At 70.0% G+C, this 56,959-nt stretch carries 48 protein-coding genes and 5 tRNA genes (2 of these 53 cut by a window edge); 32 read left to right on the forward strand and 21 right to left on the reverse strand.

What is annotated here, in order from left to right:
• Nucleotides 1–117, reverse strand: partial view of an ABC transporter substrate-binding protein gene (locus ACWD4G_RS12920; protein ID WP_451292740.1) — the beginning only. 1,377 nt of this gene lie to the left of the window's left edge; the window shows 117 of its 1,494 coding nt (coding positions 1–117); the start codon lies at nt 115–117; the stop codon falls past the left edge of the window.
• Between the two features lie 202 nt (nt 118–319).
• On the opposite strand from ACWD4G_RS12920, the gene ACWD4G_RS12925 reads away from it, so the two are divergent.
• Together ACWD4G_RS12925 and ACWD4G_RS12930 are read left to right on the forward strand one after the other, a co-directional pair.
• Nucleotides 320–1,834 carry a hypothetical protein gene (locus ACWD4G_RS12925; RefSeq protein ID WP_451292741.1) on the forward strand — a complete coding sequence of 505 codons (1,515 nt, stop codon included), beginning with the start codon at nt 320–322 and terminating at the stop codon, nt 1,832–1,834.
• 38 nt (nt 1,835–1,872) lie between these two features.
• Nucleotides 1,873–2,556 carry a DUF4240 domain-containing protein gene (locus ACWD4G_RS12930; RefSeq protein ID WP_451292742.1) on the forward strand — a complete coding sequence of 228 codons (684 nt, stop codon included), beginning with the start codon at nt 1,873–1,875 and terminating at the stop codon, nt 2,554–2,556.
• A gap of 13 nt (nt 2,557–2,569) precedes the next feature.
• Here the strand turns inward: ACWD4G_RS12930 and ACWD4G_RS12935 are convergent, their stop codons facing one another.
• Nucleotides 2,570–4,087, reverse strand: coding sequence for a PucR family transcriptional regulator (locus ACWD4G_RS12935; protein WP_451292927.1), 1,518 nt, complete (start codon nt 4,085–4,087; stop codon nt 2,570–2,572).
• Between the two features lie 189 nt (nt 4,088–4,276).
• On the opposite strand from ACWD4G_RS12935, the gene ACWD4G_RS12940 reads away from it, so the two are divergent.
• Nucleotides 4,277–5,203, forward strand: coding sequence for a proline dehydrogenase family protein (locus ACWD4G_RS12940; RefSeq protein ID WP_451292743.1), 927 nt, complete (start codon nt 4,277–4,279; stop codon nt 5,201–5,203).
• An 80-nt stretch (nt 5,204–5,283) separates the two neighbouring features.
• On the forward strand, nt 5,284–6,915 hold the full coding sequence (pruA, locus tag ACWD4G_RS12945) for an L-glutamate gamma-semialdehyde dehydrogenase (protein WP_451292744.1): 1,632 nt from the start codon (nt 5,284–5,286) through the stop codon (nt 6,913–6,915).
• A gap of 69 nt (nt 6,916–6,984) precedes the next feature.
• Here pruA and ACWD4G_RS12950 read toward each other — a convergent pair whose 3' ends face one another.
• Nucleotides 6,985–7,191 carry a DUF5988 family protein gene (locus ACWD4G_RS12950; protein WP_451292745.1) on the reverse strand — a complete coding sequence of 69 codons (207 nt, stop codon included), beginning with the start codon at nt 7,189–7,191 and terminating at the stop codon, nt 6,985–6,987.
• A gap of 344 nt (nt 7,192–7,535) precedes the next feature.
• Here ACWD4G_RS12950 and ACWD4G_RS12955 point away from each other — a divergent pair, with 344 nt between their 5' ends.
• Complete coding sequence (locus ACWD4G_RS12955; RefSeq protein ID WP_451292746.1) at nt 7,536–7,670, forward strand: hypothetical protein; 135 nt, start codon at nt 7,536–7,538, stop codon at nt 7,668–7,670.
• An 11-nt stretch (nt 7,671–7,681) separates the two neighbouring features.
• Here ACWD4G_RS12955 and ACWD4G_RS12960 read toward each other — a convergent pair whose 3' ends face one another.
• Entirely contained in the window at nt 7,682–9,256 is a 1,575-nt protein-coding gene (locus ACWD4G_RS12960) for a purple acid phosphatase family protein (protein ID WP_451292747.1), read from the reverse strand.
• Between the two features lie 142 nt (nt 9,257–9,398).
• Here ACWD4G_RS12960 and ACWD4G_RS12965 point away from each other — a divergent pair, with 142 nt between their 5' ends.
• The gene (locus tag ACWD4G_RS12965) at nt 9,399–10,442 is read left to right on the forward strand and encodes a 3-isopropylmalate dehydrogenase (RefSeq protein WP_451292748.1); all 1,044 of its coding nucleotides are present in this window, start codon (nt 9,399–9,401) and stop codon (nt 10,440–10,442) included.
• A gap of 355 nt (nt 10,443–10,797) precedes the next feature.
• Nucleotides 10,798–11,886: a branched-chain amino acid aminotransferase gene (locus ACWD4G_RS12970; protein WP_451292749.1), complete on the forward strand. Its 1,089-nt coding sequence runs from the start codon at nt 10,798–10,800 to the stop codon at nt 11,884–11,886.
• Nucleotides 11,887–12,030: 144 nt separating this feature from the next.
• Here ACWD4G_RS12970 and helR read toward each other — a convergent pair whose 3' ends face one another.
• Nucleotides 12,031–14,226, reverse strand: coding sequence for an RNA polymerase recycling motor ATPase HelR (gene helR, locus ACWD4G_RS12975; RefSeq protein ID WP_451292750.1), 2,196 nt, complete (start codon nt 14,224–14,226; stop codon nt 12,031–12,033).
• A 673-nt stretch (nt 14,227–14,899) separates the two neighbouring features.
• Between helR and cimA the strand changes: the two genes are divergently transcribed.
• Nucleotides 14,900–16,504, forward strand: coding sequence for a citramalate synthase (gene cimA / locus ACWD4G_RS12980; RefSeq protein WP_451292751.1), 1,605 nt, complete (start codon nt 14,900–14,902; stop codon nt 16,502–16,504).
• A 187-nt stretch (nt 16,505–16,691) separates the two neighbouring features.
• Here cimA and ACWD4G_RS12985 read toward each other — a convergent pair whose 3' ends face one another.
• Nucleotides 16,692–17,198: a hypothetical protein gene (locus tag ACWD4G_RS12985; protein WP_451292752.1), complete on the reverse strand. Its 507-nt coding sequence runs from the start codon at nt 17,196–17,198 to the stop codon at nt 16,692–16,694.
• Between the two features lie 174 nt (nt 17,199–17,372).
• On the opposite strand from ACWD4G_RS12985, the gene ACWD4G_RS12990 reads away from it, so the two are divergent.
• On the forward strand, nt 17,373–19,817 hold the full coding sequence (locus ACWD4G_RS12990) for a glycoside hydrolase family 3 N-terminal domain-containing protein (RefSeq protein ID WP_451292753.1): 2,445 nt from the start codon (nt 17,373–17,375) through the stop codon (nt 19,815–19,817).
• A gap of 194 nt (nt 19,818–20,011) precedes the next feature.
• Nucleotides 20,012–21,376, forward strand: a complete 1,365-nt coding sequence (locus tag ACWD4G_RS12995) for a hypothetical protein (RefSeq protein ID WP_451292754.1) — start codon at nt 20,012–20,014, stop codon at nt 21,374–21,376.
• 111 nt (nt 21,377–21,487) lie between these two features.
• On the opposite strand, the gene ACWD4G_RS13000 is transcribed toward ACWD4G_RS12995, so the two are convergent.
• Complete coding sequence (locus ACWD4G_RS13000; protein ID WP_451292928.1) at nt 21,488–22,270, reverse strand: serine protease; 783 nt, start codon at nt 22,268–22,270, stop codon at nt 21,488–21,490.
• 235 nt (nt 22,271–22,505) lie between these two features.
• Between ACWD4G_RS13000 and ACWD4G_RS13005 the strand changes: the two genes are divergently transcribed.
• Entirely contained in the window at nt 22,506–23,381 is an 876-nt protein-coding gene (locus tag ACWD4G_RS13005; protein WP_451292755.1) for an aminoglycoside phosphotransferase family protein, read from the forward strand.
• A gap of 142 nt (nt 23,382–23,523) precedes the next feature.
• Nucleotides 23,524–25,314 carry a pentapeptide repeat-containing protein gene (locus ACWD4G_RS13010; protein ID WP_451292756.1) on the forward strand — a complete coding sequence of 597 codons (1,791 nt, stop codon included), beginning with the start codon at nt 23,524–23,526 and terminating at the stop codon, nt 25,312–25,314.
• Between the two features lie 102 nt (nt 25,315–25,416).
• Here ACWD4G_RS13010 and ACWD4G_RS13015 read toward each other — a convergent pair whose 3' ends face one another.
• Nucleotides 25,417–26,022 (reverse strand): YceI family protein, encoded by a 606-nt coding sequence (locus ACWD4G_RS13015; protein ID WP_451292757.1) that lies wholly within the window; start codon nt 26,020–26,022, stop codon nt 25,417–25,419.
• Between the two features lie 147 nt (nt 26,023–26,169).
• Between ACWD4G_RS13015 and ACWD4G_RS13020 the strand changes: the two genes are divergently transcribed.
• From ACWD4G_RS13020 to ACWD4G_RS13030, 3 genes are all read left to right on the forward strand, one after another.
• Nucleotides 26,170–28,602, forward strand: a complete 2,433-nt coding sequence (locus tag ACWD4G_RS13020) for a polysaccharide lyase 8 family protein (protein ID WP_451292758.1) — start codon at nt 26,170–26,172, stop codon at nt 28,600–28,602.
• A 162-nt stretch (nt 28,603–28,764) separates the two neighbouring features.
• Nucleotides 28,765–30,360 (forward strand): acyl-CoA carboxylase subunit beta, encoded by a 1,596-nt coding sequence (locus tag ACWD4G_RS13025; RefSeq protein ID WP_451292759.1) that lies wholly within the window; start codon nt 28,765–28,767, stop codon nt 30,358–30,360.
• Nucleotides 30,361–30,417: 57 nt separating this feature from the next.
• Entirely contained in the window at nt 30,418–30,609 is a 192-nt protein-coding gene (locus ACWD4G_RS13030; protein ID WP_451292760.1) for an acyl-CoA carboxylase epsilon subunit, read from the forward strand.
• 385 nt (nt 30,610–30,994) lie between these two features.
• Here ACWD4G_RS13030 and ACWD4G_RS13035 read toward each other — a convergent pair whose 3' ends face one another.
• The 8 genes from ACWD4G_RS13035 to ACWD4G_RS13070 form a co-directional block, all read right to left on the reverse strand.
• A complete protein-coding gene (locus tag ACWD4G_RS13035) occupies nt 30,995–31,576 on the reverse strand; it encodes a GTP-binding protein (RefSeq protein WP_009314218.1) in 582 nt (193 codons plus the stop codon).
• A complete protein-coding gene (locus tag ACWD4G_RS13040; protein ID WP_451292761.1) occupies nt 31,557–32,126 on the reverse strand; it encodes a DUF742 domain-containing protein in 570 nt (189 codons plus the stop codon). Before ACWD4G_RS13040 ends, ACWD4G_RS13035 begins: the two co-directional genes overlap by 20 nt.
• A gap of 97 nt (nt 32,127–32,223) precedes the next feature.
• Nucleotides 32,224–32,637: a roadblock/LC7 domain-containing protein gene (locus ACWD4G_RS13045; protein WP_067239279.1), complete on the reverse strand. Its 414-nt coding sequence runs from the start codon at nt 32,635–32,637 to the stop codon at nt 32,224–32,226.
• 10 nt (nt 32,638–32,647) lie between these two features.
• Nucleotides 32,648–35,887, reverse strand: a complete 3,240-nt coding sequence (locus ACWD4G_RS13050; RefSeq protein WP_451292762.1) for a nitrate- and nitrite sensing domain-containing protein — start codon at nt 35,885–35,887, stop codon at nt 32,648–32,650.
• Nucleotides 35,888–36,283: 396 nt separating this feature from the next.
• Nucleotides 36,284–36,859 (reverse strand): GTP-binding protein, encoded by a 576-nt coding sequence (locus ACWD4G_RS13055; RefSeq protein ID WP_451292763.1) that lies wholly within the window; start codon nt 36,857–36,859, stop codon nt 36,284–36,286.
• Entirely contained in the window at nt 36,840–37,238 is a 399-nt protein-coding gene (locus tag ACWD4G_RS13060) for a DUF742 domain-containing protein (protein ID WP_009314205.1), read from the reverse strand. Before ACWD4G_RS13060 ends, ACWD4G_RS13055 begins: the two co-directional genes overlap by 20 nt.
• Nucleotides 37,239–37,349: 111 nt before the next feature.
• A complete protein-coding gene (locus ACWD4G_RS13065; protein ID WP_003973453.1) occupies nt 37,350–37,763 on the reverse strand; it encodes a roadblock/LC7 domain-containing protein in 414 nt (137 codons plus the stop codon).
• Between the two features lie 9 nt (nt 37,764–37,772).
• Nucleotides 37,773–41,897, reverse strand: coding sequence for a nitrate- and nitrite sensing domain-containing protein (locus ACWD4G_RS13070; RefSeq protein WP_451292764.1), 4,125 nt, complete (start codon nt 41,895–41,897; stop codon nt 37,773–37,775).
• A 616-nt stretch (nt 41,898–42,513) separates the two neighbouring features.
• Between ACWD4G_RS13070 and ACWD4G_RS13075 the strand changes: the two genes are divergently transcribed.
• The 3 genes from ACWD4G_RS13075 to gltX all read left to right on the forward strand — a co-directional run bounded on the left by ACWD4G_RS13075 (nt 42,514) and on the right by gltX (nt 45,239).
• Nucleotides 42,514–42,678, forward strand: a complete 165-nt coding sequence (locus ACWD4G_RS13075; RefSeq protein WP_451292943.1) for a hypothetical protein — start codon at nt 42,514–42,516, stop codon at nt 42,676–42,678.
• 304 nt (nt 42,679–42,982) lie between these two features.
• A complete protein-coding gene (locus ACWD4G_RS13080) occupies nt 42,983–43,768 on the forward strand; it encodes a fumarylacetoacetate hydrolase family protein (protein ID WP_451292765.1) in 786 nt (261 codons plus the stop codon).
• The gene (gene gltX, locus ACWD4G_RS13085) at nt 43,761–45,239 is read left to right on the forward strand and encodes a glutamate--tRNA ligase (RefSeq protein WP_451292766.1); all 1,479 of its coding nucleotides are present in this window, start codon (nt 43,761–43,763) and stop codon (nt 45,237–45,239) included. Before ACWD4G_RS13080 ends, gltX begins: the two co-directional genes overlap by 8 nt.
• A 58-nt stretch (nt 45,240–45,297) precedes the next feature.
• Here gltX and ACWD4G_RS13090 read toward each other — a convergent pair whose 3' ends face one another.
• Nucleotides 45,298–45,582 (reverse strand): hypothetical protein, encoded by a 285-nt coding sequence (locus ACWD4G_RS13090; RefSeq protein ID WP_451292767.1) that lies wholly within the window; start codon nt 45,580–45,582, stop codon nt 45,298–45,300.
• Nucleotides 45,583–45,669: 87 nt separating this feature from the next.
• Between ACWD4G_RS13090 and ACWD4G_RS13095 the strand changes: the two genes are divergently transcribed.
• The 6 genes from ACWD4G_RS13095 to ACWD4G_RS13120 all read left to right on the forward strand — a co-directional run bounded on the left by ACWD4G_RS13095 (nt 45,670) and on the right by ACWD4G_RS13120 (nt 46,991).
• Entirely contained in the window at nt 45,670–46,401 is a 732-nt protein-coding gene (locus tag ACWD4G_RS13095; protein ID WP_451292768.1) for an HAD family hydrolase, read from the forward strand.
• Nucleotides 46,402–46,493: 92 nt separating this feature from the next.
• Nucleotides 46,494–46,565 (forward strand) — tRNA-Gln (locus ACWD4G_RS13100).
• Nucleotides 46,566–46,623: 58 nt separating this feature from the next.
• Nucleotides 46,624–46,696, forward strand: a tRNA-Glu gene (locus tag ACWD4G_RS13105).
• Nucleotides 46,697–46,725: 29 nt separating this feature from the next.
• Nucleotides 46,726–46,798, forward strand: a tRNA-Glu gene (locus ACWD4G_RS13110).
• Nucleotides 46,799–46,818: 20 nt separating this feature from the next.
• Nucleotides 46,819–46,890 (forward strand) — tRNA-Gln (locus tag ACWD4G_RS13115).
• Between the two features lie 28 nt (nt 46,891–46,918).
• Nucleotides 46,919–46,991 (forward strand) — tRNA-Glu (locus ACWD4G_RS13120).
• A 132-nt stretch (nt 46,992–47,123) separates the two neighbouring features.
• Here ACWD4G_RS13120 and ACWD4G_RS13125 read toward each other — a convergent pair.
• Nucleotides 47,124–47,768, reverse strand: coding sequence for a MerR family transcriptional regulator (locus ACWD4G_RS13125; RefSeq protein WP_451292769.1), 645 nt, complete (start codon nt 47,766–47,768; stop codon nt 47,124–47,126).
• Nucleotides 47,769–47,900: 132 nt separating this feature from the next.
• Here ACWD4G_RS13125 and ACWD4G_RS13130 point away from each other — a divergent pair, with 132 nt between their 5' ends.
• Complete coding sequence (locus ACWD4G_RS13130; RefSeq protein WP_451292770.1) at nt 47,901–48,428, forward strand: DUF4188 domain-containing protein; 528 nt, start codon at nt 47,901–47,903, stop codon at nt 48,426–48,428.
• A gap of 229 nt (nt 48,429–48,657) precedes the next feature.
• Here the strand turns inward: ACWD4G_RS13130 and ndgR are convergent, their stop codons facing one another.
• Complete coding sequence (gene ndgR, locus ACWD4G_RS13135) at nt 48,658–49,374, reverse strand: IclR family transcriptional regulator NdgR (RefSeq protein ID WP_030577649.1); 717 nt, start codon at nt 49,372–49,374, stop codon at nt 48,658–48,660.
• A gap of 200 nt (nt 49,375–49,574) precedes the next feature.
• Here ndgR and leuC point away from each other — a divergent pair, with 200 nt between their 5' ends.
• From leuC to ACWD4G_RS13155, 4 genes are all read left to right on the forward strand, one after another.
• On the forward strand, nt 49,575–50,999 hold the full coding sequence (gene leuC, locus ACWD4G_RS13140) for a 3-isopropylmalate dehydratase large subunit (RefSeq protein ID WP_451292771.1): 1,425 nt from the start codon (nt 49,575–49,577) through the stop codon (nt 50,997–50,999).
• A gap of 14 nt (nt 51,000–51,013) precedes the next feature.
• Nucleotides 51,014–51,607, forward strand: a complete 594-nt coding sequence (gene leuD, locus ACWD4G_RS13145) for a 3-isopropylmalate dehydratase small subunit (protein WP_451292772.1) — start codon at nt 51,014–51,016, stop codon at nt 51,605–51,607.
• Nucleotides 51,608–51,894: 287 nt separating this feature from the next.
• Nucleotides 51,895–52,125: an SCO5555 family protein gene (locus ACWD4G_RS13150; protein WP_451292773.1), complete on the forward strand. Its 231-nt coding sequence runs from the start codon at nt 51,895–51,897 to the stop codon at nt 52,123–52,125.
• Nucleotides 52,126–52,262: 137 nt separating this feature from the next.
• Nucleotides 52,263–52,862 (forward strand): HU family DNA-binding protein, encoded by a 600-nt coding sequence (locus tag ACWD4G_RS13155; protein ID WP_451292774.1) that lies wholly within the window; start codon nt 52,263–52,265, stop codon nt 52,860–52,862.
• Between the two features lie 200 nt (nt 52,863–53,062).
• On the opposite strand, the gene ACWD4G_RS13160 is transcribed toward ACWD4G_RS13155, so the two are convergent.
• Nucleotides 53,063–53,266 (reverse strand): hypothetical protein, encoded by a 204-nt coding sequence (locus tag ACWD4G_RS13160; protein WP_451292775.1) that lies wholly within the window; start codon nt 53,264–53,266, stop codon nt 53,063–53,065.
• A gap of 9 nt (nt 53,267–53,275) precedes the next feature.
• A complete protein-coding gene (gene cofC, locus ACWD4G_RS13165) occupies nt 53,276–53,926 on the reverse strand; it encodes a 2-phospho-L-lactate guanylyltransferase (RefSeq protein WP_451292776.1) in 651 nt (216 codons plus the stop codon).
• Nucleotides 53,927–54,134: 208 nt separating this feature from the next.
• Here cofC and ACWD4G_RS13170 point away from each other — a divergent pair, with 208 nt between their 5' ends.
• The 3 genes in view from ACWD4G_RS13170 to ACWD4G_RS13180 are tightly spaced (at most 59 nt apart) and all read left to right on the forward strand, a layout consistent with a single transcriptional unit that may run on beyond the window.
• Nucleotides 54,135–54,944, forward strand: a complete 810-nt coding sequence (locus ACWD4G_RS13170; RefSeq protein ID WP_451292777.1) for a lysophospholipid acyltransferase family protein — start codon at nt 54,135–54,137, stop codon at nt 54,942–54,944.
• Nucleotides 54,941–55,951 carry an NAD(P)H-dependent glycerol-3-phosphate dehydrogenase gene (locus tag ACWD4G_RS13175; RefSeq protein WP_451292778.1) on the forward strand — a complete coding sequence of 337 codons (1,011 nt, stop codon included), beginning with the start codon at nt 54,941–54,943 and terminating at the stop codon, nt 55,949–55,951. Before ACWD4G_RS13170 ends, ACWD4G_RS13175 begins: the two co-directional genes overlap by 4 nt.
• A gap of 59 nt (nt 55,952–56,010) precedes the next feature.
• On the forward strand, nt 56,011–56,959 hold the 5' portion of the coding sequence (locus ACWD4G_RS13180) for a D-alanine--D-alanine ligase family protein (RefSeq protein ID WP_451292779.1). Its footprint extends 209 nt past the window's final position; 949 of the gene's 1,158 nt are visible here — the first part of the coding sequence; the start codon lies at nt 56,011–56,013; the stop codon falls past the right edge of the window.

Below are 56,959 nucleotides of genomic sequence, written 5' to 3' on the forward strand. Positions count from 1 at the left end.
CTTGCCCTCGCCGGAGGCGGAGCCGTCGTTCGTCTCCGCTCCCGAGAAACAGCCCGTGAGCAGGGTGGAGGCCGCGGTGACCGCGGTCAGCGGGAGAAGACGGGCGGGGACGCGCACGGGACACTCCGAGTAAAGGCGTGGTCAAAGGTTGAACGCGCACTGACCGTAGCACGATGACAATCGTTTTCAGAAGTGTGGTTTTGCGCCACCGAGGACCCCAAGTGGCGCTTCCCACGCCCTTGACGTGGACCTTTGCACCTGCGGTGGATCTTTGTCGCCGTAGGGGAACTTCACGGGGCCGCCCGGCGTCGGGAAGATCGTGACGGAGATCAATGACATACCCCTCGACGACCTCGTCCAGTCCTGGCGGACGGCTCAGGAGGAGTACGCCTGGGGCCCCGACGACGCGCATGACCAGGCGGTTCTCGACTGCGTCGCCCGCCTCGCCGCCGACCCCACCGGCGGGACCTCGTACATCTGGGTGCTCGGCCTGACGATGCTGGCGCCCTATCTGACCGAGGGCGGCGAGGACCATCGGCCGCAGGCCGTGGCAGCGCTCCGGGCCACGGACGCCGCGCTGCGCGAGAGGCCCTGCGACCACGACACCCACCCGTACGAGTCCCACGACGGGCATGACGGCGACGAGGGACTCCCCGATCTGCTGCTCAGCCTCGCCGACGACAGCGAGGAGTGGTACGAGGACGACTCGCGCGAGGCGTGGTGCTGTCCGCGCAATGTCGCCGGGTATGCGCGGATCGCCCTCGACATCCAGCATCCGGGCGAAGTCCCCGATGTCCCGCCTCGGTTGTCGCTGATGGACCGCGAGCAGATCAAGACACTGGAGTCGGTGCTGGAGCTGTACCCCGACCTGGGCACGGACGTCGAGGACGAGATCGCCACGCCCGGCGCGACCCTCCGCTTCGCCGAGCCGGAGGACCGTGCGGGATGCCTTCACGTCGTCAGAGCCGTCAGCTGGCACGCCGTCTCCGGAATGATCCTGGACCGGTCGGTCCTGGACAACCTCATCGAGGGTGTGGAGACGGTACTGCCGGACTTCGCCGAGGCGACCTGCGACCACGACGAGCACCCGAGGCTCAGCGGTCACAGCACCCATGCCGCCGAACTCGGCATTGTCCTCAGCAGCCCCGCCGGACGCGCTCTCTACGCAAGCCGCCCCGACCGGTACGGCGACGGCTCCCCGCTGGAGCGGATGGTGTGCCCCGCGTTCATGGCGGAGGTCGCCCGGGACACGCTGACCGAACTCCGCGCCGGCCGCGACCGGATCTTCGGCCCGCGCGATGTCGCCCACCTCGACGCCGAGTACCTCCGCGAGGACGGCCGCCTGGACATCGAGAAGATCGCGGACCGGCTCCAACACGTGGGCCGGAACGCGAAGTACGCCGACGATCTGGGGCTTTGGGCGGCTCGGCGGTATGACGGATTGAGGGCGGGCGGCGGTGCAGGTGCCGGTGGGAGTGGCCGTCATATGGGCCGTGAGCAGGCCGTGTTGCTGGTCACCGCTTACCGGGCCATGGAGATCTCGTACCCCAGCCCGCCGTACGCTGTTGCCGTGGGCGTTCTCGCGACCATGCGCACGGTCGCCGCCGCACCCCGCCCCGACCGGTGCGCCCACCCCGATACCCATCCGCCCCTGTCCGGCGACGACTTCCGCGAAGCCCTGCCCCACTTCTACGCCCCCGACGAGCATCCGCCGACCGGCGACGTCCGCGGCGTCGAGTCCTGGACGTGCCCGCGCTTCGCGGCGACGATCGCCGAGAAATGCGTCGGGATTCTGGGGGACTTGTACAAGGAGGAGGACGACGGGGGGCTGTGAGGGAGGGCGTTGTCAGTGCCGTCTGCCATGGTGCGGACATGGACATCGACGTGGATATCGACCCGGACAGGGGCGTGGACATGGAGGCGGACAGGGGCGCGGACATGGACGACGAGACCTTCTGGCGGCTGGTCGAAGAGTGCCGGCGGCGGACGCGGGACCCCGACGAGCGGCTGGCATGGCTGCGGGAGCGGCTGGCGCGCGAGCCGGAGGCGGGGATCGTGCGGTTCCAGACCTGTCTGGACCGGGTGCTGGCCCCGACGTTCACCTGGGATCTGTGGGCCGCCGCCGACCGGATCATGGGCTGGTGCTCCGACGACGGCTTCTTCTACTTCCGGCTCTGGCTCGTCGGGCTGGGGCGGGAGACGTTCGAGCGGGTGGTCCGCGACCCGGACTCCCTGGCCGGGATAGCCGAGGTGGGGCGTCTCGCGGGCCGGTCGCCGCAGGAGTGGGACGACGAGGAGTGGCTGGAGTGGGAGGAGCTGGACTATGTCGCGTCGCGGGCCTTCGAGGACGTGACCGGCAGGAGTGAGGAGGACTTCTACGACGCGGTGGAGGCGTGGATCGGCGAGGACCACGAGCCGAGCGATCCGGCCGGGGAGCGCTGGGAGGCCACCAACGACGAGGAGGCCCATCGCCGACTGCCCCGTCTCAGCGGGCTGTTCCCGCTCACCCACACGCAAGGGAGCCCCGCCCCGCCCCGCCCGACCGCGGCCTCGTGAGCGCCTGTCGCCGTCAGAGCCGGGCCGCCTTCAACGCCATGTGGAGCAGCAGTCGGTCCTCCCCGTCGGCCAGGTTCAGACCCGTGAGCCGTTCCACTCGGGAGAGGCGGTAGTAGAGGGTCTGGCGGTGGATGCCCAACTCGGCGGCCGCGCGGCCCGCCTGACCGGCGCAGTCGAGGAAGACCTCGGCGGTGTGGGCCAGTTCGTGGTGGGCGGGCGTCAGGAGGGGGCGTACGGCGGGGTCCTGGCGGGCCGTGGGCGGGAGCGCGGCGAGCAGACGGTACGGGCCGATGGCACGCCACTCCGCCACCGGGCCCAGACGGGGCTCCGCCAAGGCCGCCCGGGCCGCCGCCGACGCCTCCCGCCAAGCCGTGGCGAGGGTCGACAGCCCGGTGTGGGCACCCGCGACCCCGGCCGCCGACCGCGCACCCGCCCGCTCCAGCAGCCGTGCGGCCGCCGTGAGCGCCGGGGCCGGCACCTCCGCCGACCGCAACCGCACCAGCAGGGCGAGACTCTGCCCGACGATCCCCCGGCCGCCGGGGTCGCCGGCCCACGCCTCCGAAGCACTCCAGACCGCTCGACCACCGGAGCCACCGCCCCACGCCTCCGACCCGCCCCGAGCCCCCGAGCCACCTCGAACCCCTGGCCCGCCTGGCCCACCTGGGGCCCCTGAGCCACCCCGAGCTTCCGAGCCGCCCCGAGCCCCTGGCCCGCCCCGAGCCCCCGAGCCCTCTTGAACCCCTGGCCCACCCGGGGCCCCCGAGGCACCCCAGGACCCTGGCCCACCCTGCGCCCCCGGCTCGCCCCAAGACCCCGCGCCCCCCGAATACCCCGCCCCACCCCAGACCCCGGCCGCCCCCCACGGCACCGTGCACAGCGCCGTCGCCCCCGGCACCGTACGGAACGAAGGGGTGTCCTCGGGGCCGGTGGACGGCCACGGCGTCACGCACACCACCGTGTGGATGCCGTCCCCGCGTGGCCCCAGGGCTGTACGGAGTTCCGCGACCGCCATGTCGCGCTCCCAGTCGTGCTCGGCGGTGAGGACGGCACGCAGTTCGCGGGTGAGATCGGCGCCCGCCCGGGCCTCGTCCGCGAGGAGGGCGCCGATCCGGGAGGCGACCGCCATGGCCGCGGCGAGCTGCGCGTCGGTGGGCCCCGGGTCGCCGTCCAGCAGCCAGACATAGCCGAGGACCACGCCCCGATGGCGTACCGGCAGACAGACACGGCCGCGCAGGACACCCGCCTCCGGAGTCGGCGGGATTCGGACCGGCCCGGTCGCGCGGGTGATCCCGAAGCCCTCGAACCACTCCCGCACCGCCGGAGTCGACCGCCGGGCGAGGATCGACCGCGTACGGACCGGGTCCAGCGCCGAGGGATCGAGGTCGCCCTCGCTGTCGTACGCGCCGAAGGCGATCAGCTCGAAGTCACGGTTCTCCAGCGTCGCCGGGGCGCCGAGCAGACCGGAGATCTCGTCGACGAGGTCCTGGTACTCACCGCGCCCGCCGCCGCTACCGCCGCCCGTGGCCGTCATCGCCGTCGTCACCGCCCGCGCCCACCTCGAAAACGCCCCTCACAGGGGCATTCTGCCGCGAGAACCACCGTCCTTCATACATCTGTCTGAGATCTGCGGCACGGATGCGTGACAGCTGTCGATGGCCGACGATCGGAGGGATTCTTAGGTTTCACGGTGGTTCTATCTGCTGGTTCGTGGAGGTGCCCCGTGCTGGGTCCCGTGATTCTCGCCGCGTCGCACAGCGACCGGATGCGACGTCTGGTCTCGGCGGCGCCCGTGACCAAGCAGGTCGTCGACCGCTTCATCCCCGGCGAGACCGTCGACGACATCGTCCCCGTCGTCCGGGCCCTCACCGACCAGGGCCTGGAGGTCACCCTGGACGTCGTCGGCGAGGACATCAGCCGCCCCGATCAGGCCGCCGCCGCCCGCGACGCCTATCTGAAGCTGACCGAACGGCTGGCCGAGCTGGAGCTGGGCGAACGCGCCGAGATGTCCGTCAAGCTGTCGCTGTTCGGGCAGGCGCTGCCCGGCGGCCACGAGCTGGCCCTCGCCAACGTCCGGCCGGTCGTCGAGGCCGCCGCCGCGATCGGTACGACGGTCACCCTGGACGCCGAGGACCACACCACCCTCGACTCGATGTTCGCCGTCCACGACGAGCTGCGGCGCGACTTCCCACAGACCGGCTGCGTCATCCAGGCGTACCTCTTCCGCACCGAGGCCGACGCCCGCCGCCTCGCCGCGAACGGCAGCCGCGTACGGCTGGTGAAGGGCGCGTACAAGGAGCCCGCGTCCGTCGCCCACCAGCGCAAGGGCGAGATCGACAAGGCGTACGTACGCGTGCTGCGCATCCTCATGGACGGCGCCGGGTACCCGATGATCGGGTCCCACGACCCCCGCCTCATCTCCATCGCCCAGGAACTCGCCCACCGCGCCCGACGCAAGCCCGACGAGTACGAGTTCCAGATGCTGTACGGCATCAGGAGCGACGAGCACCTGCGGCTGGCCGCCGAGGGCCACCGGATGCGCGTCTACACCGCGTACGGCACCGACTGGTACGGCTACTTCATGCGGCGCTTGGCAGAGAAGCCGGCCAACCTGCGCTTCTTCGCCCGCTCGGCCCTCACAAGAGGCTGAACCCTCGCCAAGGGATGAACGAGAACCTCATCCAGGGCCGAAACCGAACACCCGCTCATGTAAAAGGAGTTACGGAACCCATGGACGCAGTGACCCAGGTCCCCACGCCCGTCAACGAGCCGGTGCACGGCTATGCCCCCGGTTCGCCGGAGCGGGCCCGGCTGGAGGCCAAGCTGAAGGAGCTGGCCGACAATCCGATCGACCTGCCCTGCACCATCGGCGGCGAGCGGCGGATGGGCGGCGGTGACGAGTTCAAGGTGGTTCAGCCGCACAACCACCGGGCCGTCCTCGGCACTTACCGCAACGCCACCCGGCAGGACGCCCAGGACGCCATCGACGCGGCCCTCGACGCCGCGCCCGCCTGGCGCGCGATGTCCTTCGACGACCGCGCATCGATCATCCTGCGCGCCGCCGAACTCCTCGCCGGTCCGTGGCGCGAGACACTGGCCGCCTCCACCATGCTCGGCCAGTCCAAGACCGCCCAGCAGGCCGAGATCGACTGTCCCTGCGAACTGATCGACTTCTGGCGCTTCAATGTCGCCTACGCCCGCCAGATCCTCGCCGAGCAGCCCCCGGCCAACTCCCCGGGCGTCTGGAACCGCCTCGACCACCGCCCCCTGGAGGGCTTCGTCTACGCGATCACGCCCTTCAACTTCAGCGCGATCGCCGGCAATCTGCCCACCGCCCCGGCCCTGATGGGCAACGTCGTCGTGTGGAAGCCGTCCCCGACCCAGACCCACGCCGCCGTGCTGCTGATGCGGCTGCTGGAGGAGGCGGGCCTGCCCAAGGGCGTCATCAACCTCGTCACCGGCGACGGCGTCGAGGTGTCGAACGTCGCCCTCGAACACCGCGATCTCGCCGGAATCCACTTCACCGGCTCCACCAGGACCTTCCACTACCTGTGGAAGACCGTCGGCGCCAACATCGAGAAGTACCGCTCCTACCCGCGCATCGTCGGCGAGACCGGCGGCAAGGACTTCGTCGTCGCCCACCCGAGCGCCGACCGCGCGGTCCTGAAGACGGCGCTCACCCGTGGCGCCTTCGAGTACCAGGGCCAGAAGTGCAGCGCGACCTCCCGCGCCTATGTCCCCGCCTCGATCTGGAACAGCGGCTTCCGGGAGGAGTTCGCCGCCGAGGTCGACTCCCTCACCATGGGCGACATCACGGACCTCTCCCACTTCATCGGCGCCGTCATCGACGAGCGGGCCTTCGCCAAGTCCAAGGCCGCCATCGACCGCGCCAAGTCCGACCCGTCCTGCACGGTCGTCGCCGGGGGCACGTACGACGACTCGGTGGGCTGGTTCGTCCGCCCGACCGTCGTGGAGTGCACCGACCCGGCCAACGAGGTCTTCACCACCGAGTACTTCGGCCCCTTCCTCGCCGTGCACGTCTACGAGGACGACCGGTACGAGGAGATGCTGGCGCAGATGGAGTCGGTGTCCGCCTACGCGCTGACCGGCTCGGTCATCGCGGGTGACCGCGCGGCGGCGGCGTACACCATGGACAAGCTGCGCTACGCGGCCGGGAACTTCTACATCAACGACAAGTCGACCGGCGCCGTCGTCGGTCAGCAGCCCTTCGGCGGCGGCCGTGCCTCCGGCACCAACGACAAGGCCGGCGCCCCCCAGAACCTGATGCGCTGGACCCTGACCCGCTCCATCAAGGAGACCCTGGTCCCGCCGACCGACTACACCTACCCGCACATGGGCTGATACGCCGACTCACCCCGAAGAGGCCGGGTCTCGACCGGACCCGGCTCTTCCCTTCCCATGGACGGGACGTCAGCCCGGCATCTCCGTCCGCTCCCACCACTCGTACACGGGGAGCCTGCCCTCGGGAGTGTCCCTCTGCCGCGCGGTCGGCCTGAAGTGTTCGTAGCCGCTCCGCAGCGCGATCTTCACATCCGGACCGGGGGACGGGGCCTGGACGACGCGTTCGGGCAGATCGTCCGGGCCGCCTTCGAGGAACACCTTCGCTGTGTCGTTCATGACCTCACCGTTCCGTTACGCAGAGTCTCGACGACTCTCAGCATTCCAGACATTCAGGGATGAAACGCTCCTGTCGGCGTCGTCTGGAAGCCGCGCCGTCTCAGATAGTAGGAAGTCCGAGTAATTGTGGAGACAGAGACGCCGTCCTCCCTTAGCGTTGTAGAAGCCGAACGTCTCGCTCGACCAAGCGAATGGCGGTCGTGAGCCGGAGCCCGAGGCAGGCCACCCCTGCGGCTCCCGCCCCCGTCCCACCTGGGGGCACCTCCCACGCCCTTAAGGCAGTGGGGAAGTCTCGTATCCCCCCGCTTCCGTACTCCCGGATTGCCTCGAAGGAGTCGATTCCCATGGCCGAGACGACCGTCCGCCGCCGAGTCCGCCGTCACGTGTCACCGACGAGCGAGTCCGACCGCAAGAACGCCGCCGCCGCCCTCCAGCGCGCCCTCGACCGCAGGGACAACGGCGGCTCCACCGGCCACTGAGCCGTCCTCGATCACCCGCGCCGCACCTCGAAGTGGTCGATGCGCTCGCCGTCCTGGGCCAGCGCCGAGACCTTCAGGACCGGCCGGGTGCCCGCCTCCGCCTCGACCTTGAGGAAGGAGAAGCCCCGGTAGCGCACGCGTGACCACTCCACCGTCTCCTGGTCCGAGGACTTCGACTCGGTCCACTGGAAGGTGTCGACGGCCTCGTGCCGGGTGACGTGCCCCTCGTAGCTCTCCTTGACGCCCGCCGGGAAGCCGTACAGATCACGGCCGCCGCCCCCGGCGGTGACGTACACGATGCCGTCGCGCGTCGGATCGGTGGACGCGCCGATGGGGACGGCCCGGCCGACCTCGCCGTCCTCCTTGATGGCGTCGGTGCGTTCGTAGACGTGGTTGTGCCCGTTGATCACCAGGTCCACCTCGTGCTCGGCGAACAGCGGCAGCCACTCGGCGCGGACCCCGCCGTCGGAGGCGTGCGCGGAGGTCGAGTAAGCGCAGTGGTGGAAGAAGACGACGATGAAGTCCACGGCCTTCGACGCCCGCAGCTCACCCAGCCTCTCGTCCAGCCACGCCGTCTGCTTGCCGCCCGAGTAGCCGAAGTTGGCCGGGATCTCGTACGACACGTCGTTGGCGTCCAGGGCCACGACACCCACGTTGCCGTAGGTGAACGCGTAGACGCCCGGCGACGATTCGGGGGCGAAGCCGTTGTCCGGGAGGGACCAGCGGGCGAGTTGGCCGCCGTAGCCGTCGGGGGAGTACCAGGCCTCCATGTCGTGGTTGCCCGTCGTCACCATCCAGGGCACGGACTTGGTGACCGTCTCGTTCTGCTTGAGGAACAGATCCCAGAAACCGGGGTCGTAGCCGTCCTGCTCGACGCCCTTGCCGTTGACGTTCGCGTAGCAGATGTCCCCGGCGTGGAGGTGGAACGCGGGATTCTGGCGCAGGATGACGTTGTCGTTGGCGGCGGCCGCCTTGCCCACGCCCTGGTCGCCGAAGGCCGTGAACACGAAGCTCGCCGGGTTCGCCGGCGCCGTACGGAACGACTCGATCGTCGAGCGGCGCTCCGGGGACGCCGGGTCGAAGCCCTCGTGGCCGACGCCGTAGTAGTACGTCGTGCCGGGGAGCAGATCGTCCAGGGCGGCGTGCACGTAGTACTGGTCGAGTTCCAGGCGTACGCCCTCGACGCCGGGCGTGTGCAGATTCCGCACCTCGGCCTCGATTTTTTGGCTCAGCTCGTCCGGCTTGGTGCCGACGCGGACGTACGGCTTCTTCACCGCGAGCGGCACCTGCCAGGAGATCCGCATCTGCGTTCTGGGGTCGGCGCCGAAAGCGAGATGGCGGCCGAAGGGGGTGACGGCCGAGCCCGGCGCCTTGGAGGTGGCCGAGGCCGTCGCGCGCGGGGAACTCGACGAGCCGCCGGGCGTACCGGAGTCGCCGCATCCGGTCAGCAGCCCGCCCGCCGCCACCGCGCCCGCCGTCACCAGCGTGCGGCGCCGCGTCAGCTTCGTCCGCAGATACTCGTGCTGCTCGGCCATGCTCATCCGGCGCGCGAGCTGCGGCGGAATGCCGAAGTCGGGAATGTCCATGCGGTTGAACTTCCCAGTGGAGGCCAACAGCCGCTACACATACGGGTGAACGCACGGCGACTTGTGGGAGTTGTCACCCTCCCGGGTGTCCGTATGGCGGACAAGCCGTGTCATCCCGTGGGACCAGGAGTACGGTGCCGTCATGTCTCGCAGCATCGATCTCGCAGTGATCCCCGGTGACGGCATCGGTCAGGAAGTCGTGGCCCAGGGTCTCAAGGTCCTCTCCGCCGTCCTGCCGCAGGATGTGAAGCTGGAGACCAAGGAGTACGACTTCGGCGCCAAGCGCTACCACGCCACCGGTGAGACCCTCACCGACGCGGACCTGGAGTCGCTCAAGCAGCACGACGCCATCCTGCTCGGCGCCATCGGCGACCCGAGCGTGCCGTCCGGCGTCCTGGAGCGCGGCTTCCTGCTGAAGCTCCGCTTCGCCTTCGACCACCACGTCAACCTGCGTCCGTCGAAGCTCCTCCCCGGCGTGAGCACCCCGCTCGCCGGTGAGCCCAGCATCGACTTCGTCGTGGTCCGCGAGGGCACCGAGGGCCCGTACACCGGCAACGGCGGCACGATCCGCAAGGGCACCGAGCACGAGGTCGCCACCGAGGTCTCCGTGAACACGGCCTTCGGTGTCGAGCGCGTGGTCCGGGACGCCTTCGCCCGCGCCCAGGCCCGCCCCCGCAAGAAGCTCGCGCTGATCCACAAGAACAACGTGCTGACCTTCGCGGGCCACCTGTGGACCAACATCTTCAACAAGGTGGCCGAGGAGTTCCCCGAGGTCACCACCGAGTACATGCACGTGGACGCGGCGACCATCTACCTGGTCACGCAGCCCGAGCGCTTCGATGTGATCGTCACCGACAACCTCTTCGGCGACATCATCACCGACCTCGCCGCGGCCGTCTCCGGCGGCATCGGCGTCGCCGCGAGCGGGAACATCAACCCGTCCCGCGAATACCCGTCGATGTTCGAGCCGGTCCACGGTTCCGCGCCCGACATCGCCGGCCAGGGCAAGGCCGACCCCTCCGCCACCGTCCTGTCCGTCGCCCTGCTCCTGCGCCATCTCGGTTACGAGGCCGAGGCCGACCGCATCGACGAGGCGGTCGCCGCCGACCTCGTCGAGCGCGTGGGCAAGCCCGCCCGCTCCACGGACGAGATCGGCGAAGCCCTCGCCGCACGAGTAGCCGGCTGATCCGGCCGCGCCACTCGAAGCCTCACAACTGAGAGCCTCACCTCTCGAAGCGTTTCGAAGCCGCCGGGTCACTCCTGCACCCGGCGGCTTCCGCATGTCCCCGTCGGGTGTCACCATCATCCCCAGGGTCGCATTCACGCCGTTTTCTTCCGCCGACTCCGCTTGCGATAATCGAACGCGGAGCCGCCGAATGAGGGAATGCTCGGACGTCCTAGCACTCGCCACTGGCAGTACGGATGTGAGCGCGGCCCGTCACAACAACCGGTGCTGCATCTTCCGGGGGACAACCCCCGGACCCCCGGCCGAACGACCGGAGCTGCCCCGCCGTATGCCAGGAAGCGAAGGATTCCGACTCATGACGACGCCCACGATCGAGCTCAAGCCCTCGGCCTCGCCACTCTCCGACGCGGAGCGCGAGGCGATCCTCGCCGACCCCGGCTTCGGCCGCCACTTCACCGACCACATGGTCGTCATCAAGTGGACCGAGGGCCGCGGCTGGCACGACGGCCAGCTCGTTCCGTACGCGCCGATCTCCCTCGACCCGGCCACCATGGTCCTGCACTACGCGCAGGAGATCTTCGAGGGGCTCAAGGCCTACCGCCGCCCCGACGGCTCCGTCGCCACCTTCCGCCCCGAGAAGAACGCCAAGCGCTTCCAGGCCTCCGCCCGCCGGCTCGGTATGCCGGAGCTGCCGGTCGAGACGTTCATCGAGGCCTGTGACGCGCTGGTCGGACAGGACCATGCCTGGGTCCCGGCCCACGGCGGCGAGGAGTCCCTCTACCTCCGCCCCTTCATGATCGCCACCGAGGTCGGCCTGGGCGTCAAGCCGGCCAACGAGTATCTGTTCATGGTGATCGCCTCCCCGGCCGGCGCCTACTTCCCCGGCGGCGTCAAGCCCGTCTCCATCTGGGTCTCCGAGGACCACGTCCGCGCCGTCCCCGGCGGCATGGGCGACGCCAAGACCGGCGGCAACTACGCCGCGTCCCTCCTCGCCCAGGCCGAGGCCGCCGCCGAGGGCTGCGCCCAGGTCTGCTACCTCGACGCCGTCGAGCGCAAGTGGGTCGAGGAACTGGGCGGGATGAACCTGTACTTCGTGTACGGCGACCGCATCGTCACGCCCTCCCTCACGGGCTCCATCCTGGAGGGCGTCACCCGCGACTCGCTCCTCACGGTCGCCGCCGACCTCGGTTACACCGCCGAGGAGGGCCGTATCTCCATCGACCAGTGGCAGGCCGACTCCGAGAACGGCACCCTCACCGAGGTCTTCGCCTGCGGGACCGCGGCCGTCATCACGCCCGTCGGTACGGTCAAGCGCACCGGCGGCCAGTGGACCCAGTCGGGCGGCGAGCCCGGGCCCGTCACCGTCAAGCTGCGTGAGGCTCTGCTGAACATTCAGCGGGGGACGGTTGAGGACAAGCACGGGTGGATGCATGTCCTGAGCTGAGGGCTCCGCCGTGGGGGCGGGATGCGTGGGTTTTCGTCTGCTGCGCCGTCGTGGCTTGTCGCGCCCGCGCGGCGGAGCCGCATATTGACACAGCCCCGCGCCCCTAAAAGACGGGGCGCGGCCCCCCCGAAGCCAATACGGCTCTCAGCTGCTGAGCACCACCAACTGCCGCGTCGCCCGTGTCATCGCCACATAGTGGTCCACCGCTCCCTCGATGCCGTCGCCGAAGCTCTCGGGGTCGACCAGAACCACCAAGTCGAATTCGAGGCCCTTCGACAAGGCCGGGGTCAGGGAGCGGACCCGGGGATTCGTCGGGCGGAAGGTGGTCGGGGCGCCGATGACGCACGCGATGCCTTCGGTGTGCTTGGCCAGCCAGCCCTCCAGGACCTGCTCCAGCTCCCCGGCCGAGCCATGGACGACGGGAAGGCCACCGCTGCGGATGGACGTCGGTACGTTGGCGTCCGGCAGCACCGCCCGGATGACCGGCTCGGCCTCCGCCATGATCTCCTCCGGCGTCCGGTAGTTGACGGTGAGGGAGGCCAGCTCGATGCGGTCCAGGCCGATACGTTCGAGCCGCTCCCGCCATGAGTCGGTGAACCCGTGCCGGGCCTGGGCGCGGTCGCCGACGATGGTGAAGCTGCGCGAGGGGCAGCGGGCCAGCAGCATCTGCCACTCCGCGTCCGTCAGTTCCTGTGCCTCGTCCACCACGATGTGGGCGAACGGCCCGGCGAGCCGATCCGGTTCGGCGCCGGACAGCTCGGACTCGTCGACCAGCGAGACCTGGGCGTCCTGACCGCGCAACATCGTGACCAGGCCCCCGCCATAGGGGTCGGAGCCGTCGTCGGCCTCGATCAGATTGTCGACGACCCGCGCCATACGTTCCCGCTGGGCGGCGAGCGCGGCCTCGTTGCGGCGCTTGCGGCGCGACGCCTCCGGGTCGCCGAGCCGCTGCCGGGCCGCGTCCAGGAACGGCAGGTCGGACACCGTCCACGCCTGCGCGTCGGCGCGCTGCAGCCGTCGTACGTCGTCGCGGTCGAGCCAGGGCGCGCACATCCGCAGATACGCCGGGACCGACCACAGGTCCCCGACGAGGTCGGCCGCTTCGAGCACGGGCCAGGCGCGATTGAAGGCCGTGAGCAGTTCCCTGTTCTGTGACAGCGAGCGGCGGAGCAGCGCGTCCGGGACCTCGCCGCCGTCCGGATCGTCCGAGGACGTGTCGCCCTCGTGCTTGTCGACCAGGATCGTCAGCAGCTCGTCCCAGATCTGGCCGCGCGCCTCGTTGTGCGGAGTGCCGGGCTCGGCGGCCTCGAACGCCACGGCCCAGTCCCGGGCGCTCAGCCAGATGTCCGACCAGTGCGTGGTGACCGTCATCCCCTCGCTCGGCGGCTCCTCGTAGAACCGGACGGCCTTCTCGATCGCCCCCACCAGCCGCGCCGACGACTTCAGCCGGGCCACCTCCGGGTCCGTCTCGACCGTCGCCGCGGCCCCCTCGTCGACGAGGTCCCGCAGGACGCACGTCTGCACACCCTCCTCGCCGAGGCTGGGCAGGACGTCCGAGACATAGTCCAGATACGGCCGGTGCGGGCCGACGAAGAGGACGCCGCCCCGGCGGTGACCGAGCCGGGGGTCGGCATGGAGGAGGTAGGCGGAGCGGTGCAGGGCGACGACCGTCTTGCCCGTGCCCGGGCCGCCGTCCACGACGAGCGCCCCGCGTGAACTGGCGCGGATGATGGCGTCCTGGTCGGCCTGGATGGTGCCGAGCACATCCCGCATCCGGGGCGAACGGTCGCCGCCCAGGCTGGCGATGAACGCGGACTGGTCGTCGAGCGAGGCATGGTGCCCGGCGAACCCGTCGGGGCTGAACACCTCGTCCCAGTAGTCGCTGATCCGGCCGCCCGTCCAGCGGTAGCGGCGACGGCTCGCCAGTCCCATCGGCTGGGCGTGCGTCGCCCCGAAGAACGGCTCGGCGGCCGGGGAACGCCAGTCCAGCAGCAGCCGACGGCCCGTCGCGTCGGTGAGGCCGAGCCGTCCGACGTACACGGGCTCGGCGCCGTCCGCGCCGACCATGTGCCCAAGGCACAGATCGAGACCGAAGCGGCGCAGGGTGCGCAGCCTGGCGGTCAGCCGGTGCACCTCGATGTCCCGGTCCATCGCCTCCTGCCCGATACCGCCGGGGGCCTTGCGTACGGTGGCCAGCCGTTCGGACAACTCGGCGATCGACTCCTCCAGACACCGGGCGACGGCCGCGAAGTGCCGCTCGTCGTCGGCGATCAACGCGGGCTCGGCCTTGGCGGCGAGCCGCTCGGGAAGGTCGAAGGCGCTGGTGATCAGGGGGTTCAAGGCGTCAACTCCGTAGGCTCTCCGGCTCAGGGCGTTGATTGTGCGGGACGCCCAGGGCCTTGCCGCAAGCCCCCGGGTGCGCTATAGGTTGAGAGTGGCAAGGAGAAGACGAACTCCTTGCCTTTCCTTTTGGGCTGCCGAGCGTGTGCGGGTGGGTGGGGGTTGCTCACGCAGTTCCCCGCGCCCCTGAAGGACACGGCCCCTGCGGGCCGGTGAAAAATGCGGGGCGCAGCCCCCGCATTTTTCAGGGGCGCGGGGCTGTACCGATATGCGGCTCCGCCGCGTGGGCGCGACCAGCCACCCCCAACCCGCAGTCGCCAACGACCCCCCCACCCCCGAGCTATAAGGCGCCCACGCAGGCCATCGTTCGCATCCTGAGACGGCCAGTGAACGCAAGGCCGCAGTGTGCCACACTGCCCCCGTGCTCTCGTTCGCCACGATTATTGGCAGCAGGCGCGCCGGTCCGCAGTGATCGCCTCGTACGACCAGGTACAGGCGGACACCGTCGTCCTCGACCCGCGCGCAGACCTCTCGCACCCGCGAGAGGTTTTTCGCTTTTCTGGCCCACCTTCAGCCGGGAGCGCAGCGCGAGGGATCATTGGGGACGGTGGAGCCGGTCATTCCGGTAGACCGCGATCCAACGGGATCTCCAACAGCAGGAGCCTTGAACACCATGACGGTAACCAGCGAACTCGACGACTCGTTCCACGTCTTCGACACCACCCTGCGCGACGGTGCCCAGCGCGAGGGCATCAACCTCACGGTCGCGGACAAGCTGGCCATCGCACGGCACCTGGACGACTTCGGCGTCGGCTTCATCGAGGGCGGCTGGCCGGGCGCCAACCCGCGCGACACCGAGTTCTTCGCCCGTGCCCAGAAGGAGATCGACTTCAAGCACGCCCAGCTGGTCGCCTTCGGCGCCACCCGTCGCGCGGGCGGCAAGGCCAGCGAGGACGCCCAGGTCAACGCGCTCCTCGACTCCGGTGCCCAGGTGATCACGCTGGTCGCGAAGTCCCACGACCGCCATGTCGAGCTGGCCCTGCGCACGACGCTGGACGAGAACCTGGAGATGGTCCGCGACACCGTCTCCTACCTGCGCGAACAGGGCCGCCGGGTCTTCGTCGACTGCGAGCACTTCTTCGACGGCTACCGCGCCAACCCCGAGTACGCCAAGGCCGTCGTCCGCACCGCCTCCGAGGCCGGCGCCGACGTCGTCATCCTGTGCGACACCAACGGCGGCATGCTGCCGGCGCAGGTCCAGGCGGTGGTGTCGACGGTCCTCGCCGACACCGGCGCCCGCCTCGGCATCCACGCCCAGGACGACACCGGCTGCGCGGTCGCCAACTCACTCGCCGCCGTCGACGCGGGCGCCACCCATGTGCAGTGCACCGCCAACGGCTACGGCGAGCGCGTCGGCAACGCCAACCTCTTCCCGGTCGTCGCCGCGCTGGAGCTGAAGTACGGCAAGAAGGTCCTCCCCGAGGGCGCCCTGCGCGAGATGACCCGCATCTCCCACGCCATCGCCGAGGTCGTCAACCTCACCCCCTCCACGCACCAGCCGTACGTCGGTGTCTCCGCCTTCGCCCACAAGGCGGGCCTGCACGCCTCCGCGATCAAGGTCGACCCGGACCTCTACCAGCACATCGACCCCGAGCAGGTCGGCAACACCATGCGGATGCTGGTCTCCGACATGGCGGGCCGCGCCTCCATCGAGCTCAAGGGCAAGGAGCTGGGCGTCGACCTCGGCGGCGACCGCGAACTGGTCGGCCGGGTCGTCGAGCGGGTCAAGGAGCGCGAACTCAGGGGCTACACGTACGAGGCGGCCGACGCCTCCTTCGAACTCCTCCTCCGCGCCGAGGTGGCGGGCAAGCCCCTGTCCTACTTCCGCACCGAGTCCTGGCGGGCCATCGTCGAGGACCGCCCCGACGGCAGCCACGCCAACGAGGCCACCGTCAAGCTCTGGGCCAAGAGCGAGCGCATCGTCGCCACCGCCGAGGGCAACGGCCCGGTCAACGCCCTCGACCGCGCCCTCCGCGTCGCCCTGGAGAAGATCTACCCGCAGCTCGCCAAGCTGGACCTCGTCGACTACAAGGTCCGCATCCTGGAGGGCAAGCACGGCACCAACTCCACGACCCGCGTCCTGATCGCCACCACGGACGGCACCGGCGAATGGTCCACGGTGGGCGTAGCCGACAACGTCATCGCCGCCTCCTGGCAGGCCCTGGAGGACGCGTACACGTACGGCCTGCTGAGGGCAGGCGTGGAACCGGCGGAGTAAAGCCGCGCGTTCACGCAATACCCTGCGCTCACCTCAGCCGCGCCCCTAATAGGGGCGCGGGGAACTGCGCGACAAGCCCCCACCCACCCGCACCCGACGAACGACCCCTTGCGGGGTCGAAGGGGCGCAGCCCCTGGGGATGGGACGGGTAGGGGCGGCGGGGGCGAAAAACCCCCGTCGACCGAGGTCAGCACGCCCCTTCGGCGAGCCCCTCGAACTCGCCGAGGCTCATCCCCCGACCGTCGGCCCAGACCCGCCCCGGCGCCAGCCCCTCAAGATCCGCCACGGTGAAGACGACGGAACCGTTGTAGTGCCTGTCGTCGTAGTGACCGAAGCCGAGCCGATAGGTATGCGTGGACACCAGCCGCTGCTCCCCCTCGCGCTCCACATCCCACTCGCCCGGCGGCGAGAAGAGCGGAAACTCCGCATCCCCCGACCGCTCACCCTTCGCCTTCCACACAGTGGCATCGGGCTCCCCGTCACCCGGCTCGTCCTCATCCGACCCCTTCCAGCCCGTGAGCGTCGGCCCCAGATACCCGTCGTCGCCACACGGCCGCAGCAGCGCACGCGGCACCCCGTCCTCACCCACCGTCACGGCCGCCAACGCCAACTCCTCCGGCGAACACCCGCTCACCCCCACCGCGACCGCGAACGCACCCACCACGCCCAGCAGCCCTCGCCGTGCCCCGCGCATTCCGCTCACCCCCCCGTTCCCCCTGCCGCTCCGCGTGACCCGCACGCCTCCCGAACGGTTGTACAGGCGTCTTGACGCCCGCCCAAGCCGACAGTTGACTCCCATCAAGTCACAAAAGGGATACGGGAGTTCGGCGCGACGACAGGTCCTGGAGTTTCGGTGGAGGGAAACCCGATGCGGAACCGAAGAACGTCCCTGCTGGTCTCGGCCGCGTTGCTCTCCGGCCTTGTCCCGCTGTCGTTCACGCCGACGGCGACGGCCGCCGCGCCCGCGAAGGTGACCACCGACGCCGGCCTGTACCCCGTGTCCGAGGGAGACACGGCCCGTGTCCGGGTCACCGTCACCGGCACGGTCGCCGAGCCGGTCACCGTGGCCTACGGGACACCGCCGTCCGGTACGGCCTCCGCCGCCGACCGCGCCCCGGCCACCGGCACCTTCACCTTCCCGGCGGGCACCCCGTCCGGCACCACCCGCACCATCGCCGTACGCACCCTGCCCGACAGGGCGGCGGAGACGGCCGAGACGATCCCGCTCGCCCTCACGGTCACCGGCGCCGAGGCCCCCGCCGAGAACCCGACCGTCGTCATCGGCGCCCACGGCCTGCCCTATCTGGACCCGAGGCTCCCGGTGCGGAAACGCGTCGCCGACCTCCTCTCCCGGATGACCCTTCAGGAGAAGGCCGGCCAGATGACCCAGGCCGAACGCGGAGCGCTCGCCACCCCGGACGACATCACCCAGTACACCCTCGGCTCGGTCCTCTCCGGCGGCGGCTCGACCCCGGCGCGGAACACCCCCGAGGCCTGGGCCGAGATGATCGACGGCTTCCAACTCCGGGCGATGACAACGAGGTTGCAGATCCCGCTGATCTACGGAGTGGACGCGGTCCACGGCCACAACAACCTCGCCGGCGCCACCATCACCCCGCACAACATCGGCCTGGGCGCGACCAGGGACCCGCGACTGGCGTACGAAATGGGCGCGTTGACGGCCGCCGAGACCCGCGCCACCGGCGTCCCCTGGGACTTCTCGCCCTGTCTGTGCGTGACCCGCGACGACCGCTGGGGGAGGGCTTACGAGTCCTTCGGCGAGGACCCGGCGCTCGTCGAGTCCATGGAGACGATCATCCAGGGCCTCCAGGGCGCCCCCGACGGACGTGATCTCGACCGGAACGACAAGGTCCTCGCCACCGCCAAGCACTTCGTGGGCGACGGCGGCACCGCGTACGGCTCGTCCACGACCGGTACGTACACGATCGACCAGGGCATCACCAAGGTCACCCGGCAGGAACTGGAGGCCGTCCACCTCGCCCCGTACGCGGAGGCCGTGAACCGCGGCGTCGGCTCGGTCATGCCGTCCTTCTCGTCCCTCGACATCCTCGGCGACGGCAAGGGCGCGGTGAAGATGCACGCCCGCGCCGACATGATCAACGGCGTCCTCAAGAACCGTATGGACTTCGACGGCTTCGTCATCAGCGACTGGCAGGCCATCGACCAGATCCCCGGCGACTACGCGAGCGACGTCCGTACGTCCGTCAACGCGGGCCTCGACATGATCATGGTCCCGTACGCGTACGGCGACTTCCACCGCGTCCTCGTCGACGAGGTGAGGGCGGGCCGTGTCACCGAACGCCGGATCGACGACGCCGTCTCCCGCGTCCTCACCCAGAAGTTCAAGCTGGGCCTGTTCGAACAGCCCTACGCCGACACGACCCGCGTCGACGACATCGGCTCGCCCGCCCATCGCGCGGCGGCCCGCGAGGCGGTGGCGAAGTCCCAGGTCCTGCTGAAGAACAAGGGCGGCGTGCTGCCGCTGAGGAAGTCCCAGAAGGTGTACGTGGCCGGTTCCAACGCCGACGACATCGGCAACCAGAGCGGCGGCTGGACCCTCACCTGGCAGGGCTCCTCCGGCGACATCACCGAGGGCACGACGATTCTGGAGGCGATGCGGAGGGTCGGAGGCACCGACAGGGTGACGTACTCGAAGGACGCCTCCGCCCCGACCACCGGCCATGACGTGGGTGTGGTCGTCGTCGGCGAGACCCCGTACGCCGAGGGCTTCGGCGATGTCGGCAACGGCCACGACCTGGAGCTGAGCGCCGCCGACAGGACGGCCGTCGACAAGGTCTGCGCCGCCATGGAGTGCGTGGTCCTGATCGTCTCCGGCCGGCCGCAGCTGATCGGCGACCGGCTCGACGCCATGGACGCCGTGGTCGCCTCCTGGCTCCCGGGCACCGAGGGCGACGGCGTCGCGGACGTCCTCTACGGCGAGCGCCCGTTCACCGGCCGGCTCCCGGTCACCTGGCCCCGGTCGGAGGCCCAGCTCCCGATCAACGTGGGCGACGCGTCGTACGATCCGCAGTTCCCGTACGGGTGGGGGCTGACGACGAGGACACGGGGCGAGGTCGCCGAGGGGGAGGGCGTGCGCCGGGCCGCCGACGGGCAGGGCGTGCGCCGGGCCTCGGTGGAGCGGGCGCGGCTACGGGTCCAGCAGAAGGTCGGCCCGGAGGCCCGAATGACGGCCGCCGTCGCGAAGCCCTTCGCGGAGGCCGACCACCTCCTCCTGAAGGGCCGCTACACGGAGGCGCTGGCAAAGCTGGGGGAGGCGTACCGAGCGGTGTGACGACCCGGGGACCGGGGTGGAATGACCTCGGTCGGCGGAGTGGAGCGCTTCCCCCCAGCGAGGTGGAGCGCTCTCCTCCGGCGAGGTGGAGCGCTCTTCTCCGGCAGGGTGGAGCGCGCTCCTCCCGTTTCCCCGCCGATTTCCCCGCCGGCCGGATCGTCCGTTTTGGCGGCAATCGCGGTAGCGTCGAAGATATGAAGGGCGCATCGGTCTCCCGTCTGATCCGCTTGCTGATCGCGCCGCTCTTCGTGGCGGCCCTGGCGGTGCTGACGATGGGCGTGCCCGGCGCCCAGGCGGCCACCGATCTCTCCACCGTCGCCCAGTCCCTCCGCGAGAATCCCGTCTATGTGGATCCTGCCGCGCAGGACCAGCTCTCCTCCGCCGACGCCGACGCGCTCGCCGACAAGATCAGGGACGCCGACGAGCCGATCTTCGTGGCGGTCCTCCCCTCCGACCAGCCCACCGAGAACCTCTTCCAGAACCTTCGCACCGAGACGGGCATCACCGGCCTCTACGCCGTCCGCCTCGGCGACCGCTTCGACGCCAGGGCCGACAGCAGTGTCCTGAGCGGTCAGGCGGTGTCGAACCTGGTCACCTCGGTACAGAGCGCCGGCGACGCCAAGGCCCAGCTCAACGACTTCGTGGACGACGCCCTGCGCAGCAACCCCGGCGGCTCGGCCCCGTCGAGCTGGGGCGGCGGCGGTGACAGCGGCGTGGACGTCGGTGCCCTGGCGACGGCCGGTGCGGTGGTGGCCGCGGGCGGCGTGGGCGCGTACGCCCTGGTACGCCGCAACCGCCGCCGCAAGGAGGAGGAGCGCCAGGAGGCCCTGCGGAAGCTCCAGATCGTCGTCGACGAGGACATCACGGCCTTCGGCGAGGAACTGGACCACCTCGACTTCCACCCCGCCGAGGCGGGCGCCGACGACGCGATGCGCGCCGACTACGAACGGGCCCTGGACGCGTACGAGGAGTCCAAGGCCCTGATGGCGGCGGCCACCCGCCCCGAGGACGTCCGCGCGGTCACCCGGGCGCTGGAGGACGGCCGTTTCTCCCTCGCCCAACTGTCCGCCCGACGCGAAGGCGGCCCCCTCCCCGAGCGCCGGCCGCCCTGCTTCTTCGACCCCCGCCACGGCCCCTCGGTCGCCGATGTGTCCTGGACCCCGGCCCAGGGCGCGGAACGCGAGGTACCGGTCTGCGCGGCGGACCGGGCCCGACTCGCCGACGGCCGGGACCCGATGATCCGTGAGGTCGAGACGGCCTACGGCGGACGCCGCCCCTACTGGGACGCGGGCCCGGCCTACGGCCCCTGGGCGGGCGGCTACTTCGGCGGCGGCCTCCTCCCCGGCCTCCTGGTCGGCACGATGCTCGGCAGCATGATGGCCACCCCCTCCTACGCCGCGATGTACGGCTCCGGCTACGGAGACTTCGGCGCGGCGGCCGGCTACGACGGCGGCGATGTCTCGGGCGCCGACTTCAACACCGACGACTTCACCGGCGGCTTCGGCGGAGGGGACTTCGGGGGCGGCGATTTCGGCGGCGGCGACTTCGGAGGCTTCTGACCGGCACCAGCACTCATGACCACCATGGAGCGGGCCCGGCGTTGAGCGGCGCCGGGCCCGTGAACGCGTGTGCGTCGTACGTCGTACGTCAGCGCGCGTGTACGCCGTACGTCAGAGACCGGCCGCCGCGGAGGCGATGGCCGAGGCGAAGGTGGAGACCTCCGTGTAGAAACCGGGGGCGTTGGGGCGGGCGCAGCCGATGCCCCAGCTGACGATGCCGACCTGGACCCACTCATTGGCGTTGTCCCGGCGGAACATCGGGCCACCGGAGTCGCCCTGGCAGGTGTCGACGCCGCCTGAGGAGAAGCCGGCGCAGATCTCCTCGCTCGCGATGAGCCCGCTGTAGCCGCTGTAGGAACGGCAGGTCGCGTCGCTCACGAACGGCACGGTGGCCTTGAGCATGTAGCGCTGCTGGGCCCCGCCCTCGGTGGCCGCGCCCCAGCCGGCCACGGTGAAGGTGCCGTTGTTGTACGCCGTGGTCGTGGCGATCTTCAGCGTGGGCAGGTTGATCGGCTGGGCGAGCTTGATGAGGGCCCAGTCCTTGCCGTCGCCGTTGTAGCCGGGCGCCCGGTAGACGTACGTGGACCTGACCTGGACCCGGCCGCTGGTGGACTGCAGGTCCACGACACCGGCGGTGGCGGTGATGCTGGTGTTGGAGCCGGTCGAGCCCACACAGTGGGCGGCCGTCAGCACGATCTGCTGGGTGTAGAGCGCACCACCACAGCCCATCGACAGCCGGACCATGAACGGGAACTCGCCCTGTGCGGCCCGCGTCCCGCCGACGACGGGCGAGGGCGCCGCCTGCGCGGCCGTGACGGGCTGAAGACTGGCGATGGCGAGCGCGGCGGCGCCGACGACGGCGCATCTCTTGAGCGCCGTGAGGAGCTTCTTCAACGTGATGCCTTCCGTGGGGGGTTGGCTGGAGCAGGATGATGACGCGATCATGACAACAAATGGGACGAAGATCCGTCCCCTTGTCGTCATGGACGGGTCAATTTCTGTAGCTGGATTATGTGAATCCTGTGAGGGATGCGACAAGGGGTGCGTTTCAGCCACGCGGCCCGGGCCGGGAGCGCCGACGCGGGAAAACCGCTTTCCGGGGCGCCGGAGGCCCACGCACACTGACCCGGTGATCGACATCACCGGCGACCTCGTACGCACCCTGATCTCCGACCAGTTCCCCGAGTGGAGCGACCTGCCGGTCGCACCCGTCGAACGGCAGGGGTGGGACAACCGCACCTTCCGCCTCGGGGACCGGCTGACGGTCCGCCTCCCGAGTGCGGAGGGGTATGTGGCGGCCGTGGCGAAGGAGGACCGGTGTCTGCCCGAGCTGGCTGCCCATCTGTCGCTGCCGGTGCCGGAACCGGTGGCCGTCGGGCGGCCCGGGGCGGGGTATCCGTTTCCGTGGTCGGTGCGGCGGTGGCTTCCGGGAAGGACCGTCGAGGCCTCCGCCGATGTCGACCGGCTTCAACTGGCCCGCGATCTCGGTGAGTTCCTGACCGGGCTGCGCGCCGCCCCGGTCGGCCGGGGACCGGCGGCCGGGCGGCACTCGTACTTCCGTGGCTGCCATCCCAGTGTCTACGGCGACTGGGTCGAGGAGTCCCTGGACCGGCTGAAGGGCGAGGTCGATGTCGCCGCGTGCCGGGAGATCTGGGCGGACGCGCTGACCTCGGCCTGGCCCTCGGCGCCGGTCTGGTGCCACGGTGACGTCGCCGTCGGGAACCTGCTCGCCGTCGACGGCCGGCTCTCCGCCGTCATCGACTTCGGCTCGTCCGGCGTCGGCGATCCCGCCTGCGACCTCGTCATCGCCTGGAATTACTTCGTGGGGGAGGAGCGGAAGCTCTTCCGGGAGGCCGTCGGCCTGTCCGACGACAGTTGGCGGCGGGCACGTGGCTGGGCCATGTGGAAGGCGCTGGCCTGTATGGCCGGACTGTCCGGTCCCGATACCGACGGCACCCAGGCCAGGGTGCTCGACCAGGTGCTCGCCGATCCCGTGGCCGTATAGCCGACCGGGGCGCACGGGACCGGCCGCCGTTCAATCGCCGTGCGAACCAGCCCGGTTGGAGGCCGCATCCCTACACCACCTCACGCTGTGCGTGTCACTATTGAGCGTTGAGTGACCGGACCGGCTCGGGGGAGGTCGGGGCATGGATGACGACATCGGTCTTCTGTACTGGAGCCTGGTCGCGATGGCCGGAATCGTCGTGGTCGTGGCGGCTCGGCTCGCACGGCACCGGATCGTCGTACGGGCGCCCGGTCCGTTCTTCGCCGCGGTGAGGCTCGTCGTGCGTGCCCGGCCCCGGGACGCGGTCCTGCTGCACCGCGCGGCGCTGCGGGTCCGACGGGAGTACGCCGCCTCCGCGGTCCCCGACCGGCGCGAGCTGTTCGCCCAGCGTGGCGCACTCGTCGAGGCGGAGCGGACGGCGCGTGTGATCGGGCGGGCGCGGGTGACATGGCTTGTGTTCCTGTGCCTGCTCACACCGGTCGTCGCGTGGCTCATCCTGCTGGGGGCGTCGATCGTGCTGTCCGAGCTGGCGAAGTCGTACGGGGACGGCGACAGCCCGTCCTCGACGGAACCCGATGGCCTCTTGGTGGTCTTCGCCCTCGTCCAAGGAGCCGTCCTGGGACTGCTGTTGACTCCCGCGGCCGTCATCCGCCGTGATCCGGTGCGACTGATGGCCTGGCGCCCGGAGCCTCCGATCCTGCTCTGCGCCCGGGCTCTCGTGGCATGCGGCGCGGCCGGCCAAGACCGGACACGGACCGCACGTCAGGCTCAACTGGACCACCGGGTCGCGGAGTTGCGCCGGAGCCTGTGGTCCTACGCCAGGCACGGCCACACCACGAGCCCGGAGCGCCGTGACGAGCTGGTGGCCCATGCGCGGGCGGTCGGCCGGCGGCTCCATGAGGCGGAGGGCGCCGTATGGAGAGAGCCGGCCACGGCCCTGGCCGAACTCGTCCGGTTGCTCGGCGCCGTCAACGACGCCATGCACAAGGGGCGTTGGCTGAGTCTGCTGGACGAGACGGATCTCCCCGAGCCGGACCCCGCGCCCGTCCCCGACACCGATCCACCCGTGCCCGTCCCGCCCCCGGTGCCGCACCTGGGCTTTCCCGCGTGGGACGCCACGGTCACCGGCGGGCGCGAGAGCTGGACGCGCACGGTCCAGCAGGCCGCCATCCTGCTGCCGGCCGTCGCCGCGGTCGGCGCCCTCGTCTTCTCCAGCATCACCGTGCAGCAGGCCGGCGACAGCCTGCGGATCACCGAGCACGGGGCGATCTCCACCCGCTTTGACACGGCCGTGGACAACCTGGACGACAAGTCGCTGGACGTCCGACTCGGCGGACTGCTGATGCTGGAGCGGATCATCGAGGACTCGCCGAGGGACCGGGGCAAGGTCCTGACCCTCGTGTGCGCGTATGTGCAGAGCCACACGCCGGTGACCGGACGGACGACGCCCGGTGGCGGCGCGGGGGCGGAGGAGCGTGTCGCCGAGGACGTCCGGACGGCCGTCCGTATCGTCGCGCATCACGCTCCGGAGGACAGCGCGCCGGAGTACGACCTCAGCGGGATTCGAGTACCCGGACTCGACCTCACCGGGGTGGGCGACTTCGGCTACTCCGACTTCAGCGGATCACAACTGCCGGGCGCGCAGCTCTATGGCCTGTCCATGTACGGAGTGGACTTCAGGGACGCCGACCTCACTCGCGCCGATCTCCAGGGCGCCGATCTCCTCTACGCCGACCTCAGAGGCGCCCACCTCCGCAGGGCCAACCTGCGCGGCGCCGACCTCACCGGAGCAGATCTGGGCGGCGCCGACCTGACCAAAGCCGATCTCACCGGGGCGGACCTCACCGGTGCCAACCTGGACGACGTCACCTACTCCTCCGACACCAAGTGGCCCCGAGACTATGAGCCCCCCAAGTCCGCCCGACTCGGCTGAGCCGAGCCGACACCCCTGGCCTCGCAGGGGCCGCCGAACCCCCTCGGCGGCCTCTGATCCACGGTCGGCAACTCACCCCGCGTTACCTCGTGTTACCTCGCGTTACTCCGCGTTGCGGATCGCCGAGATGTCGAAGTTCAGCTTGATCTTGTCGGAGACGAGGACGCCGCCCGTCTCCAGGGCCGCGTTCCAGGTGAGGCCCCACTCGGAGCGCAGGATCTCGGCCTTGCCCTCGAAGCCGACGCGCTCGTTGCCGAAGGGGTCCTTGGCGGCGCCGTTGAACTCCAGGTCGATGGTGATCGGCTTGGTGGTGCCGAGGATCGACAGGTCACCGGTGACGCGGTAGTCGTCCCCGCCCAGCGCCTCCGCCTTGGTCGACCGGAACGTCATCGTCGGGAACTCCTCCGTCTTGAAGAAGTCCGCGCTCTTCAGATGACCGTCACGGTCGGCGTTCCCGGTGTCGATGCTCTCCATCTTGATGTCGATCGAGGCGGTCGACCGGGACGGGTCCGAGCCGTCGAGGTGCAGGGAACCCGAGAAGTCGAGGAAGCCGCCCTTGACGTTGGTGACCATCGCGTGCCGGGCCACGAAGCCGATCGTGGTGTGGGAGGCGTCGATCGTGTAGTCGCCGGTCAGCGCGGCCAGCTCCGGGGTCACGACCCCGTCGGCGGTCTCGGAGGTCGCGTTCTTGTTGCCGAAGATGCCCATGACGGTCTCCTTGAAAGGGGTTGTTCAATCTTCAATGACCTCAACGCGGCCCACGCTAGACCTATTCCGTCCGGGATTCAACCTTGTCGGATCGGTGATCTTGGTGTCACGGATTGTTGATCCGCGTCCCAAGGGGTGATACACGGCATGGGCATGATTCCCACCCGCCGTACCTTCCTGCGGCTCGCCGCGACCCTGGCGGCCCCCGCCCACCCGGCCACCACCCCTGCGGCCCTCGACAACGCGACCCCCTCCGACGCGGCCCCCTCCGACGAGTACGACACCCTCCGCCACCGCTGGCTCACCCTCTCCCTCGGCACCGGCTACGACCCGAACGCCGAGCCCTACGCCTCCCGCCTCCGCGAGACCGGCGACCTCGCCCGGCGCTTCCGCGCGACCATGGCCCCCACCGCCCGTTCCCTCTGGCCGGACCAGCCCTACGACCCTCCGGCCGGCATCACCCGCAGCTACAGCCGCCTCTGGACCATGACCCAGGCGTACACCCGACCCGGCACGGGAGCGACCACCGACCCCGCCCTCCTCGCCGACGTCCTGCGCGGCCTCGACCACCTCTCCACCACCGTCTACAACCCCTCCACCACCCGCTACGGCAACTGGTGGGAGTGGCAGATCGGCAGCCCCCGCCTGCTCATGGACATCGTCGCCGCGCTGTACGACGAACTGACACCCGCCCAAAGGGACGACGCCTGCGCCGCCATCGACCACTTCATCCCCGACTCCCTCCTCCGCGACTACACCGGTACCTCCACCGGCGCCAACCGCGTCGACCTCTGCCGGTCCGTCGCCCTGCGCGGCATCCTCGGCCGCACCCCGCAGAAGATCGCCCTCGCCCGCGACGCCCTCTCGCCCGTCTTCCCGTACGTCACCCAGGGCGACGGGCTGTACGCCGACGGCTCGTTCGTCCAGCACACCTGGGTCGCCTACTCGGGGACGTACGGCCAGGTCCTCCTCGACGGGCTCGGGCGTCTCTTCGCACTGCTCGCCGAATCCACCTGGGACGTCACCGACCCCGGCCGACAGATCGTCCTCGACAGCGTGGAACGCGCCTACGCGCCCCTCATCCACGACGGCCTCGTCATGGACAGCGTCAACGGCCGTGCCATTAGCCGGGGTCACCTGAAGAGCGACGACCGGCACGTCCTGCGGAGCGACCACTTCCACGGCCAGGGGATCATCGCCGCGATCGCGCTGCTGGCCCTCGGGGCCTCCACCGCCGAACGGGAGCGTTGGTACGGGCGCGTCAAGGGGTGGATCGAACGTGACACGGTGACACCGATCCTGACCGCCCCGCGGTTCGAGGTCGCCGACCTCGCCCGGCTGCACACCGTCGCCGCCTCCCCGGTGCCCGCCGCCCCCGAACCCGTCGGCCACCACCTCTTCGCGGCCATGGACCGCGCTGTCCACCGCCGCCCGGGCTTCACCGTCACCATCGCCATGGCCTCCGACCGCATCGCCCACTACGAGTGCGGCAACGGCGAGAACCCGCGCGGCTGGCACACCGGCGCCGGGATGACCCTGTGGTGGGCCGAGGGCCTGGGCGGCCGGGCCGATCGGGCCGATCAATACACAGACTGGTACTGGCCCACCGTCGACTGGTACCGCCTCCCCGGAACCACCGTCTCCACCAAGCCGCTCGCCGACCGCGAGGGCGGCGAATGGGGCGCCCCGAAGCCCGCCGTGCGCTGGGTCGGCGGCACGACCGACGGCGAGTACGCGGCCATCGGCCAACACCTCAAGGGCCTCGGCTCCACCCTTGAGGCCCGCAAGTCCTGGTTCTGCGTGGCGGACTGCGTGATCTGCCTCGGCGCCGGGATCAGCTGCGCGGACGGGGTACCGGTGGAGACGGTCGTCGACAGCCGGAACCTCGGCGAGAACGGTACGCAAGCCTTCGTACGTGGCCCCGGCTGGGCCCACCTCGAAGGCCACGGCGGCTGGGCCTTCCCGACAACCGGCACGGCCGACCCCAGCCCCGCCACCGAAGCCACCGCGGCCCGTGGGCTGCGCACCCTCCGCGAGGACCGCACCGGAGCCTGGGCCGACATCAACACGGGCGGCACCACCGAACGCCGTACCCGTCGCCGGCAGACCCTCTGGCTGGATCACGGCACCGACCCGAGCGACGCCTCGTACCTCTATGTCCTGATGCCGGGAGCGTCCCGCGAGGCCGTGGCGAGACGGGCCGCCGACCACCGCTGGTTGTCGGTCCTCGCCAACGACGCCACCCGCCAGGCGATCGCCGTCCCCTCCCTCGGCCTGACCGCCGCGAACTTCTGGCGGGCCGGTACGGCGGGCCCCGTCACCGCCTCCGCCGGAGCGAGCGTGCTGGTCCGCCGCCACGGCCGTACCGCTACCCTCTGTGTGAGCGAACCGCCGCGCACGGGAAGGCCGATCGAGATCATTTACGAGGGGCCGTTCCGCTCGGTGCTCCGGGCCGACGACACCGTCGAGGTGCTGGAGACGACAGCCGGCCGCAGGCACGGGCGTCGGCGACTGCGGCTGCGCGTGACCCCGGGCACGGCCTGCGCGACCCACACCTGTGAACTGCTCCTCGCCGGATAGTCACCCACCGGCTTTGTGCGACCCCTACAAGCCGCACACCCCCTGAGCAGTCGGTTCTCCCGTATGCCGGGCCGGTTCTGTTCAGGGGCACCAGGAAAACACGCCGGAGACTGTACGGAGTCGACGGGCCGGTTTTCTCGCTCGGCTTCGTATGGTCGCTACATGACCGTTTTGGATGAGGCGCCGGGTGACACCACGGGCGAGCCGACCGACGCGCGCGGGCGCGTGGCCGAACTGCACGAGATCCGTGCCCAGGCACTGGCCGGCCCCAGCGAGAAGGCGACCGAGGCGCAGCACGCCAAGGGCAAGCTGACCTCCCGGGAGCGCATCGAGCTGCTGCTGGACCCGGGCTCCTTCAACGAGGTCGAACAGCTGCGCAGGCACCGGGCCACCGGGTTCGGCCTGGAGGCCAAGAAGCCGTACACCGACGGTGTCGTCACCGGTTGGGGCACGGTGGAGGGCCGTACGGTCTTCGTCTACGCCCATGACTTCCGGATCTTCGGCGGCGCCCTCGGCGAGGCCCACGCCACCAAGATCCACAAGATCATGGACATGGCCATCGCGGCCGGCGCCCCCCTGGTCTCGCTGAACGACGGCGCGGGCGCCCGTATCCAGGAGGGTGTCTCGGCCCTCGCCGGCTACGGCGGCATCTTCCAGCGCAACACCAGGGCGAGCGGCGTCATCCCGCAGATCAGCGTGATGCTGGGCCCGTGCGCGGGCGGCGCGGCTTATTCGCCCGCGCTCACGGACTTCGTCTTCATGGTTCGCGAAACGTCCCAGATGTTCATCACCGGCCCGGACGTCGTCAAGGCGGTCACCGGCGAGGAGATCACCCAGAACGGCCTGGGCGGCGCGGACGTCCACGCGGAGACGAGCGGCGTCTGCCACTTCGCGTACGACGACGAGGAGACCTGCATCGCGGAGGTGCGCTACCTCCTGTCGATGCTCCCGCAGAACAACCGCGAGAACCCCCCGCGCGTGGAGCCCACGGACGCGGCGGACCGGCGCGGCGACGTCCTGCTCGACCTGGTCCCGGCCGACGGCAACCGGCCCTACGACATGGTCAAGGTCATCGAGGAGATCGTCGACGACGGCGACTACCTGGAGGTCCACGAGCGCTGGGCCCGCAACATCATCTGCGCGCTGGCCCGGCTCGACGGCCAGGTCGTCGGCATCGTCGCCAACCAGCCGCAGACCCTGGCCGGTGTCCTGGACATCGAGGCCAGCGAGAAGGCGGCCCGCTTCGTACAGATGTGCGACGCCTTCAATATCCCGATCATCACTCTTCTGGACGTACCCGGCTTCCTCCCTGGTGTAGACCAGGAGCACGGTGGAATCATCCGCCACGGCGCGAAGCTCCTCTACTCCTACTGCAACGCGACCGTGCCCCGGATCTCCCTGATCCTGCGCAAGGCGTACGGAGGTGCCTACATCGTCATGGACAGCCAGTCCATCGGTGCCGACCTCACCTACGCGTGGCCCACCAACGAGATCGCCGTGATGGGCGCCGAGGGTGCCGCCAACGTCATCTTCCGGCGCCAGATCGCCGACGCCGAGGACTCCGAGGCGATGCGGGTCCGGATGGTCAAGGAGTACAAGGCCGAGCTGATGCACCCGTACTACGCGGCCGAGCGGGGCCTCGTGGACGACGTGATCGACCCGGCCGACACCCGCTCGGTCCTCATCCGCTCCCTGGCCATGCTCCACACCAAGCACGCCGATCTGCCCTCCCGCAAGCACGGCAACCCGCCGCAGTAACCCAGCGGATCACTCGCGGTACCCCTGCGGAAACCTAGTCCCTGGAGACTGACACCCATGAACGTTCCTGACATCCGTGTCGAGAAGGGCCACGCCGAGCCCGAGGAAGTCGCCGCCATCACGGCCCTCCTCCTCGCCCGCGCCGCCGCCCGCCCCGCCGAGACCCCGGCCCACCGGGGCCGCGCGAAGGCCGGCTGGCGCCGCCTGGAGCGCGAGCCGGGTTTCCGGGCACCGCACAGCTGGCGGTAAGCCTGCGGCGCTGAACCGCACGAAGGGGCTCCTCTTTGGCAGAGGGGCCCCTTCGTTGTTGTCAGGCTTGGGTTCGGCGCCGTAGGGGTTTGTGCGGTCTGCCGCCTACCGGTCCGTCGTGGCTGGTCGCGCAGTTCCCCGCGCCCCTGAAAAGCAGGGGCTGCGCCCCGTGCTTTTCGGCCCGCAGGGCCGTTGTCTTTCGGCCCGCAGGGCCGTTGTCTTTCGGCCCGCAGGGCCGGTTCTTTTAGGGGCGCGGGGAACTGCGCGAGCAACCACGACGCACCCGCAGTCAGCGAACCTCATGCACCCCCACGGCGCTTGGCGCATCGAAAGGGGCCCCTCCACCAAAGAGGGGCCCCTTTCATTCCGGCTGAGCGCCGCAGGCCTACCGCAGGCGGGCCATCAGCGCATGCTCGACCAGCGTGATGAGCGCCGACTTCGCATCGGCCCGATGCCGCGCGTCCGTCGTGATGATCGGCGTGTCGGGGCCGATCTGCAGGGCCTCCCGGACCTCGTCCGGGTTGTACGGCTGCTGCCCGTCGAAGCCGTTCAACGCGATCACGAACGGAAGCCCGCTGTTCTCGAAGTAGTCGACGGCGGGGAAGCAGTCGGCGAGCCGGCGGGTGTCGACGAGCACGATCGCGCCGATCGCGCCGCGCACCAGGTCGTCCCACATGAACCAGAAGCGGTCCTGACCGGGCGTACCGAAGAGGTACAGGATCAGGTCCTGGTCGAGGGTGATACGGCCGAAGTCCATGGCGACCGTCGTGGTCGTCTTGTCCCCCGTGTGGGTGAGGTCGTCGATGCCCGCGGAAGCGGACGTCATGACGGCCTCGGTACGCAGCGGGTTGATCTCCGAGACGGCCCCGACGAACGTGGTCTTGCCCACGCCGAAGCCACCCGCCACCACGATCTTCGCTGAGGTGGTGGAGCGGGAAGGACCGCCGCTAGAGCTTGCGAAGTCCACTGAGCACCCTTTCGAGCAGTGTCACGTCTGGCTGGCCACCGGCGTTCTCGTCGCCGCCGGGCTGATGGATGGCGACCAGGCCCGCCTCCGCCAAGTCGGCGACGAGAATCCTGGCCACGCCGAGGGGGATGGTCAGCAGCGCGGAGATTTCGGCTACCGACTTGATCTCTCGGCAGAGGTTGCAGATCCGCTGATGCTCGGGCAGTTGGCCCTGCATCTGGTGCGGCTGCGCGGTGGTGTGCACCAGCGCCTCGATGGCGAGCTGGTAGCGCGGCCTGGTGCGGCCGCCCGTCATGGCGTACGGGCGCACCAGGGGATTGCTCGCCGCCCCGGCGGGCGACGGCTCGGGGGTGCGTCGCTGGGGCTGCACGGGCTGGATACGCGGCGCCGGCGGCTGGTCGTACGGCGAAGGGCCGGGGCCCTGCGGCACATACGGCTGCTGACGGCTCGGTGCGGAGGGGAAGTTGTACCGGTTCTGGTCACCCTGGCCCGGCCCCTGGCCAGGGTAGGACCAGTTGCCCGACGATGAACCGCCTGGGGGTGTTGCCACGTTCTCTCCTCCTCCGACTGTGCTGGCATCCAGGCTCATTGGAAGCCGCGTCCCGAAACCTTACGGCCCCGGGACGCCAAAACGCACCGTCTGACTGTTAGTTGAGCAGGCTGCCCTGGAGCTCCGCACGAAGATCGGGCGTAAGGACCGTACCGGCACGGTCGACCAGAAGGGCCATCTCGTACCCGATGAGGCCGATGTCGGCTTCCGGATGTGCGAGAACGGCGAGGGAGGAACCATCGGAAATGGACATGATGAAGAGGAATCCCCGCTCCATCTCCACAACCGTCTGATTCACGGCGCCACCCTCGAAGATGCGGGAGGCACCCGCGGTCAGAGAGGTAAGACCCGACGCGACGGCCGCCAGCTGGTCGGCTCGGTCACGCGGAAACCCTTCGGACATCGCCAGAAGGAGTCCGTCGGCGGAGACCACCACCGTGTGGGACACCCCGGGGGTGTTGTCCACGAAGTTGGTGATCAACCAGTTCAGGTTCTGTGCCGCCTGGCTCATCGGGCTCACACTAACGCTCCTGGTTGTAGGTGCTGTCAGGACCACTGTGTTGACTCCTAGTGGCCTGGCCGTTCGTTTCACTGCCTGCGTTGCGTCCCCTCTGGACCCCTCGGCGCAGGTTGCTCAGCCTGCCCCGGACGTCCTCGGGAGCGCGGGAGATCTGTGGACCTCCCTGCGGGGTCGTCTGCGCGGAACCCTCGACCAAGTTGGCCTTGGGCACCCGCCGCGGCAGACCGGAGGAGGTGACCCCGCCTGCCTTCGGCTTCTTCAGCTGGGACGCCTGCTGCCAGCGCTCGTCGTTCGCCGAGCGCCAGTCGGTCCCCGTGCCCGTGGCCGCCGGCTGTTGATCCTGAGCCACGTGCTGCCGTCCGTTGACGCCGGCCGAGGGGCCGCCCTGGGCCGCGGTGGCTCCGCGGCGGGGCAGGCCCGCGTCGGTCAGCGCGTGGCCGGCGGAGGGGGTGGGTCCTGGACGGTCGAAGCCTACGCGGTCCGGCTCCTTCACGTCAGCGGCCTGCGAAGATTCCGGTTCCGGAGCGTACTCGGAGCGGTAGGAGCTCTGGTAGTCCTGCTGCTGCGGCCAGTCGTCCTGATAGGACTGCTCTTCGAAGCCCGAGTAGGTCTCCGGGGCCGACGGCAGTGGTGTCTCGGCGGTCGGCTCCGCATACGAGGGCTCGGGGTAACCGCCGGTAGCGCCGAAGGTGTCGTTCCCGCCCTGCGGAGCGCCGCTGCCGTTGGGCGAGGTGCCGTTGGACCCGAAGTACGCCTCGTCGTACGACGGCTGCCGAGGCTCCTGGTACGCCGTCTGCTGGTCGAAGGACCGCTGCGGGTCGACGAAGCCCGTCGCCTCGTTGCCGTAGGACGGCTCGGGCGCCTGGAAGTCGTCGCCGTAGCGAGGGGCCTCGATCGAGGGCTGCTGGGCGGTCTGGCCGTGCGCCTGGGCCTCCAGGGCCGCACGGCGCTCCTCACGCATCAGGGAGCGGCCCACCGGGTCCAGCTCGCGGATGTCGTTGGGTATCTCGTAGCGGCTGTCGTCGAAGCCCAGCTCGGCGGCGGTCCGCATGGGCGGTATGCCCTGCTGCGGCTGGAAGGAGTGCTGCTCCGGGATGATCTGGGAGACCGTGAACTCCTCGCCCTGCGGCTGCTGCTGGTCGCCACCGCCACCATGGGTGATGACGTCCGGGAGCATGACCAGCGAGGTCGTACCGGCCTGCTCGCCCGAGGGGCGCAGCTGGACGCGGATGCCGTGGCGGTCGGACAGCCGGCCGACCACGAACAGGCCCATGCGCTGCGAGATCGCGGCGTCCACGGTCGGCGGGTTGGCCAGCTTGTGGTTGATGTCCGCGAAGTCCTCGGCGGTGAGGCCGATGCCCTTGTCGTGGATCTCGATCATCACGCGGCCGTCGGGGAGACGGGTGGCGGTGACGCGCACCTTCGTCTGGGGTGAGGAGAACGTGGTGGCGTTCTCAAGCAGCTCGGCGAGCAGGTGCACGAGGTCGGTCACGGCGCGGCCGTGGATCTCGGCCTCCGGGACGCCGGAGAGTTCGATGCGCTCGTACTGCTCCACCTCGGACGAGGCGGCGCGCAGCACGTCGATCAGCGGGACGGGCTGGTCCCAGCGGCGGCCGGGCTCCTCGCCGGCGAGGACGAGGAGGTTCTCGCCGTTGCGGCGCATACGGGTGGCCAGGTGGTCCAGCTTGAAGAGGTTCTCCAGCTGGTCCGGGTCGGCCTCGTTGTTCTCCAGGTCGGTGATCAGGGTCAGCTGGCCCTCGATCAGCGACTGGTTGCGGCGCGAGAGGTTGGTGAAGATCGCGTTGATGTTGCCCCGCAGGAGGGCCTGTTCGGCGGCGAGCCGGACGGCCTCGCGGTGGACCTGGTCGAAGGCGCGGGCGACCTCGCCGATCTCGTCGGTCGAGTTGATCGGGATCGGCGCCACCCGGGTGTCGACCCGGCCGGGGTCGGTGCGCGAGAGCTGGTCGACCAGCATCGGCAGCCGCTGCTCGGCGATACCGAAGGCGGCGTTGCGCAGCTGGCGCATCGAGCGGCTCATCTGGCGGGCCATGATCCCGGCGATGATGAACGCGGCGAGCAGGGCGACCACGACGATCGCGCCGTTGATGTAGGCGTCGCGCTGGGCGTCGGAGGCGATCGTGCCGGCCTCGTCCACCGCGCGGTTGATCAGCTCGGTCTCGACCTCGCTGTAGCCCTGGAACTTCAGGGTGGAGGCGGCCATCCAGGTGGAGGCGTCGATGCCCTGGGTCGCGAGCTGCTCGGGCGTGGCACCGCTGCCGATCGCCTCGATCATCTTGGTCATCTCGGGCGGGGCGACGAACTCCTTGCCCTGCGCCTTGGCCGTGGCGGCCGCCTCGGTGACCTTCTTCTCGCCCTCCTGGGTCTTCGCCTCCATCACCTGCTGGAGCCGGGCGGCGTCCGCCTCGGTACCACCGGAGACGTACTCCTGGATGGCGACGTTCTCCAGGTAGGCGTAGGAGGTGAAGGCGGTGACCTGGCGGCGGAAGGTGGCCTCGTCGTCGCTGGGCCGCACCAGCAGGTGCATGCCGATGGCGCGCTGCAGCGAGGCGGCGCCCTTGGCGAGCGCGATGGCGTAGACGGTACGGCCGTAGGCGGTGACGTTGCCGGTGCCGAGGCCGAGTTCGTTGGAGAACTCCATCAGGTAGTGCTCGACGGCGACGTAGCCCTCTTCGGTCTGGGTCGGGTCGGCGGCGCGCGTGTACGCGGCCTCGCGGACCTCCTCCAGCTTGGGCTCGGCCTCCTCGACGAGGCGCAGTCGGCGCTCCAGGCCCTGTCCGGAGGGCATTCCCTCGACGGCGGCGTGGAACTCGTCGGCCTTCTCGTCGGTGAAGGCGCGGGCGTCCTTGACGGCCTCGTTGTCCCGGTCGCCCTTCAACAGGGGCTCGGCGGAGAGGTCACGTTCGTTGAGGAGCGCCTCGGCGTAGACGGCCGCGGCGGCGACGATCTTGGCGACCTTCTCGGCGTCCCGTGCTTCCTGCCAGGTGTCGATGGAGCTCTTGACCTGGAAGCCGCCCATGACGAGGCCGACCAGCACGGGTATGAGGAGGATCGCGTTCAGACGGGTGGGCACCCGCCAGTTGCGGGGGGAGATACGACTGCCGCTGGGCGCGGGAGCGGCCGTCGGCTCCGGTCCGGTCACTTGTGCGGGTGCCGCTCCGCGCGGCGGCGGGGTGAAGTTGCCCCGGGCCTGCGCCTCGGGACTTTTCTTGCTTCGCCTCACTCGACCAACAACCTCTCGGCGCCGGCACCTACGCGTGCCGCGGGTGACTCCACGCCCTAGTACGTCTTTGACTAATGGGCAGTTCAGGCATTCCAGCACGTCACGTTGCGAGGTTCCAAACACCGGGAAGCAACGATTCCGCGTGATGTAAGTCCCAGATAAAACGGTCATACAGAGCGAGCCCCGTCAAATGGCGGGGCCAATGTGAGCGCAGCGGCACCGATCGACCGCGACGCGTGGTCGTACCACCCTATTTCTCTGTCGAAACGTTATGAACACCGAGGCCGACCGTGTCAAAGGACACAGCCGGCTTCGGTGTATCTACGACAACTGCCGTATGGCGTTGTGGACTTGAGTCTGATTTGCGTCCTGATTACGTACTTGGGTCCCTACGCCCTAGCGCAGCCGTGCCATGAGGGCGTGTTCGACGAGGGTGATGAGTGCGCTCTTGGCGTCCGCGCGGTGGCGGGCGTCGGTGGTGATGATCGGGGTGTCGGGGCCGATCTGCAGGGCCTCGCGCACCTCGTCGGGGGTGTAGGGCTGGTGTCCCTCGAAGCCGTTGAGGGCGATCACGAACGGCAGGCCGCTGTTCTCGAAGTAGTCGACGGCGGGGAAGCAGTCGGCGAGCCGGCGGGTGTCGACGAGGACGATCGCGCCGATCGCGCCGCGCACCAGGTCGTCCCACATGAACCAGAAGCGGTCCTGACCGGGCGTACCGAAGAGGTACAGGATCAGGTCCTGGTCGAGGGTGATACGGCCGAAGTCCATGGCGACCGTGGTGGTCGTCTTGTCCCCGGTGTGCGTCAGGTCGTCGATGCCGGCCGACGCGGACGTCATCACGGCCTCGGTACGCAGCGGGTTGATCTCCGAGACGGCCCCGACGAACGTGGTCTTGCCCACGCCGAAGCCACCCGCCACCACGATCTTCGCCGAGGTGGTGGCCCGCCCCGGTTCAGAGCTTGCGAAGTCCACTGAGCACCCTTTCGAGCAGGGTCACGTCCGGCGCTCCACCGGCGTTCTCGTCGCCACCGGGCTGGTGGATCGCGACGAGTCCGGCCTCCGCGAGGTCCGCGACAAGAATCCGTGCCACACCGAGCGGCATGGAGAGCAGGGCCGACACCTCGGCCACCGACTTCACCTCGTGGCACAGATGGCAGATCCGCTGGTGCTCGGGGAGCAGCCCCATCAGATGCGCGGGGTCTGCCGTCGTGCTGATCAGCGCCTCAAGGGCGAGCTGGTAACGCGGCCGCGTCCGGCCACCGGTCATGGCGTACGGCCGAACCAGTGGCTGGTCGCCCTCGTCTCCGTACGGCTCTGCGTACGGATCGTGAGGAGCGGTGGGCGGGGTCATGGTTCCTCCGAGCGGGACAGCAAGTCGGTCAGTCGTGCCATCTGACGGGGGCCGGTGGGGGGACTGTGACGGCCGGACGGTGATTTGGTGAGGTCTGTGGCTTCGTAGGCGTCAGTGGAGCAGACTGCCTTGGAGTTCGGCGCGCAGGTCGGGCGTGAGTACGGCGCCCGCGCGGTCCACGAGCAATGCCATCTCGTAGCCGACCAGGCCGATGTCGCACTCGGGGTGCGCCAGGACGGCCAGCGAGGAACCGTCCGACACGGACATCAGGAAGAGGAAGCCGCGCTCCATCTCCACCACCGTCTGGGCCACGTTGCCACCCTCGAAGATCCGGGAGGCCCCGGCCGTGAGGGAGGTCAGCCCGGAGGCGACGGCGGCGAGCTGGTCGGCACGGTCGCGCGGGAACCCTTCCGACATCGCCAGAAGGAGACCGTCGGCGGACACGACGACGGTGTGGGACACCCCGGGGGTGTTGTCCACGAAGTTGGTGATCAACCAGTTGAGATTCTGTGCCGCCTGGCTCATCTGGCTCAACTAACGCTCCTGCTGGTGAGTGGGGCTCGGGAAGCTGCCGGTCTGGCCGGTACCGGTACCGGCCTGTCGACCCTGCGCGATGCCCCGACGGAGATTGGTCAGCCGGCCGCGTACGTCGTCAGGCGAACGCGAGACCTGCGGACCGGTTTGGTGCTGTTGCTGCTGAGCCGTACCCGGCACGAGGTTCGCGCGCGGGACCCGGCGCGGCAGGCCGGAGGTGGTGACTCCACCCGCCGAGGGGCGGCGGGCGCGTTCGGCCTGGCGGACCAGGTCGTCATTGGGGGTGTTGCGCCAGCCCGACGAACCCGGGGCGCCCGGGGCGGCCGACGCGGGCGCGACCGGAGCCTCCTGGCGCTGGGACGCCGACCCCGTCGGACCGGTCGAACCCGCCGACTCGTACGAGCCGCCGAGCCTCGGTGCCGCCGGAGCCTGGGGCGTCTGGGCGGGCCGCGGCGGCAGACCGCCGCCCGTGGACGCCCGGTCGGACCGGTCGCCCTGCCCGTTGTGCCCGGCCTCCCCGTTCTGGGGGCCCTGGCCGTGGAACCAGTTGGTCTCCAGCGTGTCGTACAGCGGCGTACGGCCGTCGCCCGGACCCGGGGCCGGCGGCAGCGCCCACCCGTCTCCCGGCCCCCGCCCCTCATCGGGCCGCTGCGCGGCGCCCCTGTTGTCGGGCTCCTGGCCACGCGCGGGACGCTGCGGGGGCACCGGCGGACGCTGCGGCGGCACCGGAGGCCGGGGGGCGCCGAAGCTCTCGCCGTTCACCTGCGGACGCTCGAACTGCCCGGTGTCCTGCGGGCTCTGCCGACCGGGCACCTCGAACTGTCCGGTGCTCCGGCCGTTCGCCCGGCCCGGCACCGGGAACTGGCCGGTGTCCTGCGAGCCCTGCCGATCCGGGACCGGGAACTGTCCGCTGTCCTGCGAGCCCTGCCGGCCCGGGATCGGGAACTGTCCGCTGTCCTGCGAGTTCTGCCGGCCCTGGACCGGGAACTGACCCGAGTCCTCGGGGCTCTGCCGACCCGGCGCCGGGAACTGGCCCGTGCCGGAGCCGTCGTAGCCCACCGTGGCGAACTGCCCGGTGGACGAGGGGTCCTGGGCACCGCCGAGAGCGGGGCCGCCGGAGGCGCCGAACACATCGGAGCGTACGAACGAGCCGGTGCCGTTGTCCTGTCCGGCACCCGCGCCGGAGCGCTGGGAGTCGAAGCCGGAACGCGGCGGCGCAGGGAAGTCCGGGGTGGACGCCGGGCCCTGGCCGGGCTCGACCCGGGGCATCGGCGCGGTGATGTCCGGCTGCTCGTCATGACCGCGCGGGGCGTCCAGCGAGGCACGCGGCACCGGCGGCTGGGCGTTCTCGTCGCTCCAGCTCGGACGGCCCTGGCCCTGGGAAGCGCCGCCGGGCAGCTCGGCACGCGGACCACCGCGCCCGGGCAGCTGCGGACGACGCCTGCCGGAACGTTCCTTGCCCTGCTTCGGCGGCACGGCACCCGGGCCGCTGTCGCCGCCGCCCTGCCGGGCCGCACCCGCGTCACCGAAGCCGCCGCCCGGGCGCTGACCCGGACCGCCGTCGCCGAAGCCGCCCCGGAGCCCGGAGTCGCTGAAGTTCTCGAAGCCGCCGGGACCACCGGTGCCGGCCGCCTGCAGACCCTGCGGGGCACCCGGGGCCTGACCGCCGCCGAACATCCCGGCACCGGCCGGAGCCGGACGGCCGCCCTGCGGCGGAGGACCACCCTGCGGCCCACGCGGACCGCCGGGGCCACCCGGACCGCCGGGGTTGCCCGGCAGCGCGGCCCGAGGACCCTGACCGGCGCCGACCTGACCGCGCTGCGGCGGACCGCCGAGCAGACCGCCACCGGCGGGGCCGGCGCCGAGCGGCGGACCCGACTGAGCGGCCTGACGGCGCGCGGCGGCGGCACCGGCCGCGGCCTGCGCGGCGGCCGGACCACCGGCGCTCGGGGCGCCCTGGCCGGGCTTGCCCGGGGTGGGCTTCTTGTTGCCCTGCGCGACATCGACGGGAAGCATGACGAGCGCGGTCGTACCGCCGGAGTCGGACGGCCGCAGCTGGATGCGGATGCCGTGCCGCTGCGAGAGCCGGCCGACCACGAAGAGGCCCATACGGCGGGAGACCGACACGTCCACGGTGGGCGGCGAGGCGAGCCGCTCGTTGATCGCGGCGAGGTCCTCGGGGGACAGACCGATACCGGTGTCGTGGATCTCGATCAGCACCCGCCCGTCGGGCAGCGCGTGACCGGTGACCTTGACCTTGGTCTGCGGGGAGGAGAACGAGGTGGCGTTCTCCAGCAGCTCGGCGAGCAGGTGCACGAGGTCGTTGACGACCCGGCCGGCGACCTCGGTGCCGGGCACGGACGCCAGCTCGATGCGCTCGTACTGCTCCACCTCGGACGCGGCGGCACGGAGCACGTCGACCAGCGGGACCGGACGGGTCCAGCGTCGGCCGGGCTCCTCACCCGCGAGGACGAGGAGGTTCTCACCGTTACGGCGCATACGTGTCGCGAGGTGGTCCAGCTTGAACAGCGAGGACAGCTGGTCCGGGTCGGCCTCGCGGGACTCCAGTTCGGAGATGAGCGAGAGCTGACGCTGGATGAGACCCTGCGAGCGGCGCGAGAGGTTGGTGAACATCGCGTTGACGTTGCCCCGGAGGAGGGCCTGCTCGGCGGCGAGGCGGACCGCCTCGCGGTGCACGTCGTCGAAGGCCGCGGCCACCTGGCCGATCTCGTCCCGGGAGTGCACACCGACCGACTCGACGGAGGTGTCGACGTCCTGCGGGTCCGACTCCGACAGCTGCTTGACCAGCTCGGGCAGCCGGTCCTGGGCGACCTTGGTCGCGGTGTCCTGGAGGCGCCGCAGCGAGCGGATCATGGACCGGGCCACGACGAACGCGCCGACCAGGGAGACACCGAGGACCAGCAGGATCAGCGCACCGGAGATGATCGCTTCCTGCTCGGACTCGCTGCGGAGCTGACGAGCGGTCTGCTCCATCTCCTCAAGCAGCGTGCCCTCGATCTTCTTCATCTGCTCGATCTTGGCGGACGAGTCGTCGACCCAGTCCTGGTACGAGCGCTTGTCCTGCGAGCGCAGACCGCCCGCGCTGTCGAGCACCCGGCCCGCGTAGAGGTCGGAGGCCTCGATGATCGGGCTGGCGTCGTCGATCGGCTTGGTCAGGTCCTCGGCGCCGGAGCCGTAGATGTCGGAGAAGGTGTTCCGGTCCGACTCCTCGTTGGACAGCGCCGAGCTGGCGTAGAGCCGGTCGTTCTCGGAGAGGTCGCCGAAGTCGTTCTTGTTCTCGGGCAGGGCCGCCGCGATGACCGCGCGCTGGATCGAGGCGTACTCCTTGGCGGACGAGAACGCCGCCAGCGCACGGGTGCGCTTGATCATGTCCGGGTTGCTGGTGGCCTCGGCCATGTCCGTGGAGAGGTCCAGCAGCTGTTCGATCAGCCGGTGGTACGCCTCGACGGTCTGTGTGGAGTTGCGCTGGTCCTCGTAGGCGCTGTTGCGGATGTTGTTGAGGTTGAGCAGCTCGCGCGCGACGCGGACGAGACTGTCGCGGACGCCGGGCAGCTTGTCCGTGGTGTTGGCGTTGTCGGCTTCCTGGGTCGCGTCGAGGAATTGGACGCGGGCCTGGTCCGTCTTCTGCCGGGCGCCCTTGACCGTGAGGTCGGTGGCGCTCGCGTTGTGGGCGAGGGGACCGGCGGACAGGTCGCGCTCGCGCTGGAGCGCGTCGGCGAGCTCGGTCGCCTGCTTGGTCATGTCGGTCAGCAGCCGCATGTTGTCGAGCTGCTGGATGTCGTCCACGTTGTCGCCGATGCGCAGGGCGCCCAGCGAGGTCGCCGCCACCACGGGGAGGGCGAGCAGCGAGACGAGACGGGTCGAGATGCGCCAGTTGCGCAGGGCTATTCGGGAACCGGAGCCACCGGACTTGTTGCCGCCCTTGGGCTTGCCGGGCGGTGTGGGAGGAGCGGACGCGCCGGTGCGCCCGGAGCGCTCACCGCCGTCGCCGATCTCCGCCGGACCCGGGTTCTGGGCGTGCTGGGGGGAGGAACCGTTACCGGCCCCGTTGTGTGGCTCCGGCTCCGCCGAAGCGCTGCCATCCCTCTTGAAACGTCCCTGCACTAGCGTCGCAACCTCTGGACCAGGCGCCTCGCCGTGTGAACGGAGAGGCGGTGTCGGCGTGTTGGGGGCGCCCTGAATTACGTCCCCTGTGTTGTGGTCGTGAGTGACCGGCGCTGGCTCCCCCTTCCACCGCCGCCCGGCGCTGCTTTGCGCCTCTGCGCGCCGGCACGATCCCTGCGGCGGTCCGTGGAATTCCAGCACAGTGCCGGATCTCCCAACAAGGCCAATGGGTAACGGTCTGTTCACTGTGACAACGCGTGAGGTGAGGGTCACCCGACGTGGAGGTCATTTCCGCCCGCAACGGGCATACCCCTACGAGCCCTTGAGGTGAAGGCGGTGTCCCAGTCGCCATGATCAGGGGCGGAATGCAGGCTTCAGTTGCCCAATGTCCGTTTCGCCTGGGTGGGTTCAGAATCCGGAATGCCCGGTTTGCCTGGGGCTGGGTGAGCAAACTCACACACCCATCAAGCCTTCTTCACGTCTTGACCCGGGAATCGGATGTTTAGCCTGACGCTTTACAGGGATGGCGAATCCGACAACCCGCGCTTGTGGGACGGCCCTTGCGGCCCACCCGGCGCCCGCACCCGACGAGGGTTTAACGACTGTGAAGACGACGATGTTCCGCAAGATAGCCAACCCCCGGCGCACCACGCTGGCCCACCTCGCCGACGCGGAGGACCTGCGCGTGCCGGAGCAGGAGCACTCGATCGACCTCCCCTCCCAGACCGCCAACCCGCGCCGGACCGTCCTGATGACGGTGCCCGCCCAGGCGGCGGAGTAGTTGCACGCTCAAGTACGCGGCGAATCCGGGAACCGCTCAAGCGGAATCCTGTGAAGATGCGGCGGATTCCTGTGAGGACGCAGCCGAAGGGCGCCCGGTACGACGACCGGGCGCCCTTCCTCGTACGTACGCCGCTCACGCGGGGGTGGCCGTGCGCACCCCCGCGCTTGCGCCGGCCGCCGGGGGCCCGCGCCCGATTAATGCGCGAGGTGGCCGCCCCTCCCCGCGCTAGCCTGGAGCCTCAGACTCCAGCCGATCGATCACTCACTCAAGCGATCACTCAGTTAAGGGGCGCAAGCATCCCGTGCGCATCGCCAGATTCTCCATCGACGGGAACGTCGCCTTCGGCGCGGTCGAGGGCGACAGGCCGGACGAGCTCGTCCTCGACATCATCAAGGGCATTCCGTTCGCGGACTTCCAGCTCTCCGGCACGAAGGTCCCGCTCAGCAAGGTCAGGCTGCTGCCGCCGGTGCTCCCCAACAAGGTCGTGGCCTTCGGCCGCAACTACGCCGAGCACGCCCGCGAACTCGGCAACGAGGTGCCCGACGCCCCGTTCGCCTTCTTCAAGCCCGCCACCTCGGTGATCGGCCCCGGCGACGAGATCCAGTACCCGTCCTTCTCCGAGGACCTCCACCACGAGGCCGAGCTGGCCGTGGTCATCGGCCGGATGTGCCGCGAGGTCCCGCGTGAGCGCGTCAAGGACGTGATCTTCGGCTACACCTGCGCCAACGACCTCACCGCCCGTGACGTCCAGAAGCGCGAGAAGCAGTGGGCCCGGGCCAAGGGCTTCGACACCTCCTGCCCGCTGGGCCCCTGGGTCGAGACGGACCTCGATCTCGAAGCCGCCTCCGACCTGACCATCCAGCTCACGGTCAACGGCCAGCAGCGCCAGCTCGGCCGCACCAGCGAGATGATCCACTCCATCGAGGATCTGATCGTCAACATCACCGAGGCCATGACCCTGCTCCCCGGCGACGTCATCCTCACGGGCACCCCGGCAGGGGTCGGCCCCCTCAACGTCGGCGACGAGGTCGCCGTCACCATCGAAGGCATCGGCACTCTCACCAACAAGGTGATCAAGCGTGGCTAACGCGACCCCCGTCCGCGTACGTTTCTGTCCGTCCCCGACCGGCAACCCCCATGTGGGCCTGGTCCGTACGGCCCTGTTCAACTGGGCGTTCGCCCGCCACACCGGCGGCACGTTCGTCTTCCGCATCGAGGACACCGACGCGGCCCGTGACTCCGAGGAGTCCTACGAGCAGCTCCTGGACTCCCTGCGCTGGCTGGGCTTCACCTGGGACGAGGGCCCCGAGGTCGGCGGCCCGCACGCGCCGTACCGCCAGTCGCAGCGCATGGAGACGTACAAGGAGGTCGCCCAGAAGCTCCTGGACGCCGGTCGCGCGTACCACTGCTACTGCACCGCCTCGGAGCTGGAGGAGCGCCGCGACGCCGCCCGCGCCGCCGGCCGGCCCTCCGGCTACGACGGCAAGTGCCGCGAGGTCACGCCCGAGCAGCTGGCCCGGTACGAGGCCGAGGGCCGCGAGTCGATCGTCCGCTTCCGGATGCCCGACGAGACGATCACCTTCACGGACCTGGTCCGCGGCGAGCTGACCTTCACCCCGGAGAACGTCCCGGACTACGGCATCGTCCGCGCCAACGGCGCCCCCCTCTACACGCTCGTCAACCCCGTCGACGACGCGCTGATGGAGATCACCCATGTCCTGCGCGGCGAGGACCTGCTCTCCTCGACGCCCCGCCAGATCGCCCTTTACAAGGCGCTGATCGAGCTGGGCGTCGCCAAGCAGGTCCCCTCCTTCGGGCATCTGCCGTACGTCATGGGCGAGGGCAACAAGAAGCTCTCCAAGCGAGACCCGCAGTCGTCCCTGAACCTCTACCGCGAACAGGGCTTCCTCCCCGAGGGCCTGCTCAACTACCTCTCCCTGCTGGGCTGGTCGCTCTCCGCGGACAAGGACATCTTCACGATCGAGGAGATGGTCGCCGCCTTCGACATCGCCGATGTGAACCCCAACCCGGCCCGCTTCGACCTGAAGAAGTGCGAGGCGATCAACGCCGATCACATCCGCCTGCTGGATGTGAAGGAGTTCACCGAGCGCTGCGCCCCCTGGCTGAAGGCCCCCTTCGCCCCCTGGGCCCCGGAGGACTTCGACGAGTCGAAGTGGCACGCGATCGCCCCGCACGCCCAGACCCGTTTGAAGGTCCTCTCCGAAATCACCGACAACGTCGACTTCCTCTTCCTCGCCGAGCCGGTCGAGGACGAGGCGAGCTGGGCGAAGGCCATGAAGGAGGGCAGCGACGCGCTCCTGCGCACGGCCCGCGAAAAGCTGGAGTCCGCCGACTGGGCCTCGCCGGAGTCCCTGAAGGAGGCCGTCCTCGCCGCCGGCGAGACCCACGGCCTCAAGCTCGGCAAGGCCCAGGCCCCCGTCCGGGTCGCCGTCACCGGCCGCACAGTCGGCCTCCCCCTCTTCGAGTCCCTGGAAGTCCTGGGCAAGGAGAAGACCCTGTCCCGCATCGACGCGGCACTGGCGAAGCTGGCGGCGTAACGGCCGCAGATGGGGAAGGGGCGCACCCGGATCACCGGGTGCGCCCCTTCCCCATGTTTCAGACGGCGTCGTTCTCGTCGATCAGGTAGTGGCTCTCATCGAAGATCTCCAGCACGACGATCACCATGACCGCTCCGGCCACGACGTACTCCAGCATCACGCCAGGCGCCACATACGCCTTCCGCAGATGCTCGTCCGGGCCCAACTGGGCGGTCGAGGTCTTCCGGAACGGGTCACGGGCCAGTATGCGCACGGCCCTGTCCAACTGGGCTCGCCGCTCTCCGGGCAGGGCGTCGTAAGTCGCGCGGGCCTCGACGGTGAACTGGACGTGGTACTCGGCCATGGCTCTGACTCGCTCTTTCACTCGGCGGTCCCACCACGTTAAGGCATCCGCACTACGCCGCGCCCAATTCCTGGTTACGGTCATCCCATGAACATCAAGGCCGTGGTCTGGGACGTCGACGACACCCTCTTCGATTACTCCACGGCCGACCGGGCCGGGATGCGGGACCATCTGACCGCCGAGGGCCTGCTCGACGGCTACGCGTCCGTGGAGCGGGCGATCGAGCGCTGGCGGGAGCTCACCGGCCTGCACTGGCGGCGGTACGCGGCGGGCGAGGGCACCTGGGAGGCCACCCGGCGGGACCGGGTGCGGGACTTCCACGGCGCCCCACTGACCGACGCGGAGGCCGACGCCTGGTTCGAGCGGTACATCGTCCACTACGAGCGCGCCTGGGCCCTCTTCCCGGACGTCCTGCCCGTCCTGGACACCCTCGCCACCAGCCACCGGCACGCGATCCTCTCCAACTCCAGCCTCCCCGTCCAGGAACGCAAACTGCGCGCCCTCGGCGTCTGGGACCGCTTCGAGACGGTGCTCTGCGCCGAGCAACTGGGCGTCCACAAGCCGGCCGCCGAAGCCTTCCACGCCGCCTGCGAGGCCCTCACCCTGCCGCCCCACGAGGTCGCGTACGTCGGCGACCACCCGGAGATCGACGGACAGGGCGCCGCCGACGCCGGACTGCTGTCCGTGTGGATCGATCGCGAAGGCGGCACGGCGACCGTCGAACCCCCGGCCGGGCGGCACCGCATCGCAACCCTCGCCGAACTCCCCGCGATCCTCGGCTCGGATACCCGTTTTGGAGCGCCGTCCACCTTCGGGTAATGTTCTTCCTGCGCCGAGGGAAGCGGGCTGGAAGGCCGGAAGATCCAAAGCGTAAAACTAGAACAAGATCCCCGCAGGGGCTTGCGTTCCAGTGGCCTATGGTGTAATTGGCAGCACGACTGATTCTGGTTCAGTTAGTCTTGGTTCGAGTCCAGGTAGGCCAGCTCGTAGATGCTTTGAATTCAACAGAGCATCTGCAGTCGCGGAGATCCAGTCCGCAAAGCCCCCGTTGTGTAGCGGCCTAGCACGCTGCCCTCTCAAGGCAGTAGCGCCGGTTCGAATCCGGTCGGGGGTACTGATCTCGATCAACTCGGGATCGCTAGGGCCCCCGTTGTGTAGCGGCCTAGCACGCCGCCCTCTCAAGGCGGTAGCGCCGGTTCGAATCCGGTCGGGGGTACTGACTGGTCTAAACCACATTGGTCTATGGTGTAATTGGCAGCACGACTGATTCTGGTTCAGTTAGTCTTGGTTCGAGTCCAGGTAGACCAGCTCGGGCCTGCGGAAACGCAGTGTCCACGCCCCCGTTGTGTAGCGGCCTAGCACGCCGCCCTCTCAAGGCGGTAGCGCCGGTTCGAATCCGGTCGGGGGTACGCACAAGGAAGGCCCTCCACTTCGGTGGAGGGCCTTTTCCATGTGTCAGGAGGGCCTTGTCCGTGTCCCCGGCTTGCGCGGAGCAGCCCTTGCGCCTCGGCGGCAGGGTGCGGATCGCCGCGCCCGCCCGCCTACTCGATGCCGTACCGCTGCGCCGACTCCTCCTCCTGCGCCAGCCGGTGCAGCGCCCGCAGCACCGGCTCGAACAACACCGCCGCCATGACCGCCTTCTCCACCTTCTCCGCCTCGGTGGTCAGCCTCTCCATGACATCCAGGTCCCGCTGCGCCACCTGTCGCATCAACTCCGCGTACGGCGCCATCTGTTCGGCGTCGCAGGGATAACCCAGCCGGTTCAGCGTGGCCACCGCCGCCACCAGCGAACGGTGCACGGGGGAGAGGGTGCCCAACTCCCGTGACGTCTCCCAGCCGACGCTCGCCAACAGCCGGTCCACCTCGGCCCGCGCGGTAGCCGTCGCGGGGTCCCGCTCGTCCGGCTCCGGGCCCTGCGGCAACGCCCACAGCGCCGCGCCCAGCCGGATCGTACGGCCCAGGGACTCGTCGTCGACATGGCCCAGCACCTCCCTGGCGGTCGCCACCGGCACCTTGCCGACCTGGATCAACGCCCGCACCAGCCGCAGCCGGCGCAGATGCTCCTCGCCGTACTCGGCCGTCGTCGCGTTCACCTGGCGGCCCGGAGCCAACAGGCCTTCCCGCAGGTAGTACTTGATCGTCGCGGTCGACACCCCGCTCCGCTCGCTCAACTCGGCCAGCCGCATACCTTGCGCCCTTCCTTGGGTAGCGGCACTATCTAAACATGGGTGGTCGGATAGCTCCGCTACCCAATGCTCGACCGTCACCGATTGTCGATGAGGTCGCCGACCGGAGGGTCGCCGGCCGAAGGGGGAGTCATGTTCGGTAAGCCGATCGCCGCCGGGCGCACCACCGCCGACGCCGAGGGAGACGTGGTCGTCCTCCTCATCGGCATGCGCATCAACCACTTCTGGGCCGTGCGCCACTGGTGGCCGGTGCTGCGCGGGATGTTCGTGATGCTCAGCGAACTCAAGAAGGACAAGGAACGCGGGTTGCTCAGCAGCGTGCTGCTGACCGCCTCACCGCGGACGTACTACGTCGTCCAGTACTGGGAGTCCAAGGAGAAGCTCTACGGGTACGCGCACGACCCCGAGGCGTTCCATCGCAAGGCGTGGGCCGCGATGAACCGCAGGCGGCGGGCGGCGAAGGGGGCGGCCCATGTCGGGCTCTGGCACGAGGCGTATGTGGTGCCGGAGGGGGCGTACGAGGCGGTGTACGCCGGGATGCCGGCGTCCGGGCTGGCGGCGGCGCATGGCCAGGTGCCGGTGGAGCGGCGGGGTGGCACCGCCGCGGAGCGCTTTGGGTATCGGGCGCCGAAGCGGGTGGGTGCCGCCGAGGGTGCCTAATCGCCGTGGGGGAGCTGTGTGTGGGCGGCTGCGGGATCGTTGTGGTTGCTCGCGCCCACGCGGCGGAGCCGCACATTGATACAGCCCCGCGCCCCTCTCGGGGCGCGTTGGTGTGGCCGCACAACGACAGGCCCCGCATCCTCTTGGGGCGCGGGGCTTCACCCTCGTCAGAGGCCTGCCGCGGCGTTGAGGCCGGCCTCTGGGGGTTGGCGTATGGCTTACGGGGTGATCAGCCTGTGCGGCGCAGGGCCTCCGACAGACGGGCTGCCGCGTCGATGACCGCCTGGGCGTGCATGCGGCCGGGGTGGCGGGTGAGGCGTTCGATGGGGCCCGAGACCGAGACCGCGGCGACCACGCGGTTGGAGGGGCCTCGGACGGGGGCCGAGACCGAGGCCACGCCGGGCTCGCGCTCGCCGATCGACTGGGCCCAGCCCCGGCGGCGTACGCCCGAGAGGGCCGTCGCCGTGAAGCGGGCGCCCTGGAGGCCGCGGTGCAGGCGCTCCGGCTCCTCCCAGGCCATGAGGATCTGCGCCGAGGAGCCGGCCTTCATCGTGAGAGTGGAGCCCACCGGGACAGTGTCCCGCAGTCCGGACAGGCGTTCCGCCGCGGCCACGCAGATGCGCATGTCGCCCTGGCGGCGGTAGAGCTGCGCGCTCTCGCCCGTGACGTCCCGGAGATGAGTGAGTACGGGGCCCGCCGTCGCGAGGAGGCGGTCCTCGCCGGCGGCCGCGGCCAGCTCGGCCAGCCGGGGGCCGAGAATGAAACGGCCCTGCATGTCGCGTGCCACCATGCGGTGGTGTTCCAGAGCCACGGCCAGGCGGTGGGCCGTGGGCCGTGCGAGTCCGGTGGCCCCGACCAGACCCGCGAGGGTGGCCGGACCGGACTCCAGAGCGCTCAGGACCAGGGCCGCCTTGTCCAGAACGCCGACGCCGCTACTGTTGTCCATGCAACGATACTCGCGTCTCACTCTGTGAAACGCAAGTTCAATTTCACGTGGACCTTGCCACTCTGGAAGCAGAACAACAGCGGCTCGCGGACCGACGAGCCCGGCGGCCGGCGCGCGCCACGAGGGGATACGCACGCGCCCGCCACCTCCGAGATCTCTAGTTGGGCCGACGCGCTGACGCGCCGGCCGGAGGGAAAGCGATGGGTAGGACACTCGCGGAGAAGGTCTGGGACGACCATGTCGTCCGTCGCGCTGAGGGCGAGCCCGACCTCCTCTTCATCGATCTGCACCTGCTGCACGAGGTGACCAGCCCCCAGGCCTTCGACGGTCTCCGCAAGAGCGGGCGCCAGGTGCGCCGGCTCGACCTGACCATCGCGACCGAGGACCACAACACCCCCACCCTCGACATCGACAAGCCGATCGCGGACCCGGTCTCCCGGGTCCAGCTGGAGACGCTGCGTGCCAACGCCGCCGAGTTCGGTGTCCGTCTGCACCCGCTCGGTGATGTCGAGCAGGGTGTCGTGCACGTCGTGGGCCCCCAGCTGGGGCTCACCCAGCCCGGTATGACCGTGGTCTGCGGTGACTCGCACACCTCCACGCACGGCGCCTTCGGCGGTCTGGCGTTCGGCATCGGCACCTCCCAGGTCGAACACGTCCTGGCCACCCAGACGCTGCCGCTCGTACGCCCGAAGACCATGGCCATCACGGTCAACGGCGAACTGCCCGAGGGCGTCACCGCCAAGGACCTGATCCTGGCGATCATCGCCCGGATCGGTACGGGCGGCGGCCAGGGCTATGTCCTGGAGTACCGCGGCTCCGCCATCGAGAAGCTCTCGATGGAGGCCCGGATGACCATCTGCAACATGTCGATCGAGGCCGGCGCCCGCGCGGGCATGATCGCCCCGGACCAGACCACCTTCGACTACCTCAAGGGCCGTCCGCACGCCCCCGAGGGCGAGGACTGGGACGCGGCCGTCGCGTACTGGAAGACCCTGAAGACCGACGAGGACGCCGAGTTCGACGCCGAGGTCGTCATCGAGGCCGCCGAACTGTCGCCGTTCGTCACCTGGGGCACCAACCCCGGCCAGGGAGCGCCGCTTTCGGCAGACGTCCCCGATCCCGCTTCGTACGAAGACGCCTCGGAGCGCCTCGCCGCCGAAAAGGCCCTGGAATACATGGGGTTGGAGGCCGGACAGCCGCTGCGCTCCATCAACGTGGATACCGTCTTCGTAGGGTCGTGCACCAACGGCCGCATCGAGGACCTGCGGGCCGCCGCCGAGCTGATCAAGGGCCGCAAAGTCGCCGACGGCGTACGGATGCTGGTCGTCCCCGGCTCCGCGCGGGTGGGCCTGCAGGCCGTCTCCGAGGGCCTGGACGTCGTCTTCAAGGAGGCCGGCGCCGAATGGCGGCACGCGGGCTGCTCGATGTGCCTGGGCATGAACCCCGACCAGCTCGCCCCCGGTGAGCGCTCCGCGTCCACCTCCAACCGCAACTTCGAGGGCCGGCAGGGCAAGGGCGGGCGTACCCACCTGGTCTCGCCGCAGGTCGCCGCCGCGACCGCCGTGCTGGGCCACCTGGCCTCGCCCGCCGATCTGTCCGACGCCCCCGTGCCCGCCGAAGTCTGAGAGCGCTGAGAGTCATGGAAGCATTCACCACGCACACCGGCCGGGCGGTGCCGCTGCGCCGCTCCAACGTCGACACCGACCAGATCATCCCTGCTCACTGGCTCAAGAAGGTGACCCGGGACGGTTTCGAGGACGGGCTGTTCGAGGCCTGGCGCAAGGACGAGACCTTCATCCTCAACCAGCCCGAGCGCGAGGGCGCCACCGTCCTGGTCGCCGGCCCCGACTTCGGCACCGGCTCCTCCCGTGAGCACGCCGTGTGGGCGCTGCAGAACTACGGCTTCAAGGCGGTCATCTCTTCCCGCTTCGCCGACATCTTCCGCGGTAACTCGCTCAAGAACGGTCTGCTCACGGTCGTTCTGGACCAGAAGATCGTGGACGCGCTCTGGGAGCTGACCGAGGCGAACCCCGAGGCCGAGGTGACCGTCGACCTGGAGGCCCGCGAGGTGCGCGCCGAGGGCATCACCGCCTCCTTCGAGCTCGACGAGAACTCCCGCTGGCGGCTGCTGAACGGGCTGGACGACATCTCCATCACGCTCCAGAACGAGGCCGACATCGCCGCGTACGAGGCCAAGCGGCCGTCGTACAAGCCGAGGACGCTGAAGGTCTGAGTCCGCCCTCGCGCGGGCCCCGCACCGGGCTCGCCGACGGTTGATTCCAGCCACCGAAACACCCCCTGTACCCCCGACCGTCCACCGGTTGGGGGTACAGCCATGTGTGGAGTCGGACACCTTCGAAGTCACGTGCAGAAACCTTTCAACTCCCCTAGTTACAAAGGCGATTACCGGGGTACGCGCACCATGCTGGGGCATCGGAAGGGGGTGCTCTCCAGGCCCCCGGGAGACGGCAGTTGCCCCCTGGGCAGGTGACAACTCGCCCCAGATGGCACAATCTGTGCATGGAACACGACGGCCAACTCGAGCTCTATACGGCGGTCGCGAGCCAACTCAAGGAAGCGCACGCAAGAGTGCGCGCACTGCAAGTCCCGGAGGGCGTACGGATGGCGCTGACCCGGAAGCTGCTGGTCATTACGGCCGTGGCCAAGCACGACCTCGCCGACGCGGCAAGGCGTCTGGAGGCCTTCATGACGGACCTCGACGAGGGGCGAATGCCCACAGAGGAACGCTGAAGGAACTCCGAGACCGTCGAGTCCGTTGCGGCACAAGGGTGATAAGCCCGTTTCGTGTTTGATTTGCGGTATATATCTGCCTAACGTGCGAAAAAGCTTGAACATTTCGTTCGGGCGATGTCTCCGAAGGGGAAGACGTGAACAAGGCGCAGCTCGTAGAAGCGATTGCCGACAAGATGGGCGGCCGTCAGCAGGCCGCCGATGCTGTCGACCATGTACTGGACGCGATCGTCCGCGCGGTCGTCGCGGGTGAGCGGGTCTCGGTCACCGGCTTCGGTTCGTTCGAGAAGGTCGACCGACCCGCTCGTTACGCCCGTAACCCCCAGACGGGCGAGCGGGTTCGGGTCAAGAAGACCTCCGTTCCGCGCTTCCGTGCGGGGCAGGGCTTCAAGGACCTGGTGAGCGGTTCGAAGAAGCTGCCTCGTGGGGGCGAGGTCGCCGTGAAGAAGGCGCCCAAGGGCAGCCTGACCGGTGGGGCCGCGGCGACGGTCAAGAAGGCGGCGGCGAAGAAGACGACCGCTGCCGCGAAGAAGGCGGCGGCGAAGAAGGCCGCGGCGAAGAAGACGACCGCGAAGAAGACCACCGCGGCGGCGAAGAAGACCACGGCGAAGAAGGCTCCGGCGAAGACGACGGCTGCCGCCAAGAAGACCACGGCGAAGAAGGCGCCTGCGAAGAAGGCGCCCGCCAAGAAGACGACGGCTCGCAAGACCACCGCGAAGAAGACTGCCGCTCGCTGAGGGCGGTGGTGCTGGGTAACTCACGCGCCGGGCCGGGCTCCTGTTGCTGGAGCCCGGCCCGCGGTGTGTTTTGGGTTGCCTATTCGCCGTGGGGGCTGCTCGGGGATGGCGAGTGCGAGTTGAGTGTGGCTGGTCGCGCAGTTCCCCGCGCCCCTGGATTTCGGGCCTGGCGGCCCTCAAAAGCCGTGGCGAGCCCTGTTTTAGAGGGTTTGCAACGTGATCAGCGTGATGTGGGCGTTCCCGCCCTCGCCCTCTATCTCGATTCTTACCCTTTGGCCGGGGCGGAGGAGGCGCAGGCCGCCCGCGTCGAAAGCGGGGGCGTCGAAGGGGAGGGGGGTGCCGTCGTCCAGGAGGACCTGGCCGGTGCGGGTGCGGGGGTCGTACGTGTATGCGGTGGCCTGCATGGGCGCAGCCTACTGGCCGGGGATCAGCAGGCGCGCGGTCGCGGCGGCCGTATGAGGGCCCACGCCCAGGGTGAGGGCGGCTCGGAGGTCCTCGCCGGTGTCGACGTCCTGGCGGACCGAGTCGACCGCGTCGAGGGTCAGTTCCGTGGCGCCGGACCGGTGGTGGCGGGCGCGGGAGTCGGGGCCGAAGGCGGGGCGCAGGGCGTGGCCGGGGGCCGCGGTGAGGAGCGTGGTGCCGGTTTCGGCGGCGTCCGGGAGGAAGGCCCGGGGGAATTCCGCGGCGGCGTTCAGGACGCGGGCCAGTTCCTTTGCGCGCAGGGCCGGTAGGTCGGCGTTCAGGGCCGCCATGGGGCTTTCGGGGTGTGCGGCGCGTACCAGGGCCGCCGCATGCCTCAGGGCGGCGTTCAGACCGTCCGACGGGTCGGCGTGCGGGTCGTCGGGGACGACACGGACGCCGAGGGCCGCCAGCTCGCGTCCGGCGAGGTGATCGTCCGTGACGACCACCACGGCGCCGACCGCCGCGCAGGCGAGGGCCGCGGCCACGGTGTCCTGGGCGAAGGCGAGGGCGAGCCCCGGGCGCACCCCGTCGTCGGCGGTGTCCTTGAGCCTGCTCTTGGCCCGCGCCAAGGGCTTCACGGGTACGACCAGGGTCCACTGCACCGGCGCTTCGCCCCTCTCTCGTCGCCGTCATTGTCACCTGGGCGCGAGGGAGCGCCGCGAAGGGGAGGACGCCCAGCCCCGTGCGAGGGCGGTGCCCGGAGACGGGCGGGCGTACGGTGTTCTCGACAGACAGGCGGCCCGGGGCGACACTTGTCCGGCTCCGGACCCCCGGAGCAGACCCTGGGAAGTCCTAGAGGAAGGTGTCCGCGTGCCCCGCCGGAGAATCGGCTTCTGGTACCGCCTCGCCGCGGTGATCGCCAAACCGCCACTGGTGGTGCTGATCAAGCGGGACTGGCGTGGAATGGAGAACATTCCGGCCGAGGGTGGATTTATCACCGCGGTGAACCACAATTCGCATGTCGATCCCTTTGCATACGCCCACTATCAGTACAACAGCGGTCGGGTTCCGCGATTTCTCGCGAAGAGCGGACTCTTCGGTAAGGGATTCATCGGCGCCTTCATGCGCGGTACCGGTCAGATCCCCGTCTACCGCGAGACCACGGACGCGCTGAGCGCTTTCCGGGCCGCGATCGACGCGGTGGAGCGAGGTGAATGCGTCGCGTTCTACCCGGAGGGAACGATCACTCGGGACCCCGACCAGTGGCCCATGACCGGCAAGACCGGGGCCGCGCGCGTCGCCCTGCAGACCAAGTGCCCGGTGATCCCCGTCGCCCAGTGGGGCGCCAACGAGGTCCTGCCGCCGTACGCCAAGAAGCTCAACCTGCTGCCGCGCAAGACCCACCATGTGCTCGCCGGCCCGCCCGTCGACCTCTCCGGCTTCTACGACCGGGAGATGACTCCCGACGTGCTGAAGGACGCGACGGAGGTCATCATGGCCGCCATCACCCGCCAGCTGGAGGAGATCCGCGGCGAGAAGGCGCCCGAGACGCCGTACGACCCGAAGGTGGAGCGCATCGAACAGCGGCGCAGGACGGCCGCCGCGGTCGAGCACCGGCGTCCCGAGAAGCACAATGGGGTCCGGGATCGCAGTCGACAGGAAGAGGGGCAGGGCAAGTGAGCAAGCCGGTCAAGGCGGCCGTCTTCGGCACCGGTTCATGGGGCACGGCCTTCGGTACGGTGCTCGCCGACGCGGGGTGCGACGTCGTTCTGTGGGGGCGGCGGCGCGAACTCGCGGACGCGGTCAACTCCACCCGCGCCAACCCCGACTACCTGCCCGGCGTCGAGCTCCCGGAGAACCTGCGGGCCACCACCGACCCCGAGGAGGCCGCCGCCGACGCCGACTTCACCGTCCTGGCCGTCCCCTCCCAGACCCTGCGCGCCAACCTCGCCGAGTGGACGCCCCTGCTGGCGCCGGACACCGTGCTCGTCTCCCTCATGAAGGGGGTCGAACTGGGGTCCGCCATGCGGATGAGCGAGGTCATCGAGGACGTCGCCAAGGTGGGGCAGGACCGTATCGCCGTCGTCACCGGGCCCAATCTGGCGCGGGAGATCGCGTCCCGGATGCCGGCCGCGTCCGTGGTCGCCTGCACCGACGAGACGGTCGCCCAGCGGCTCCAGACCGCTTGCCACACACCGTACTTCCGGCCCTACACCAACACCGACGTCGTCGGCTGCGAACTCGGCGGCGCGGTCAAGAACGTCATCGGTCTCGCCGTCGGCATCGCGGACGGCATGGGTCTCGGCGACAACGCCAAGGGCTCGCTGATCACCCGGGGTCTGGCGGAGACCACCCGCCTCGGTCTCGCGATGGGCGCCGACCCGCTGACCTTCTCCGGACTCGCCGGGCTCGGCGACCTCGTGGCGACCTGCTCCTCGCCGCTCTCCCGCAACCACACCTTCGGCACCAACCTCGGCAAGGGCATGACCCTTCAGGAGACCATCGCGGTCACCAAGCAGACCGCCGAGGGCGTCAAGTCCTGTGAGTCCGTACTGGACTTGGCACGTCGGCACGGTGTCGACATGCCCATCACCGAGACGGTGGTGGACATCGTGCACGAGGGCAAGCCGCCCGTCGTCGCCCTCAAGGAGCTGATGTCGCGCAGCGCCAAGCCCGAGCGACGCTGAGCGAAAGCGACCGTTCGGGCGCTGACTCCTGCCCTACCAACGGGTACTCTCGACGCGATATGAGCAGCGAGAACCTCCCCCAGAGCCCTGAGCAGCCGTCCCGCAAGCCGCGCGTGGCCGTCGTCTTCGGCGGCCGCAGCTCGGAACACGGGATCTCCGTGGTCACGGCCGGCGCCGTACTGCGCGCCATCGACCGGACGAAGTACGACGTCCTGCCGATCGGCATCACACGGGACGGCCGTTGGGCGCTCACCGCCGACGAACCGGAGCGGATGGCGATCACCGACCGCCGTACGCCCGAGGTCGAGGAACTCGCGGAGTCCCAGGAGGGCGGCGTGGTGCTCCCCGTCGACCCCGCCAACCGCGAAGTCGTCTACAGCGAGCCCGGATCGGTGCCCAAGGCGCTCGGCGAGGTCGATGTCGTCTTCCCCGTCCTGCACGGCCCGTACGGCGAGGACGGCACCCTCCAGGGCATGCTGGAGCTCTCCGGCGTCCCGTACGTCGGCTCGGGCGTCCTCGCCTCGGCCGTCGGCCAGGACAAGGAGTACATGAAGCGGGTGTTCACCTCCTTCGGGCTCAAGGTCGGCCCCTATGTGGTGATCCGGCCCCGCGAGTGGGAGCGCGACGAGTCCGCCGCCCGCAAGAAGATCGTCGACTTCGCCGGTGAGCACGGCTGGCCGCTCTTCGTGAAGCCGGCCCGCGCGGGCTCCTCCATCGGCATCACCAAGGTCGACGATCTGTCGGGCCTGGACGAGGCGATCGCTCAGGCCCAGAGCCACGACCCGAAGATCCTCGTCGAGGCGGCCGTACGTGGTCGGGAGATCGAGTGCGGGGTCCTGGAGTTCGAGGACGGCCCGCGTGCCTCCGTACCGGCCGAGATCCCGCCGCCGGACGCCCACGCCTACTACGACTTCGAGGCCAAGTACATCGACTCCACGCCCGGCATCGTCCCCGCGCCGCTGACCCCGGAGGAGACCGCCGAGGTCCAGCGCCTCGCCGTGGACGCCT

The organism is Streptomyces sp. NPDC002643 (assembly GCF_053592555.1).

What these genes read in the sequence shown, in the direction of transcription:
- ACWD4G_RS12930 (WP_451292742.1), top strand. Translation starts at nt 1,873, where the DNA reads ATGGACATCGACGTGGATATCGACCCGGACAGGGGCGTGGACATGGAG.
- ACWD4G_RS12935 (WP_451292927.1), bottom strand. Translation starts at nt 4,087, where the DNA reads ATGACGGCCACGGGCGGCGGTAGCGGCGGCGGGCGCGGTGAGTACCAG.
- pruA (WP_451292744.1), top strand. Translation starts at nt 5,284, where the DNA reads ATGGACGCAGTGACCCAGGTCCCCACGCCCGTCAACGAGCCGGTGCAC.
- ACWD4G_RS12950 (WP_451292745.1), bottom strand. Translation starts at nt 7,191, where the DNA reads ATGAACGACACAGCGAAGGTGTTCCTCGAAGGCGGCCCGGACGATCTG.
- ACWD4G_RS12955 (WP_451292746.1), top strand. Translation starts at nt 7,536, where the DNA reads ATGGCCGAGACGACCGTCCGCCGCCGAGTCCGCCGTCACGTGTCACCG.
- ACWD4G_RS12960 (WP_451292747.1), bottom strand. Translation starts at nt 9,256, where the DNA reads ATGGACATTCCCGACTTCGGCATTCCGCCGCAGCTCGCGCGCCGGATG.
- ACWD4G_RS12965 (WP_451292748.1), top strand. Translation starts at nt 9,399, where the DNA reads ATGTCTCGCAGCATCGATCTCGCAGTGATCCCCGGTGACGGCATCGGT.
- ACWD4G_RS12970 (WP_451292749.1), top strand. Translation starts at nt 10,798, where the DNA reads ATGACGACGCCCACGATCGAGCTCAAGCCCTCGGCCTCGCCACTCTCC.
- cimA (WP_451292751.1), top strand. Translation starts at nt 14,900, where the DNA reads ATGACGGTAACCAGCGAACTCGACGACTCGTTCCACGTCTTCGACACC.
- ACWD4G_RS12985 (WP_451292752.1), bottom strand. Translation starts at nt 17,198, where the DNA reads ATGCGCGGGGCACGGCGAGGGCTGCTGGGCGTGGTGGGTGCGTTCGCG.
- ACWD4G_RS12990 (WP_451292753.1), top strand. Translation starts at nt 17,373, where the DNA reads ATGCGGAACCGAAGAACGTCCCTGCTGGTCTCGGCCGCGTTGCTCTCC.
- ACWD4G_RS12995 (WP_451292754.1), top strand. Translation starts at nt 20,012, where the DNA reads ATGAAGGGCGCATCGGTCTCCCGTCTGATCCGCTTGCTGATCGCGCCG.
- ACWD4G_RS13010 (WP_451292756.1), top strand. Translation starts at nt 23,524, where the DNA reads ATGGATGACGACATCGGTCTTCTGTACTGGAGCCTGGTCGCGATGGCC.
- ACWD4G_RS13015 (WP_451292757.1), bottom strand. Translation starts at nt 26,022, where the DNA reads ATGGGCATCTTCGGCAACAAGAACGCGACCTCCGAGACCGCCGACGGG.
- ACWD4G_RS13020 (WP_451292758.1), top strand. Translation starts at nt 26,170, where the DNA reads ATGGGCATGATTCCCACCCGCCGTACCTTCCTGCGGCTCGCCGCGACC.
- ACWD4G_RS13025 (WP_451292759.1), top strand. Translation starts at nt 28,765, where the DNA reads ATGACCGTTTTGGATGAGGCGCCGGGTGACACCACGGGCGAGCCGACC.
- ACWD4G_RS13030 (WP_451292760.1), top strand. Translation starts at nt 30,418, where the DNA reads ATGAACGTTCCTGACATCCGTGTCGAGAAGGGCCACGCCGAGCCCGAG.
- ACWD4G_RS13045 (WP_067239279.1), bottom strand. Translation starts at nt 32,637, where the DNA reads ATGAGCCAGGCGGCACAGAACCTGAACTGGTTGATCACCAACTTCGTG.
- ACWD4G_RS13060 (WP_009314205.1), bottom strand. Translation starts at nt 37,238, where the DNA reads ATGACCCCGCCCACCGCTCCTCACGATCCGTACGCAGAGCCGTACGGA.
- ACWD4G_RS13065 (WP_003973453.1), bottom strand. Translation starts at nt 37,763, where the DNA reads ATGAGCCAGGCGGCACAGAATCTCAACTGGTTGATCACCAACTTCGTG.
- ACWD4G_RS13075 (WP_451292943.1), top strand. Translation starts at nt 42,514, where the DNA reads ATGTTCCGCAAGATAGCCAACCCCCGGCGCACCACGCTGGCCCACCTC.
- ACWD4G_RS13090 (WP_451292767.1), bottom strand. Translation starts at nt 45,582, where the DNA reads ATGGCCGAGTACCACGTCCAGTTCACCGTCGAGGCCCGCGCGACTTAC.
- ACWD4G_RS13095 (WP_451292768.1), top strand. Translation starts at nt 45,670, where the DNA reads ATGAACATCAAGGCCGTGGTCTGGGACGTCGACGACACCCTCTTCGAT.
- ACWD4G_RS13125 (WP_451292769.1), bottom strand. Translation starts at nt 47,768, where the DNA reads ATGCGGCTGGCCGAGTTGAGCGAGCGGAGCGGGGTGTCGACCGCGACG.
- ACWD4G_RS13130 (WP_451292770.1), top strand. Translation starts at nt 47,901, where the DNA reads ATGTTCGGTAAGCCGATCGCCGCCGGGCGCACCACCGCCGACGCCGAG.
- ndgR (WP_030577649.1), bottom strand. Translation starts at nt 49,374, where the DNA reads ATGGACAACAGTAGCGGCGTCGGCGTTCTGGACAAGGCGGCCCTGGTC.
- leuC (WP_451292771.1), top strand. Translation starts at nt 49,575, where the DNA reads ATGGGTAGGACACTCGCGGAGAAGGTCTGGGACGACCATGTCGTCCGT.
- leuD (WP_451292772.1), top strand. Translation starts at nt 51,014, where the DNA reads ATGGAAGCATTCACCACGCACACCGGCCGGGCGGTGCCGCTGCGCCGC.
- ACWD4G_RS13150 (WP_451292773.1), top strand. Translation starts at nt 51,895, where the DNA reads ATGGAACACGACGGCCAACTCGAGCTCTATACGGCGGTCGCGAGCCAA.
- ACWD4G_RS13160 (WP_451292775.1), bottom strand. Translation starts at nt 53,266, where the DNA reads ATGCAGGCCACCGCATACACGTACGACCCCCGCACCCGCACCGGCCAG.